Here is a 49,353-nt window from a genome sequence, read left to right as displayed (position 1 = left end):
TCCTGTTCGCCATGCTCCGCACCAAGACCCACTACCGACACCCCGACACCGCTCCCACGCCGGCTGCGGCTTGACAACCACATAGGGACACCCCCCGGCAGGACGTCAGGCAGGCCGCGCGCGGCGGGAACGACGACGTGCGGGTGCTGCGGGAGATGCTGTCCGGCCCGATCACCGGCACCGGCCACCTCACGGCGAGGCCGCCGGGCCACCCCGTCCCGCCCGCCGTGACGTGGATCGACACCCCGCGCGGCCGGTACGCGAGCGTGGGCGCCGACTGGCTCACCGTCGCGCCCGCCGACCACGTGGGGCTCGTGCGCCGGCTCAGCCGGGCGCTCGCGCCGCCAGCCCGGTGACGAACGACTCCAGCGCCAGCTCGAAGCTGTCGTGGTCCAGCTCCTGGGCCACGCCCGGCAGCAGGTGGGCCTTGTCCAGGTTCGGGTACCGGTCGCGGTAGACGGCCTGGTCCTCGGAGAAGCCGCTGGAGAACGTGCTCAGCGCCGCGCCGAACACCAGGTACATCAGCCCGGCCGCGATCATGGTCGCCTCCCGCCGCGACCAGCCGGCCGCGACCAGGCCGCCGTGCACGACGTCCAGGCGTCGCAGGGACGCCTCCCGGTGCGCGGGTCCGTAGGCGAGGAACGGGACGATGTTGGGGTGCCGCGCCAACGCCGACCGGTAGGACCACGCCGCGCTGCGCAGGCCGCTGCGCCAGTCGCCGCCGTCGAAGCCGGACACGTCGACCTTCTCCAGGATCTCCGCCGCGACCTCGTGCAGCAGGTCGTCCTTGGTGCTCACGTGCCCGTACAGGGACGCCGCCTGGACGCCCAGCTCGGCGGCCAGTTTGCGCATCGACAGGCCGTCGAGCCCGTCCCGGTCGATGATGAGCAGGGTGGCGGTCCGGATGCGCGAGGCGCTCAAGATCGGGTTCCTCGGCATGTCGCTCCCCTTGCCCCTGGGTCTGGTCCGCGCCTAGGTTAGATAACCTAACACCGTTCGGTTAGGAGGGCAGCGGGGTGGATCTGCGCATCCCAGACGAGCACCGGCAGCTGCGGGAGCTGGCGCACCGGTTCACCGAGGAGCGCATCGTCCCGCACGCCGCCCGGTGGGACCGCGACGAGGAGATCGACCGCGACCTGGTGCCCGCGCTCGGCGAGGTGGGCTTCCTGGGCCTGGGCGTCCCGGAGGAGCACGGCGGCTCCGGCGGCGACCACCTGGCGTACTGCCTGGTCCTGGAGGAGCTCGCGCGCGGCGACTCGGCCGTGCGCGGCATCGTCTCGGTGTCGCTCGGCCTGGTCGGCAAGACCATCGCCAGGCACGGCGACGACGCCCAGAAGCGGCGGTGGCTGCCCGACCTGTGCGCGGGCCGCGCCCTGGGCTGCTTCGGCCTCACCGAACCCGGCACGGGCTCCGACGCGGCCTCCCTGGCCACGAGGGCGGTCCGGGACGGCGACGACTGGCTCGTCACCGGGCGCAAGGTGTTCATCACCAACGGCACCTGGGCCGACGTGGCGCTGATCTTCGCCCGGACCGGCGGACCGGGCCCGCGGGGCATCACCGCGTTCCTCGTGCCGACCGACTCGCCCGGTTTCACCGCCACCGAGATCCGCGGCAAGCTCGGCATGCGCGGCCAGGCCACCGCCGAACTCGCCCTCGACGGCGTCCGCGTGCCCGACGGGCGCCGGCTCGGCGACGAGGGCGCCGGTTTCCGGATCGCCATGGCGGCGCTGGACCGGGGCCGGATGTCCGTGGCCGCGGGCTGCGTCGGCGCGGCGCGCGGCGCGCTGGAGGCCGCGGTGGGCTACGCCAAGCAGCGCGAGCAGTTCGGCAAGCCCATCGCGGGCTTCCAGCTCGTGCAGGAGCTGCTGGCCGACATGGCCGTGGAGACCGACGCGGCCCGCCTGCTCACCTGGCGGTGCGCCGACCTGGCCGACCGCGGCGAGCCGTTCGGCACCGAGGCGTCCATGGCCAAGCTCTACGCCAGCGAGGCCTCCGTGCGGGTGGCCGACCGGGCCGTCCAGGTCTTCGGCGGCTACGGCTACACCGACGAGTACCCGGTGGGCAAGTACCTGCGGGACACCCGGGTCACAACCCTCTACGAGGGCACCAGCCAGATCCAGAAACTGCTCATCGGCCGGGCGTTGACCGGCATCAACGCGTTCGCGTAGGAGGACGGCATGGATTTCGGGCTCGACGACGAGCAGCGGGAGGTCCGCGACTGGGTGCGGACCTTCGTGCGCCGGGAGGTGACGCCCCTGGAGCCGGAGGTGCTGCGCCGGGAGCGCGCCGGGCAACCCGGCCTGACCCGGGACGAGCTGAAGGAGCTCCAGGACAAGGCCAAGGCCGCGGGCTTCTTCGGCCTGCTCACGCCCCAGGAGTACGGCGGCATGGACCTGGGCGCGGTGATGACCGCGCTCGTGGAGGCCGAGCTGGGCCGCAGCTTCGTGCCGTTCCGGTTCGGCGGCTACGCGGACAACATCCTGTTCCACGGCAACGAGGAGCAGAAGCAGCGCTACCTGCTGCCCACGATCTCGGGCGAGCGGGTGTCGTGCTTCGCGATCACCGAGCCGGGCGCGGGCTCCGACGCCAAGGCCATCCGCACGTCCGCCCGCAAGGAGGGCGGCGAGTGGGTGATCAACGGCGAGAAGACGTTCATCACGCAGGGCCACGAGGCCGACTTCGTGATGGTGTTCGCGGTGACCGACCGGGAGAAGGGCGCGGACGGCGGCGTCACGTGCTTCCTGGTCGACCGGGACATGGGGTGGAAGTCCGAGCCGATCCAGACCATGGGCCAGTGGGGCCCGGCGGCGCTGGTGTTCGACGACGTGCGCGTGCCCGAGGAGAACGTGCTCGGCGAGGTCGGCAAGGGCTTCCACCTGGCCATGCAGTGGATCGGCCAGGGCCGCTACCTGCTGCCCGCGCGGGCGCTGGGCTCGTGCGAGCGGCTGGTGGAGATGGCGGTCGAGCAGGCGAACAACCGGGTGACGTTCGGCCAGCCCATCGCGTCCTACCAGGCGATCCAGTGGATGATCGCGGATTCGGCGGTGGAGGTCGAGGCGCTGCGGTGGCTCGTGCTGCACGCGGCGTGGCTGGTGGACCAGGGCGCCGACTCCCGGCAGGCGCAGTCGATGGCCAAGCTGTACGGCGGCATCAAGGCCAACGAGATCGTCGACCGGGTGCTCCAGATCCACGGCGGCATGGGGTACACGCGGGAGCTGCCGGTCGAGCGCTGGTACCGCGAGCTGCGGCTGCTGCGGATCTACGAGGGCACGGACGAGATCCAGCGGCGCACCATCGCGCGCAACCTGCTCAAGGGGCACGCGAAGGTGACCGGCAGCCTGGGCTGAGCCGCGGTCGCCCGGCGCGGGGGTGGTCTTCCCCGCGCCGGGCGACCGCGGTCACGCGGACGACCCGGCACCGCCGCTGTCGGACTCCGCGGGTCCACCGGCGACGGCCGGCCCGAGCGCTCCGGCGACCGGCGCCGTCCGCCCCGGCCCACCGGGCGGTCCTGCCCCGGCGATTCCCACCCGGCGCCCTCCTGTCCGGTGTGGACGGTCCGGAGTGGACGGCGGCGGCACCGGCGGGCCGGTCGCCCCCGGTGTTCGTCCCGGCTCCTCGCGGGTCCGCGCTCCGACCGGCTCCGGCGGCCCGGCTGCACGCGCCGGGTGAGCCGCCCGTGCGCCCGCCGTGCCCGGCGGGTCAGCCCAGGCTGGTGAGCATCTGCGCGCACACCCTCGCCAGGTGCCTGCGCATCGCGTCCGACGCCCGCCCCGGCTCACCCGACGCCACCGCGGCCACCAGCGCGTCGTGGTCGTCGAGGGAGGCGTGCTGGTGCGGCGGGTCGTCCCGGAGCCCGCTGCGCAGCAGCACCACCCGCTGCTGCACCAGCCGCACCTGCTCGGCGATCCGGGGGCTCCGGGCCGCGTCCAGCAGCGACTGGTGGAACGCCAGGTCCAGCCGGTAGGGGAAGCGCTCCCCCGCCGAGTAGGCCCGGCGCGACTCCTCGCACACCGCCCGCAGCCGCACCACGTCCGCCTCGGTGCGACGCGACGCCGCGAGCCCGGCCGCCGCGCACTCCAGGGCCGTGCGCAGCTCGAACAGCGCCTGCACCTCGGCCGCGTCGGCGGTCGGCACGGACGCGCCCCGGTGCGGCACCAGCACCAGCAGCCCCTCGGACGCCAGGTGCCGGATCGCCTCGCGCAGCGGCCCGCGCGAGATGCCGAGGCGCTGGGCCAGCTCGACCTCGTTCACCCGCGTCCCGGGCGGGATCTCGCCGGTCAGCACCAGCTCGCGGAGCACTTCCACGGCCTGACCGGCCAGGCTCAGATGCAGGGGAGGTGTCACGTACGTCTCCTAGCGCCGACCGACCACCGCCATGTTAACTGTCGACAGTTGGCAGCGACGCTGTGAGGCTCGTGGAGGGACGCATGGCACACGAACTGGTCGCCGAGGTCTGGCGGGGCGGTTTCCTGGAGTCCGTGCACCACGGCTCGGTCATCGCGCTCGACCGGGACGGCCGCGAGGCGCTGGTCGTGGGCCGGCCCCACGACACCGCCTACCCGCGCTCGTCCAACAAGCCGGTCCAGGCGCTCGCCCTGCTCCGCAACGGCCTCGACCTCGACGGCGAGCTGCTCGCCCTGGCGTGCGCCAGCCACTCCGGCGAGGACTTCCACGTGGCGGGCGTGCGCCGGGTCCTGCGGGCGCACGGCCTCGACGAGGGCGCGCTCCAGTGCACGCCCGGCCTGCCCATCGGCGAGCGGGCCCTGAGGGACCACTTCGCCGCCGGCCGCGACGCCGCCCCCGTCTACATGAACTGCTCGGGCAAGCACGCAGCCATGCTCGCCACCTGCGTGGTCAACGGCTGGTCCACGCACGACTACCTCGACCCGGGCCACCCGCTCCAGCTGGCCGTCCGCGACACCCTGGCGGAGCTGGCCGGCGAGCCCATCGGCGCCGAGGGCGTCGACGGCTGCGGCGCGCCGCTGCTCGGCATCAGCCTCAAGGGCCTGGCCAGGGCGTTCAGCACGATCGCCACCGCCGGCGAGGGCAGCCACGAGCACCGCGTCGCCCGAGCCATGACCTCCCACCCGGAGTGGGTCGGCGGCACGGACCGCGACGTCACCAAGCTCATGCGGGCCATCCCGGGCGCGGTGGCCAAGGACGGCGCCGAGGGCGTGTACGCGGTGGGCCTGCCCACCGGGGAGGCCGTGGCCTGCAAGATCGCCGACGGCTCCAGCCGCGCGCGGGCCGTGGTCGTGGTCGCCGCGCTGCGCAGGCTGGCCGTCGACGCGCCGGACGAGCTGGCCACGTTCCCCGTGCTCGGCCACGGGCGCGCGGTCGGCGCGGTGCGGCCGTCGCCCGTCCTGGTCGGCTGAACCGGGTAAGGGTTGAAACGCCGGCTACCCTGGCTGCATGTCCAGCGCCAGAGCCGCCGACTTCCCCGACGACCGGCCACGCGACCGGTCCGAGGACTGGGTGGACGACGAGCTGATCGGCCTGGACCCCGACGACCCGGAGACCAGGGCGTTCGCCGAGCACCTCGACCGCTTGCAGCGCCCGCAGGCCAACTTCACCGTGGAGGGCTCGCTCGCGGGCGTCTCGGACTTCGCGGACTCCGCCAACCGCGCCGGCGGGCTCAGGCGGCTCATCGCGGTCGTCGTGGTCGGCCTGATCCTGCTCGGGGTGGGCGTGAGCGCCTGGTACTACCTCGGCGCCCTGCTGACCGTCCTGTTCGGCTGACGCCCGTTCGGCCGACGTCGACTAAGGTGGAGGTATGGAACCTGTCGTCGGCGCCACCCCGAAGGTGGTTCGCTCCGAACTGGAGTGGCGGGAGATCCTGACCCCCAAGGAGTACGCGGTGCTGCGCGAGGCGGGCACCGAGCCCGCGTGGACGGGCGAGTACACCGACACCAAGGCCGAGGGCGTCTACTCCTGCCGCGCCTGCGGTACCGAGCTGTTCCGCAGCGAGGCGAAGTTCGACTCGCACTGCGGCTGGCCCTCGTTCTACGCGCCCCAGGCCGGTGACGCGGTGATCCTCCGGGAGGACCGGTCCTACGGGATGGTCCGCACCGAGGTGCTGTGCGCCCACTGCCACAGCCACCTGGGGCACGTCTTCGAGGGCGAGGGTTACGCCACACCGACGGATCAGCGCTACTGCATCAACTCGGTCAGTTTGCGTCTGGTCGACCCAGCCGTTGATCCAGCAGACTGAAGGCCCTGCTCGGAACGATGGCAAATCCACACTGGGAGGAATAATGCGCATCTTCAAGGGCACGGACGGCGAAGGCTCCGGGGGCGTGGACGGCGCTTCGTCCTCCTGAGCCGACCGGGAGCCCCGGGACCCGCGCGCTCCGGCGTCGGGTCCCGGGGCTCCTCGCCGGAAAGCCCCGGGACGTCAACCCTAAGGCTTGCTCAAGCACCCTTGCCCGGGTGTGGCCTGCGGCACACGATTGCCTCCTGGCTGGTGGACCTGGGTCCACCGAGGCCCACAGGGGGTGGACCGTGGAACGACCGTGGGGCTTGTCCGGCCCGGAATTCCTGGAGCTGTACTGGATCGCGCTGTCGGTGTCGGTGGCGTTCGCGGTCCTCGTGCGGGTGCGACTGCGGGGGACGCGGGGAGGCGTCTCCTCGCACGTGCCCGACCTGCTCGACATCGCCTACCTGACCGGCGGCCCGCGACGGGTGGTCGAGGCGTCGGTGGCGCGCCTGGTCGCGTCGGGCGTGCTGGCGCCGGCCCGCAGCGGGACCGTGCGGGTCGTGGGCGCGCCGACCACCGGGCACCCGGTCGACCTGGCCGTGGTGGCGGACGTGACGCGCTACCGCATGCGGACGTTGCACCTGCTGTTCCAGTCGGCCCCGAGCGCCGCGGAACCGCTCGCGGTCGGGCGTCGGCTGGTCGACGAGGGCTACGTGGTGGAGCCGGGTCGGGCCAGGTCGTCGGTGCGGCTCGGGCTGGTGCCGGTGGTGCTGGTCCTCGTGGTCGGCGTGGCGCGCTGGCCGGTCGAGCTGGCCGTGGGCGCGGCGGCCGGGTGGTTGACGCTGTGGCTGGCGCTGACCGGTGTGCTGGTGTTCCTGCTGGGGAAGGTCGGTTCGCCGATGCTCACCGCGCGCGGTCGTGACGCGGTGTCGAGGGCTCGCGCGGGCGAGGTCACCGGGGGGTGGGGAACGACCACCTCGGCCGAGCCGGCCGAGGTGGTCGCTCTCCGGGGGTTCGAGGCCCACCCGGACGTCCTGCTGCGCGCGGCGGGCCGCCGGCAACCGCTCGCGGGCGCGCGGGCGTCGGCGGTGTCGCGGTCCGGTTTCACGCGGTCGCGCGCGTCGTCGTCCGGTTCGGCGGGCGGCTGGGTGGTGCTGGGCGGTTCCAACGGCGGTTCCGGCAGCGGTTTCGACGGCGGTGGCAGCAGTTGCGGCGGTGGCGGCAGCAGTTGCGGCGGCGGTGGGGGCGGCTGCGGCGGCGGTGGCGGCTGCTGAGCCGCTGGGTCGCGGTCGTGGGTTTCCCGTGGTGGTACGGCGCGGCGCTGGTCGTCGCGGTGGTGGTCGGGCTGCGGCTCAAGCGGGTCACCGGCGCCGCGCCCGGCCGGGTGCTCGGGTTCGAGGAGGTCGGGTACCTCGGTGGCGGGCCGGTGCGGGCGGTCGAGGTGGCCGTGGCGGGGCTGGTGGCCGACAACCGGGCGCGGGTGTCCGGCTCGACGGTGACCGCCGTCCCGCCGGCGGACCCCGGTGAGGGCCGACCGGCGACGGCGTTGCGGGCAGCGGTCCTGACCAGGTTGCCGCAGGCGTTCGACGACCCGGTGGTCGAGGTCGCCACCAGCGCACCGGCCCGGCGGATCGGCGCGCGGCTGGTCGCGGAAGGGCTGCTGGTGGCGCCCCGTCACCGCCTGGCGCGGGCAGCCCTGGCCGCGCTCCCCCTGGCCCTGCTCGCCGTCGCGGCCGTCCTCGCAGGTCCGGGCGGCTGGGCGACGGGCGCCGCGTCGGCCGTCACCGGGGCCCTGGCGGTCCTGCTGCTGCTCGGCCCGCCGCCCGTGCTGACCAGGCACGGCGCGCGGGCGTTCGCCCGGGCCACCGAGGGCCTGGCCCCGGTGGACCCGGCCGAGGTGACGGCCCGCTACGGCCTGCCGCGAACCACCTCCCCGCCCGCGCCGCACGAGGGGTCGGCGCGGACGGGGAGGTTCGGTTCGGCGCCCGACGAGGGCTTCGACACGGTGTTCAACGGCCGGCACGCGGAACCGATCACCCATCCGGCGGCGTCTGACGCACCGCGCCCGCGACGTTCCCGCGCCCGCGCCGCGTCGGCGGAACCGCGGCGTTGGAGCCGCCGCAACGGGTGGCTGGTCGCGGGCGGCTGGTTCGCGGGCGGTTGGTTGGCCGGTGAGTACCTGACGGGTGATGGGTGGGAGGGCGACGACGGTGGTGGATTCGTGGACCCAGGCTCCGGCGGGTTCGACGGGGGCGGGGGGTTCGGCGCCTGAGCTGTGGCCGGAGGAGCAGGCGTACGTGATGGCCGGCCCCGGACGTGCGGCGGAGGTCGCGCTGGTGTCGCTGGTCGATGCGGGCGCGGTGCGGATCTCGCGCGAAGGGGTGGTCAGCCCGGTGCACCGGGCAGGCCGGCTGTGGAGCCCGTTGCAGACGCGCGTGCTCCGCGTGATACCGATGCCGATGGGGACCGCCATCGCCGCGACGGCCGCGGGCGCCGAAGCCAAGGCCATGAGGCAAGACCTCATCGCCCGCGGCTACCTCACCCCGCCCGGGCGACAGGTGGCGATGCGCCGGCTGCGGTGGTTCCTGCTGCTGGCGGCAAGCGCGGCGCTGGTGCTCACCATCGCGCTGGACCTGCCGTTCGCCGTGACCGCCGCGGTGGCGGTGGTCGCACTGGTCGGCTCGACCGCGACCAGCCGCGCCGGGCGGCCGCTGACGAGCGCGGGCCTGGCCGCGGCACGCCGCCTGCGCCTGGCGGCGACGGACGCGGAACGCCGCCTGAACGGGACGCCCACCCGCCCGAAGTCCGCCCCGGCCTGGATGGCGGTCTCGACGTTGAGCGCGGCGGACCGGCTGGTGCTGCTGGCGTGCCACGGGCTGCTGGGCCGGATCGGGCGGCGGAACGTGTGGGAGGTGCTGGGCGTCGAGCCGGCGGCGGCCAAGACGCTGCGCCGGCGCAAGCGGACCTCAGGCGGCGGCGGTGGCTCGTCGTGCAGCGGCGGGTGCGGCAGTTGCTCCGGCAGCAACTGCGGTGGTGGGGGCGACAGCGGGTCGAGCAGCGGCGGGTCGTCGTGCGGCGGTGGCGGCGGGGGTTGCGGCGGCGGGGGTGGGGGCGACTGATCCTGCCGGTCCTGCGCCGGGGCCGGCCGGAGGTGCGACGAGAGGTCACGCGACGGCTGGCAAGTGGGCCGGCGGGTGGCAAGTCGGCCGGCGGCTGACACGGGTCGAGGGCCGGCTGATGGGCCTGGCCGCCGGCAGGGCTGTGGCGATTGAGAGTTGGCGGCCGGCGGGTTGGCGGGGCCGGCAGGTAGGCGGGGCCGGCTGGTCGTCGGGGCCGGCGGGTTGGCGGGTCGTGAGGTGGCCGGTCGGCGGGCTGCTGGGTGGGGCCGTCGGGCAGGGCGGGGTGTGAGGTGGTGGTCGGTCGGCGATGTGGTCGGCCGGAGCGGGGGGTGGGTCGGGCGTTCGGTCGGGGGCCGGGTCGTGAGCGGGGGCTGAGTCGTGGTCGAGGGCTGAGTCGTGAGTGGGGCTGGGTCGTGGTCGGGTTCGTGATCGGGGTGGTCGAGGTAGCGGGGTGGTCGGCGCGGGTTCCTTCATGTCTAACCGAGTGACTTGGACCCCGTTTCCGTACATCGGCCACCCGATCGTGTATCAAGAACTCCATATCAGCAGGTCAGAGAGGTAGCCATGGAGAAGCTGGGCGTGGGTGTCGGGTGGCGTCCCGAGATCGACCTGACCGTTGAGCGCCTCCCCGGCGTGGATTTCGTCGAGGTCGTCGCCGAGAACCTCCACCCCGACCACCTCCCCGAGTCCGTCCTTCTCCTGCGCGACCGCGGCCTGCCCGTCCTGCCCCACGCCGTCTCGTTGTCGCTGGGCGGGGCCGACCCCGTGGACGCCGGCCGGGTCGCCCACCTCGCCTCCCTGGCCGAGGCGCTCGACGCGCCCCTGGTCAGCGACCACGTGTGCTTCGTGCGCGCGGGCGGTTTGGACTCCGGGCACCTCATGCCGCTCCCCCGCACCCGCGACGCCCTCGACGTGCTGGTCGCGAACGTCACGGCGGTCCAGCGCGACCTCCCCGTGCCGCTCGCGCTGGAGAACGTGGCCGCCCTCCTGGAGTGGTCCGACGGCGAGCTGACCGAGGGCCAGTTCCTCGCCGACCTGGTCGAGCGGACGGGGTGCCACCTGCTGATCGACGTCGCGAACCTCTACGCCAACGCCCGCAACCTGGGCACCGACGTCGACCGCTTCCTCGACGAGATCCCCTTGGAGCGCCTCGCTTACGTCCACGTCGCGGGTGGCGCGGAGCACGGCGGTCTCTACCACGACACCCACGCCCACGCGGTCCCGCCGGAGGTCTTGGACGTGCTCGCCCGTCTCCGCGCGCGCGTCGACCCGCCGGGTGTGCTGCTGGAGCGGGACGACGACTACCCGTCCGACGCGGAGTTGGCCGATGAGCTGGCCGCGATCCGGGCGGTGGTCGGGTGACCCGGCCGCAGCGGGAGCGGCTCGCCGCCGCGCAGGCCGAGTTGCTCCAAGCCCTGCTGGCGGGTGGGCCGGCGCCGGAGGGGTTCGCCGCCGACCGCGTCGACGTCGAGCGGCGGGCGTTGCTCAACAAGCGCCGCGGCATCGTGGCCTCGTTGCGGCCCGAGGTGGCGGCGGAGCTGGGTGAGCGGTTCCGACCGCTGTTCGACGATTACGCGCGGCAGCACCCGCGGCGGGTCGGGACCCGGTTCCGCGAGGACGCCGCCGCGTTCGCCGAGTGGGCCGTCGCCCGGGGGGAGTTGCCGCCGCCGAAGAAGAAGCGGTGGTGGCGGATCGGGGCGGGCTGAGCAACCCGGGAGGGCGCCGGTCACGTCCTCAACTCATGCCGAGTCGCTTGTCGAACCACCTGTTGAGACCTGTCGCGGTGGCGGCGTTGCTGCTGTCCGCGGGGTGCGACGCCGATGTCGTCCAAGGCTGCACGTTGATCGGCACGCCGGTCGGCATCGGGATCGTCGTCCGCCACGCCGAGGTGAGGGACGTGGCGATGGAGGTTTGCTGGGCCGGTTCCTGTGTTACCCCGTCCGTGGAGCTGCATCCATCCAGTCGGGTCGGTGGGACGACGTGCACCGGCGCCGCACCGGACGACACGTGCGGCGCCCGGTCCGAGCCGACCGGTGAGCTGAGCGGTTTCGCGCAGGTCGAGGACCTGCCCGCCGAACCGGTGAGCGTTCGCCTGTCGCTGTCAGACCAATCCGGATCTGCGCTGGTCGAGCGCGAGATCGCGGTGACGCCCGAAATGGCCCATCCCAACGGTCCGAACTGCCCAGCGGGTGGGCCACAGGCACGTATCGCGGTTGAGCCCGACGGCTCAGTCACCGAACAGTAGGTAACCGCTTACTCCGCTGAATTGGCCAAGAACACACCGACCAATCAGCGGCTGTTCGCACCGATCCGGCCCCTTACCGTCGAGGTCGAGGGCAACGTCACTCCCGGTATTCCTGCCGCGACCGCGGGTAGCACCGCCCTTCCGGCCGCGCCCACCGCAGTGCGCGGCACCTCACGGGAGGTTTCGACGAAGTGAAGAACCCACGTTGGCGCGGCATGACATCGGTGGCCGCGCTGGTCGCGGCCACCGTCACGGGGAGCGGTCTCGCCTCCCACGCCCAAGCCGAGGACCTGGCCGAGTTCCCGGGCGAGCACCGCACCGTCACCCTCATCACCGGCGACCGGGTCGTCCTGGTCGGCGACGACGTGAAGACCCTGGTCGCCGCGCCGGGACGGGAACGCTCGGTGTTCCACTCCTACGAACGCGACGGGCACCTGCACGTGGTGCCGCGCGACGCGGCCAGGCTGGTTTCGCAGGGCAGGCTCGACCCGCGGCTGTTCGACGTCACGGGTCTGGTCGAGGCGGGGTACGACGACGCCCGCCGCGACCACCTGCCGCTGATCGTGGTCGGTGATCGGCAACCCTCCACGGCGGGGTTGCGGACCGGCCGCGACCTGCCCGCGGTCGGCGCGTACGCCGCGCAGGTGGTCAAGGCCCGGGCGATGGACACCTGGCGAACGCTCGCGTCGGGGGCGAGCGTGCGCAAGGTGTGGCTGGACGGCGTGCGCCGGCCGACCCTGGACCGCTCCACCGCGCAGATCGGCGCGCCGACCGCGTGGCAGGCGGGTCTGACCGGCAAGGGCGTGAAGGTCGCCGTGCTGGACACCGGCGTCGACGCCGACCACCCGGACCTGGCCGGTCACGTGGTGGGCGCGGCGAACTTCACCGACGCGCCGGACAACACCGACGAGGTCGGCCACGGCACGCACGTCGCCGCGACCATCGCCAGTTCCGGCGGGGCGTACCGGGGCGTGGCACCGGAGGCGGACCTGCTCGACGGCAAGGTGTGCGTCGCGGAGGGCTGCCAGGAGTCGGCGATCCTGGCCGGCATGCAGTGGGCCGCCGAGCAGGGCGCGGACGTGGTCAACCTCAGCCTGGGCGGCACCGACACCGCGGAGCTGGACCCGCTGGAGCAGGCCGTCAACCATCTGTCATCTGATATCGGGATTTTGTTCGTCATCGCCGCGGGCAACAACTCCCGCCCGGAGACGATCTCCTCGCCGGGCAGCGCCGACGCCGCGCTGACGGTGGGCGCGGTGGACCGCGCGGACGGCATCGCGCCGTTCTCCAGCCGCGGTCCCCGGGTCGGTGACGGCGCGGTCAAGCCCGACCTCACCGCGCCCGGCGTGGACATCGTCGCGGCGAGGTCGAGCAGCGGCGTCGTGGGCACGCCCGTCGGCGAGGGCCACGCGGCCATGTCCGGCACGTCGATGGCCACCCCGCACGTCGCGGGCGCGGCGGCGCTGCTCGCGCAGCGGAACCCGGCGTGGACCGGCGCGCAGCTCAAGGCGGCCCTGGTCGCCTCGGCTCGCAACAACCCGTCGTTGACCTCGTTCGACCAGGGCGCGGGCCGGGTGGACGTCGCCGCGGCGCTGACCACCACGGTCACCGCGGAGCCCGCGAGCCTGGCCATGGGCCTCCAGAGGTGGCCGCACGGCGACGACACCCCGGTCACCAAGGCGGTGACCTACCGCAACAGCGGCACGTCCCCGGTCACGCTCGACCTGGCCCTGGACGTGCGGGGCCCGGACGGCGGGGGCGCGCCGGCGGGCCTGGTGTCGGTCTCCCCGGCGAAGGTCACCGTGCCCGCGGCCGGCGAGGCGACCGCCTCGGTCACCGCGAACACCCGCCTGGGCGCGGCGGACGGCCTGTACGTGGGTTCGGTGGTCGCCACCGGCGGCGCGGAGCCGCTGCGGACCGCGTTGAGCGTGAACCGCGAGGAGGAGAGCTACGACGTCACCTTCAGCTACGTCGACGCCACGGGCGCGGCGGCTGACAATTACTACTCGACTGTCATCGGGATGGACAACGACACGTTCGCCTTCCCGTACGACGCGGACGGCACGTTCACGCTGCGGCTGCCCAGGGGCCGGTACTTCACCAGTTCCGACGTGGTCACCGGCGAGTCGGGGCTGGCGCTGCTGCCGCACCCGGGCCTGGACGTCACCGCCGACACCACCCTGGTGCTCGACGCCCGCACGGCCAGGCCGCTGCGGATCACCGCGCCGGACCCGGGCGCCGAGGAGGCGTTGGGCGATGTCACGGTGGTGCGCAGGAACGGCGCGCGGCAGGCGAGCGTGAGCACCGCGTTCCTCGGCGGGTTCGGCCCGGACGTGTCCATCGCGCACTCCGGCCCGGCCCTGGCCGCGGACGAGGTGACCGGCCTGATCGGGGCCCAGTTCCGCGGCACGCCGGACGGGGGCACGCCGGTGTCCTACCGGCTCGCCTGGACCCGGCAGGGCGAGCTGCCGACCGGGTTCGAACGCGCGCCGGCCGCGGCCGAGCTGGCCGAGGTGCGCTCGGACTTCGGCCCGGGACCGGCGGACCGGGAGTTCGGCTACGGCGGCAACCCGATGACCCCGGGAGGCGTCGGCGGCTGGGCGTGGACGACGGACGTGGCCGCGCCCGGCCGGGCGATCAACCGGGTCAACGCGGACCTGGCCTGGTCGTGGGGTTTCCTCCAGTTCGGCCCGGAGGGCTCGGTGGAGGCCACGCTGTCCTCGCCGGAGCGCGCCTACAGCCGCGGCGGCACGGCCTCGGAGCGCGCGAACGACCCGGTGTTCTCCCCGGCGCTGCCCGAGTCGCGGTCGCCGTACCTGGGTCGGATGGGTGACGAGATCAGCTTCGCCCTGCCGCTGTTCACCGACGCCGCGGGCAACGGCGGCAACTCGTCGGTGGTGTCGGCGCGGACCGCACTGCTGCGCGACGGCGCCCTGGTCGGCGAGACGCCGTACGCGGCCAACGGCCTGTTCGAGGTGCCGGCGGGCGCGGCGACCTACCGGGTGGAGACGGAGGCGGTGCGGCCGGCGGGCGTGTCGGAGTTCGCCACGCGGGTCAGCGGGTCCTGGACGTTCCGCTCCGACACGGTGGACGGCGAGGACTACGCGCCGCTGCCGCTGTCGGTGGTCCGATTCACGCCCGCCCTCGACGCGTCCGGCGCGACGCCCAAGGGGCAGGTCCTGCGGGTGCCGCTGACCGTGCAGCAGCAGGAGGGCGCGAGCAACGGCCGGGTGTCCCGGATCGACGTCGAGGTGTCGTTCGACGACGGCGCGACGTGGACCGCCGTGCCGGTCTCGGGCGGGGTGGCGCAGGTCGCCAACCCGGACGCGGCCGGGTTCGGGTCGGTGCGGGTGAAGGCCACCGACAGCGGCGGCAACGCCCTGGAGCACACCGTGATCCGCGCCTACAAGATCGTTTAGCGGTGGCGGGCGTGCCGGGAGGGCGTGGCTCCTCCCGGCACACCCCTGCCACGGAAAGCAACCACCGGTAGTGCGTTCGAGTGACCGAACACCCCACCAAGAGACGCTGACCTCACCCTGACGGGTGGATAGCGTCGAGGACCGTTGGGGGGCTCCGCCACTTCCGGTCCACCGCCACCGCGGGTCTGCGGCGCCTCCCGACCGCGCGATCACCAGCGCACCACCGATGGGGAGACACCTGTGTTCAGACCACGAAAGCGCGGTAGAGCCCTCGGCGCCGCCGTCCTGGCGGGCGTGCTCGCCGCCACCACCGCCACCACCGTGCCCGCTACGGCCACCCCCGCCATCCCCGCGAGCGGAGGCACGGCAGGCGCCACCGCGGCCATTGTCGACGCCACTTCCGGGAGCGCTCCCAGCCAGGCGTCGGAGCAGCAGCGGAGCGTCACCCTGGTCACCGGCGACCGGGTCGTGGTGACCGGCGCGGCGGTCGGCGCGTTCCAGCCCGGACCCGGCCGCGAGGCGATCGGCTTCCACTCGCTGCACCGCGACGGCCGGTTGCACGTCGTCCCGGACGACGCCGCCAGGGCCGTCGCACGGGGCAGGCTCGACCCCCGGTTGTTCGACGTCACCGGCCTGGTCGAAGCCGGCTACGACGACTCCCGGCGCGACGCCGTGCCGCTCATCGTCACCGGCGGCCTCACCGCCGATCTCCAGGCCACCGCCGGTCTCCAGGTCACCCGCGCGCTGCCTTCCGCCGACGCGGTGGCCGTGCTGGCGCCCAAGACCGGCGCGGCGTTCCAGGACCTGCTCGACGACCCGGCCGTGGAGAAGGTCTGGCTGGACGGCGTGCTCCGCCCCGCCCTCGACCGCTCCACCGCCCAGATCGGCGCGCCCGCCGCGTGGCAGGCCGGCCTGACCGGCAAGGGCGTCAAGGTCGCCGTGCTCGACGGCGGCGTCGACGGCGACCACCCCGACCTCAGGGGCAAGGAGGTCGCGCAGCGGAACTTCACCGACGCGCCCGACAACCTCGACCGCGACGGCCACGGCACCCACGTCGCCGCCACCATCGCCAGCGGCGACCGCAAGTACCGGGGCGTCGCACCCGACGCGCGCATCCTCGACGGCAAGGTCTGCGTCAACAACGGCTGCCCCGAGTCCTGGGTGCTGGCCGGGATGCAGTGGGCCGTCGAGCAGGGCGCGGACGTCGTCAACCTCAGCCTCGGCGGCTACGACTCCCCCGGCGTCGATCCGCTGGAGGAGGCGGTCAACCGCCTCACCGAGGAGACCGGCGCCCTGTTCGTCGTCGCCGCGGGCAACTCCGGGCGGTCCGAGTCGATCAACTCGCCGGGCAGCGCGGACGCCGCCCTCACCGTCGGCGCGGTCCGGCACGACGACGACCTCGCCCACTTCTCCAGCCGCGGCCCCCGCAGCGGCGACGGCGCGGTCAAGCCCGACATCACCGCGCCCGGCCTGAACATCGTCGCCGCGCGGGCCGCCGAGGCCACCACCGGCACCCCGGTCGGCAGGCGGCACCTGTCCCTGTCCGGCACCTCGATGGCCACCCCGCACGTCGCGGGCGCCGCCGCCCTGCTCGCCCAGCGACACCCCGACTGGACCGGCGCGCACATCAAATCCGTGCTGATGTCATCGGCCAAGCCAAACCCCAACCTGACCGTGTTCGACCAGGGCACCGGACGCGTCGACCTGACCCGCGCCATCACCGCCGCCGTGGGCTCCGCACCGGTCAGCGTCACCTTCCCCGAGCAGGCGTGGCCGCACCACGACGACACCCCGGTCAGCAGGACCGTCACCTACCGCAACACCGGCGACCAGCCGGTCACCTTCGACCTCGCGGTCGACCTGCGCGGCCCCGGCGGCCGACCGGCGCCCGAGGGCCTGCTCACCGTCACCCCGACCACGGTCACCGTGCCCGCGGGCGGCGAGGCCACCGCGACCGTCACCGCGGACACCCGGGTCGGCGACGTGGACGGCGCGTTCTCCGGCGCCGTGGTCGGCGGGCCCACCCGCACGCCGGTCAGCCTCGCCCGCGAGGTCGAGAGCTACGAGGTGTCGGTCTCGCACGTCGACGCCGACGGCAACCCCGCCGTCGACCACACGACCGCGATCGTCGGCATGGACAACGACGTGTACGAGACGCTCTACGACTTCGACGGCACCGCCACCGTGCGCGTGCCGAAGGGCGAGTACCTGGCGCGCTCGGTCGTGCGCACCAACGGCCGGACCGCCGTGCTCGGCCGGCCCGTCCTGACCGTCGACGGCGAGCACACCTCGTTCACCTTCGACGCGAGCGTGGCCGAGCCGATCCACGTCGCGCCGCCCGTGCCGGGCGCGACCCCGGCGATCAGCGACATCAACCTCTCCCGGGTCCACCGGGGCAGGCGCGTCACCCTCAACACCGCGTTCCTGTCCGGTTTCGACGGGATGCTGCTGGGCCACGTCGGCCAGACCCTGCCCGACAGCGACCTGACCGTCTCGGTCGGCGCGCAGTTCCAGGCCGAGCCGGTCGACGGGACGCCGGCGCACTACCGGTTCCGCTGGGTCGAGCACGGCGCGGTGCCCACCGGCTACCGCCGCACCCCCACCGAGGACGAGCTGGTCGAGGTGCGCACCGACTTCGCGCCCGCGCCCGCCGACCGGCAGCACCTGCACAGCGGCAGCGCCAGCCCCCTGGACGGCTCGGGCGGCTGGTCGGCGCTGCTGCCCGTGCCCGCGGGCGGCGAGGTGGTCGACCACATCACCCCGGAGGGGCTGACGTGGGGCTGGTCCTACCTGCGGCAGGCGCCCGACTACCGGACCGAGGCCGACTACTCCGCGCCGAACCGCACCTACGAGCCGGGCGGCGACTACGCGGAGCGGTTCCTGTTCCCGGTGCTCGGACCCGGCCTGTCCGGGCTGTCCGCCACCTACCTCGGCCTGTACGAGGACCGCATCACCTCGCAGGTGCCGCTGTTCAACGACCGCGGCGGCAACCTGGGCCGGTCGAACGGGCAGTCCGCGCGCACCGCCCTCTACCGCGACGGGCGGCTGGCGGGCCTGTCGAAGGACCCGGTGGGCGAGTTCAGCGTGCCGGCGGGCGAGGCCCGGTACCGGGTCGAGCACGAGATCACCCGGGACCCGGGGGCGTTCGAGCTGTCCACGAAGGTCAGCGGCGCGTGGACGTTCCGCGCGGACGTCCTGCCCGACGGCCAGGGCCGCAGGCTGCCGCTGTCGGTGGTCAGGTTCACGCCGGAGCTGGACGGGGCGGGCGGCGCGCCCGCCGGGCGCGTGCTGCGGGTGCCGCTGGTCGTGGAGCAGCAGGACGGCGCGGACAACGGCGAGGTGCGCCGCGTCCGGGTCGAGGTCTCGTTCGACGACGGCAAGACCTGGTCGGCGGCGCCGGTGGTGGGCGACAACGCCTTCATCCGGCACCCGGACAAGGCCGGTTACGCCTCGTTGCGCGCCAGTGGTTCCGACAGCGACGGCAACACCTTCGAGCACACCGTGATCCGCGCCTACCGGATCGGCTGACCGGGGCGGGGGCGCTCACCGCGCGTGAGCGCCCCCGCGCCCGGTCCCGGAGAGACGAGGCACTCGTGTCAGGACCACGACGACGTGGCGCGATCCCGGTGATCGCCGTCCTGGCGTCCGGGCTCGTGTTCGGGCCCGGGTCCGGGCTCTCGTCCGGGCTCTCGTCCGGGCTCGTCGCACCCGCGACCGCGGTCCCCGCACCGGGACCTCCGCCCGCGGACCAGCGGAGCGTCACCCTGGTCACCGGCGACCGGGTCCTGGTGACCGGCGCGGCACTCGGCGCCTTCCAGCCCGGACCCGGCCGCGAGGCGATCGGCTTCCACTCCTCCTACCGGGACGGCCGGCTGCACGTCGTCCCCGAGGACGCGGCCAGGGCCGTCGCACGGGGCAGGCTCGACCCGCGGTTGTTCGACGTCACCGGCCTGGTCGAAGCGGGTTACGACGACTCCCGGCGCGACACCGTGCCGCTCATCGTCACCGGCGGCCCCACCGCCGGTCTCCAGGTCACCGCGGAGCTGCCCACCGTGGACGCGGTGGCCGTGCTGGCGCCCAAGACCGGCGCGGCGTTCGCGGGCCTGCTCGGCGACCCGGTCGTGCGGAAGGTCTGGCTGGACGGCGTGCGCAGGCCGGCCCTGGACCGCTCCACCGCCCAGATCGGCGCGCCCACGGCGTGGCAGGCCGGCCTGACCGGCGAGGGCGTCACGGTCGCGGTGCTCGACGGCGGCGTGGACGGGAACCACCCGGACCTGGCGGGCAAGGAGGTCGCCGAGCGGAACTTCACCGACGCGCCCGACAACCTCGACCGCGACGGCCACGGCACCCACGTCGCCGCCACCATCGCCAGCGGCGACCGCAAATACCGGGGCGTCGCACCCGACGCGCGCATCCTCGACGGCAAGGTCTGCGTGAACGGGGGCTGCCAGGAGTCCTGGATCCTCGCCGGCATGAGGTGGGCCGCCGAGCAGGGCGCGGACGTGGTCAACCTCAGCCTGAGCGGCGTCGACACCCCGGAGGTCGACCCGCTCGAAGAGGCCGTCACCGCGCTGTCCGCGCGGACCGGGACGCTGTTCGTGGTCGCGGCGGGCAACTCCGGGCGGCGCGGGACGATCGGCTCGCCCGGCAGCGCCGACGCCGCGCTGACCGTGGGCGCGGTGGACCGCCAGGACGGCCTCGCCCCCTTCTCCAGCCGCGGACCCCGGGTCGGGGACGGCGCGGTCAAGCCCGACATCACCGCGCCCGGCGTGGACGTGGTCGCCGCGCGGGCCGCCGAGGGCGCCCTCGGCATCCCCGTCGACGACCGGCACGTGGCCATGTCCGGCACGTCCATGGCCACCCCGCACGTCGTCGGCGCGGCCGCCCTGCTCGCCCAGCGACACCCCGACTGGACCGGCGCGCACATCAAATCCGTGCTGATGTCATCGGCCAAGCCAAACCCCAACCTGACCGTGTTCGACCAGGGCGCGGGCCGCGTCGACCTGACCCGCGCCATCACCACCACCGTCCTCCCGGAACCGGTGAGCGTCAGCCTGGGCGTGCAGCGGTGGCCCCACCACGACGACACCCCCGTCACCAGGACCGTCACCTACCGCAACACCGGCGACCAGCCGGTCACCCACGACGTCGCGGTCGAAGCCGACGCCGCGCCCGAGGGCATGTTCACCGCCACCCCGGCGCGGATCACCGTGCCCGCAGGCGGCGAGGCCACCGCGACCGTCACCGCGGACACCCGGGTCGGCGACGTGGACGGCGCGTTCTCCGGGGCCCTGGTCGTCGGACCCACCCGCACCCCGCTGGGCGTCACCCGCGAGGTCGAGAGCCACGACGTGTCGATCTCGCACGTCGACGCCGACGGCAACCCCGCCGCGGACCACACGACCGCCCTCATGGGCCTGGACAACGACGTCATCACCGGCCCGCACGACCCCGACGGCACCGTCACCGCACGCCTGCCCAAAGGCGAGTACCTGGCGCGCTCGGTCGTGCGCACCGGCGACCGCACCGCCGTGCTCGGCCGACCCAGCCTGACCGTCGACGGCGAGCACACCTCGTTCACCTTCGACGCCCGCGACGCCGGACCGGTCCACATCACCCCGCCCGCCGAGGGGACCACCCCGGAAATCCTCGACGTCAACCTCGCCCGCGTCGCCGGCGGGCGGCTGCACGTCCTGAACACGGCGTTCCTGTCCCACTCCGGCGACACGTCCCTGGGCCACGTCGGCCCGGCGCTGCCCGAGGACGAGCTGACCGTCTCGATCGGCGCGCAGTTCAGCACCGCGCCGGTCGACGGGACGCAGACCGGGACGCAGGTCGGCAGGACACAGACCGGCAGGACGCAGGTCAACTACCGGTTCCGCTGGGTCGAGCGCGGCGCGGTGCCCACCGGGTTCACCCGCGCCCCGGCCGAGGAGGACCTGGCCGAGGTGAGGACCACCTTCGCGCCCGGCCCACCCGACCGCCAACACCTGCACAGCGGCAACGCCAGTCCCCCGGACGGCTCGGGCGGCTGGTCGGCGCTGCTGACCGTCCCCGGCGACGGCGTGGTGGTCGACCGCGTCAACCCCGACGGCGTGACCTGGCTCTGGTCCTACCTGCGGCTCTCACCCCAGTGGCGGACCGAGGCCGACTACCTGTCGGGCAGCCGCGCCCACGAGGCGGGCGGCCGGCACGCGCAGCGGTTCCTGTTCCCGGTGCTCGGTCCCGGCCTCCCGGCGTTCGGGGGCAGCCATGCCCGGCAGTCCGGCGACCACCTGGTCGCGCGGGTGCCGCTGGTCGACGACGCCGACGGCAACCTCGCCAGGTCGGCGGGCGGGTCGACGCGCACCACCCTGCACCGCGACGGTCGGCTGGTCGGACAGGTGCGGGACCGCCTCGGCGAGTTCATCCTGCCGGGTGGTCGGGCCGATTACCGGCTGGAGCAGGAGGTCGTCCGCGACCCGGCGGTGTTCGAGTTCGCCACCCGGGTCACCGGCGCTTGGACGTTCCGCGCCGACGCCCTGCCACCCGAGGAGTCCCGACCGCTGCCGCTGTCGGTGGCGCGGTTCTCCCCACGGCTCGACGAGCACGGCGGCGCGCCCGCCGGACGCCTGCTGCGCGTCCCGTTCACCGTGGAGCAGCAACAAGGCGCGGACACCGGCCAGGTCCGCCGGGTCCACGTCGAGGTCTCCTTCGACGACGGCAAGACGTGGTCGAAGGTCCCGGTGGCAGCCAACACCGCCCTGATCCGCCACCCCGACACACCCGGCTACGTTTCCCTCCGCGCCGGCGGCTCCGACAGCAACGGCAACACCTTCGAGCACATCGTGATCCGCGCCTACAAAATCAGCTAACAGATGACAACTGACAGATAACAGATTTTGTCACCCAGAACTTGTAGGTCGGCTGACAAAATCTGTCATCGCGCGTCCGAGGTCTGTCTGTCACCACGTGTCGCGGCGGTAGATCGTGCCGGTGCCCTCGTCCGGGTCTTCCTCCACCGGCGGTCGGCGCGCGGGCCGCGACTGCGGCGGCTGCGGCGCCGGCGGTTGAGGTGAAGGGGGCTGCTGCGCCGGCGGCTGCGGCGCCGGGGGTGCGGGCGGGTAGGGGGGCTGCTGCTGCGTGGCCGACTGGAGGAACTGGCCCTGGGGCTGCTGTTGCTGCGGCGGCGGGAAACCCTGCGGCGGGGCCTGCACCGGCGGCGTGGCCGAGATGCCCAGCTGCGAGGGGTCGATGGAGCTGTCCTCCAGCAGTGGCGCGGCCAGGCCCTGGACCTGCTGGGCCGCCTCCGAGGTCGCCTGGAAGACCACGTTCAGCAGGTTCGACGCCAGCTGTCGGCCACCGCCGCGCAGCGCCCGGTCGTCGATCCGCAGGTCCACGAGCTGGCCGTTGGCGGTCACGGTCGCGGTGAGCATCCCGTCCGGCGACTGCCTGGTCACCCTCAGGTTCGCCAGCTGCCCCTGGAGCTCGTCGGCCTGCTGCTGCTTCTCCGCGGCGAGCCGGGTCAGGCGGTCCAGCTTCTGCTCCAGGTCTTCCCGCATCGCACCCTCGCTCCGTGGTCGGTGTCCGGGTGGCAGGCTAGTGCACCGAACGGTGGGTGATTTGCGGATCCGGCGGAACCGCGGCGGGTCTCCCGCCGTCGGAGCAACCGCAGCCGAAAGGGGGCGCGATGACGGCGAAGTTCGACGTCAGGCTTGAGGGCATCCTTGAGTTCGCGGGCACGTCAGACCGGCGGGGCGACCGGTTCGACCAGGTCGTGGCCGCGTTGGAGGAGGCTCGGGTGGGGCGCGAGTCGTTCGGGAAGATGCCGTCCAGCGGCGAGATCTACGCGACCTACGAGGAGCGGGTCAACTCCACGCTGGCCGACCTGAAGGAGTGCGCCGAGGCGATGCGCGACATCGCCGAGTCGGTGCGCGACACCCACCAGGAGTACCGGAACCACGACACCGGTCTGGGTCAGCTCATGGACCAGGTCGGGCAGGGCCTGTCCGGCATCGCGATCCCGAAGGTGGGCGGATGAGCCCGAGCACGACCGTCGAGGTCAACAACAAGATCGAGACCTTCCTCAACGGCTGCCCCGGTCCGGTCCAGGGCGTCATCCGGCCGCTGCTCACGCCGTTCCTGGAGGCCATCGACTGGGTCGCGGGCGACCCGGACGACCTGATCCGCGCCGCGGACGCGTGGGAGAAGGCCGCCACCGACATCCGCGCGATCGTCTCCGACGAGGCGAGCGCCCGGCAGGCCGTCACCGGCGTGTGGCAGGGCCCGGCCGCGGACAGCTTCAACTCCAAGCTCAGCGAGATCGAGGAGCAGGTCGACCAGCTCGCCCAGAACGTGCAGGACACGTCCGGGATGCTGGTGGAGGCCGCCAAGGGCTGCGTCGACGCGGCCAACCTGATCATCGACCTGGTGATCGACCTGATCATGCTGCTGGTGAGCGACCTGCTGGTCAGCCTGTCGCTGTCGGTGATCAGCTTCGGCGCCTCGCTGGCCGCCGGCGCCGCCGCGGCCGCCGCGAAGGCCGCCATCACGCTGGGCAAGGTCATGAAGATCGTGAAGAAGCTGGCCGACCTGCTGATGAAGCTGTCCAAGCTGCTGCGCAAGCTCGCCGACGGCGCCAAGAAGTACAAGAAGGGCCTCCAGGAGATCAAGGAGCGGAAGAAGAAGGCGGGGTCGTTCAGCGAGAAGGTCTCCATCGGCATCGAGAAGTCGATCTACACCGCGCCGGTGCGCATCCCGCTCGGCCAGGTCATCGGCGAGTCGGTGCCCGGCGGGCCGGCGGGCGCCGCCATCAACGCGGGCAAGGACGTCTACAACTACGCCACGGACGACAACTGATGCCGTTGGTCGACGACCTGGAGGTGTGGGGCGACGACGCGCGGGCGGCCCTGCCGCCCGGCGAGCACCTGCTCGCCCTCGCCTCGGTCGGCGTGGCCTACGGGGCGCGGGGCGGGGCCGAACCGGACTTCTGGACCAACCCGGTCGGCCGGGCCGCCGGTCGCCTCGCCCGCGCCGTGCCCACCGAGGGCTGGGTCGGCAAGGCGGTGGCCGGCATCGGCGGCTTCGGGGTCACCGTGCCGTCGCTGGACCTGCCCGTGGACTTCCCGGAGCGCTGGATCGGCGGGCGCACCTGCTTCGGGCCGGCCGGGTCACTGGCCAGGCAGGTCGAGGCGGCCACCACCGGGTACAGCTTCCTGGCCGTGACCTCGCGGCGGGTGGTGGTGCTGGTCAAGGACGACGAGCGGCTGCGCGAGGTGTGGGGCGCGCCGCGCGGTGACGTGGTGGCGGCCCGCCGCCGTCCCCGGCTGCTCGCGCGGGGACGGTTCGGCCTGGTCTTCGGGGACGGCTCGTGGATCGTGCTGGGCACGTTCGGCGCGCACGTCGGCAGCGCCCACGCGAAGCGGGTCGTCACCGCGCTCGGCACGGCGGGCTGAACGGCCGGTCTCGGGGCAGCGGGCTGAACGGCCGGTCTGGGGACTGCGGGCCGAACGGCCGACCGGACCGCCGCTCCGACGCGGCGGACTGAGCGGCCGCACGAGCGGCCGCCCTCGCCCCCAGCGGCCTTACGGCAGGTTGGTGACCAGCTCGGCGGCCGGCACGCGGGTGCCCGTGTAGAACGGGATCTCCTCGCGCACGTGGCGGCGCGCCTCGGTGCCGCGCAGGTGCCGCATCAGGTCCACGATCCGGTGCAGCTCGTCGGCCTCGAACGCGAGGATCCACTCGTAGTCGCCGAGCGCGAACGACGCGACCGTGTTCGCCCGCACGTCCGGGTAGTCCCGCGCCTCCTTGCCGTGGTCGGCGAGCATCTTGCGGCGCTCCTCGTCGGGCAGCAGGTACCACTCGTAGGACCGCACGAACGGGTACACGCAGATGTACTTGCGCGCCTCCTCGCCGGCCAGGAACGCCGGGATGTGGCTGCGGTTGAACTCCGCGGGCCGGTGCAGCGCGACCTGGCTCCACACGGGGACCGAGGCGCGGCCCACCGCGGTGCGGCGGAACCCGGTGTAGGCCTGCTGGACCTGCTCGATCTCCTCGGCGTGCCACCAGATCATGAAGTCGGCGTCCGCGCGCAGGCCCGCCACGTCGTACACCCCGCGCACCACCACGCCCTTGGCGGCCAGCCCGTCCAGGTACTCCTGGGCCTCCGCGGCGGCCGGGCCGCGGTCGTCGGGCAGCCGGCCGGGCTCCACCCGGAAGACCGACCACATGGTGTAGCGGATGGTGTCGTTGAGCTCGTTGTAGTTCAGGCGGGCCATGGCCCCATCCTCCCACTCGCGGTGTTCAACGGATTTGACCCAGCACGTGAGAGGCGACACGGGCGGCCGCGGCGTCACCGGTGGCGATGCACGCGGGGATGCCGACGCCGTGCAGCGTCGCGCCCGCCACGGCCAGGCCGGGCACCCCGGCGACCGCGTCCTCGACGTCGCGCACCAGGTCCAGGTGGCCCACCCCGTACTGGGGCAGGCCGCCGCCCCACCGGGTGACGACCGCGTCGACCGGCGCCGCCGTGACGCCGGCCAGCCGGGCCAGGTCGTGCCGGACCGCGGCGACCAGCTCGTCGTCGTCGCGCTGGAGCAGGTGGGCCTCGCCGTGCCTGCCGACGCTGCCGCGCACCAGCACCGGCTCACCCGCCAGGTGGTCCCACTTGCGGCTGGAGAAGGTGAACGCCTTGGCGGTGAACGGCGTGCCGCCCGCGTCGCGCTCGCCCTCGGCGATGAGCACGCCGGAGCGCTCGGGCAGCTCGGTGCCGGGCGGCAGGGCCAGCGCCACCACCGCCATGGACGCCAGTTCGACCTCGCCGTAGCGGCGGGACGCGGCGGGCGCGACGTCGGCGAGCAGCTTGCGCGCGGCGGGCGCGGGCACGGCCAGCACCACGCCGTCGACGTCCAGGTGCTCCGGCGCGGCGGCCGAGCCGATCTCCAGCCGCCAGCCGTGTTCGACGCGGGTCAGGGCGCGCACCGGCAGGCCCAGCCGCACCCGCGCGCCCGCCACCTCGGCCAGCCGGTCGACCAGCGTGGACAGGCCGTCGCGCAGCGTGCCGAAGACCGGCGGTCGGGGGACCCTCGGTTGGGGTGGTGCGGGCATCGTGGTGGCGACGGCCGCCAGCAGCGAGCCGACGCCGGAGTCCAGCGCGGTGGCCAGCTGCGGCATGGTGGCGCGCAGGCCCAGGTGGTCGGTGCGGCCCGCGTAGACGCCACCGAGCAGCGGTCCGACCAGGCGGTCCGCGACCTCGGGGCCGAAGCGCTCGGTCAGCAGCGCGCCCACGGCGACGTCGCCGCCGTCGAGCCGGATCGGCGGCAGGTCGGGTTCGGCGGCGACGCGCCGCACCCCCTCCGGCGACAGCACGTGCCGCACGGCCTCCGCCGAAGCGGGGACGCCCATCAGCGTGTGCGCGGGCACGGGCCGGGTGGCGCCGCCCGCGTGGATGCTCGCCGCCGCGCGGCTCGGGTGCGCCAGCCGGTCGCCCAGGCCGAGTTCGGCGACCAGCTCGGCGGCCTCGGGGCGGCGGTGCAGGAACGCCTCCGCGCCCACGTCGTAGGCGCGCCCGCCGACCTCGGCGGTGCGCAGCTTGCCGCCCAGCCGGTCGGCCTGCTCGACCACGGTGATCTCCGCGGCGGGGCCGAGCAGGTGCCGCAGGCGGTGCGCGGCGGCCAGGCCCGAGATCCCCCCGCCGACCACCGCGACGCGCAACGCCCTCACCTCGTCCGGTGCACCAGCTCGACGGCCCGGGTGATCACGTCCGGGTCGGTGTCGGGGAGCACGCCGTGACCGAGGTTGAAGATGTGGCCCGCGGCGGCCTCGCCCTCGCGCTTGATCCGCTCGACCTCGCGCTCCAGCGCGGGCAGGCCCGCGAACAGCAGCGCCGGGTCGAGGTTGCCCTGGACCACCGGCGGCGGCAGGTGCGGCGCGGCTTCCCTGAGCCGCTTGACCGCCACGTCCAGCGGGGTGCGCCAGTCGACGCCGACCACGTCCGCGCCCGCCTCGCGCATGGCGGGCAGCAGCTCGGAGGTGCCGACGCCGAAGTGGATGCGCGGCACGCCCTCGACGCCGCCCAGCACCCTCTTCGAGTGCGGCAGGACGAACTCGCGGTAGTCGCGCTCGGACAGCGCGCCCGCCCACGAGTCGAACAGCTGCACCGCCTTGACGCCCGCCGCGACCTGCACGCGCAGGAACTCGGCCGTGATGCCGGCGAGCTTGCCCAGCAGCGCGTGCCACAGCTCCGGGTCGCCGTGCATGAGCGCCTTGGTGCGCTCGTGGTGCTTGCTCGGCCCGCCCTCGACCAGGTAGGAGGCGAGGGTGAACGGGGCGCCCGCGAACCCGATCAGCGGCACGTCGCCCAGCTCGGCGTTGAGCAGCCCGATCGCCTCGACCACCGGCCGCACCTGCTCCTCGTGCAGCTCGGGCAGCCGGTCGACGTCGGCGCGCGTGGCCACCGGCTCGGCGACCACGGGCCCGGTGCCCGGCACGATGTCGAGGTCGACGCCGGCGGCCTTGAGCGGCACGACGATGTCGGAGAACAGGATCGCGCCGTCCACGTCGTGCCTGCGGACCGGCTGGAGGGTGACCTCGCAGACCATCTCCGGGTCCATGCAGGCGTCCAGCATCGCGGTGCCCTCGCGGAGCTTGCGGTACTCCGGCAGCGAGCGGCCCGCCTGGCGCATGAACCAGACGGGGGTCCGGGTCGGCCGGCCGCCGCGTGCGGCCACGAGCAACGGGGCTTCGGTGATGTCGTTCATCTCGCCCCACATCGTCCCACGGGTTGGTCGGCGGGCGGGCCGGGGTCCGGCGTGCCGCGCTCACGTCGCGCCGCCGGGAGGCCTACAGTCCGTGGTGTGACGGAGCCCGAACTGTTCCGGCGTGCGGTGGCGACGCTCAGGTCGGTGCGGACCCGGCCCGAGCTGGAGCTGACCGAGGTGCGCCCGCCGCAGCGGCTGGCGCCCTGGGCCTTCGCGCTGACCGCCGAGGTGACCGGGCCCGGCGACGAGCTGTCCACCGGGCGACTGGTGCTGCTGCACGACCCGGACGGCGTCGAGGCGTGGTCCGGGGTGTTCCGGCTGGTCGCCTACGTGCGGGTGGAGCTGGACGCCGAACTGGCCGCCGACCCGCTGCTGCCGGAGGTCGGCTGGTCGTGGCTGTCCGAGGCGCTGGAGGTGGCGGGCGCGGGGTTCCTGGCCCTGGGCGGCACGGTGACCCAGACGTCCTCGGCCCGGTTCGGCGACATCGCGGGCCCGGCGCGCACCGACGACCTGGAGCTGCGGGCGTCGTGGACGGCCCGCACGGAGGACCTGTCGGCGCACGGCACGGCGTTCTACGACCTGATGGCCACGGCCGTCGGACTCCCCCCGATCGGCGTGACCTCGCTGCGGTAACCCCCTGGTCGCCGCACATCGGCTGTCAGCTGTCAGCCACCATCCACTGACAGTCATCTGTCGTCTGTCAGTTGTCGTCTGTCAGTTGTCAGTTGTTTTCCGCTGTCTGTTTTCTGCTGTCTGCCATCGGTCAGTCGTCGTTGTCGCGGAGCACGCGCAGGATGTTGTGGCCCGCGAGCTTGGCGCAGTCGTCCTCGCTCCACCCGCGGTCGAGCAGTGCCGCGAACAGGTCGGGGTAGCAGGAGACGTCCGCCATGCCCTCCGGTTGGCGGGGCACGCCGTCGTAGTCGCCGCCGAGCCCGATGTGGTCGATCCCGACCACTTCGCGGGCGTGCTCCAGGTGCGCCACCACGTCGTCGACGGTCACCCGCGGGGTCGGCTCCGGCCGGCCGGCGGCGAACCGGTGGCGGGCCTCCAGGTCGTTGTGGCTCTCCCCCGCCGCGTCCATGGCCTCCTTGAGGCGGGCGTCCCAGGCGGCGTAGGGCGCGGAGACGAACTGGGGGACGAAGGTGATCATGAGGACGCCGCCGTTGCCCTTCAGGCGTTCCAGGACGTCGTCAGGGGCGTTGCGGGGGTGGTCGGCGACGGCGCGGCAGGACGAGTGGCTGAACACGACCGGCCGCGAGGTGGCGTCCAGGGCGTCGCGCATGGTGGACGGGGCGACGTGGGACAGGTCGACCAGCATCCCGATGCGGTTCATCTCCCGCACGACCTCGCGCCCGAAGCCGGTCAGGCCGCCGTGGGCGGGTTCGTCGGTGGCCGAGTCGGCCCACGGGGTGTTCTCGTTGTGGGTGAGGGTCATGTAGCGCACGCCGAGCCTGCGCAACGCCCGCAGGACGCCCAGCGAGCCGTTGATGGAGTGTCCGCCCTCCGCACCGATCAGGGAGGCTATCCGCCCGTCGGCGAACGCCCGTTCGGCCTCGTCGGCGGTGGTGGCCAGGCGGAGGTGGGCGGGGTAGCGTGCGGCTAGGTCGTGGACCAACTCCACTTGCTCCAGCACGGCGGTGACGGCTGCGTCGCCCGTCAGCCGGCACGGGACCCAGACGGACCAGAACTGCATCCCCAACCGGCCCTCCCGGGCGCGCACCAGGTCGGTCTGCAACGCCTCCTGGCGCGTCGTCAGGTCGACGACCGAGGCGCTCGCGGCCGGATCACCCGCCGTTGACTTTTCACTGAATTGTGCGGCGGCGGCGAGGTCGCGCAGCGCCCACGGCAGGTCGTTGTGGCCGTCGACGAGAGGCACCCGGGCCAGCAGTTCCTCGGCCCGGCGTCGACCTGTGGTGCTCGCCACGGGCAACTCCTAGATGTCGTCATGAGAACGGTTCGCGTTACGCGACCGATCGAGTTGTCCACCGATCGTGTGACAACGAGAGCCATCAGTGACAACTCATTCGGGATAGATACCCGATTGATCGTCCCGTAGACCCGCTTGGGCGGCTACGCTGCCCCAGACGACACCACTTTCGGTCGATCAGTGGCGCGGCTGATTGGACGAAAGTCCCGGTGCCGGTCGGGGGGCACGACCGACTCCAGGGAGGTAGTGACGTGGCTGCCGTCGGCTTAGGTCAGGCCGTTCGTACCACGCCAGCCGGCTCGTTGCCGGCGAACATGGTCCCGCACCCGCGGGAGGAGCTTTTTTCGGTGTTGGTGGTCGACGACCACCCGCTGCTGAGGGAGGCGATAAGCGCTCGGCTCACCCAGATGGGAGCCGGGACAGTGCATGAGGCGGCTTCGGTCGCGGAGGCTCGGGCGCGGGCACTCGCAACCGGACCGTGTGATCTCGCGATCCTCGATCTGGGTCTGCCGGATGGCACCGGCATCGACCTGGTCACGGAACTCCGTGCCCAGGGCTGGCCCCGCATCGTGGTCCTCGCGTCCTCCGACGACCCCTACGCGGTCAGGTCGGCCTTCCAGGCGGGCGCTCAGGCGTACCTGCTGAAGTCCGCCTCGCCGATGGTGGTCACCGACGGGGTGCGCCGGGTCCTCGACGGCGGCGTCTACGCGGACCCGAGCGTCGCGCCCGTGCTCGCCGCGGGCACGAGGGTGCCGGGCACCGACAACACGCCGCGGGAGTTGTCCGCGCGTGAGGTCGAGGTCCTCCAGCTGGTCGCCGATGGCCAGAGCAACAAGGAGATCGGCGAAGCGCTCAGCCTTTCCGCGCTGACGGTGAAGTCACACCTGTCGCGGATCGGGCGCAAGCTGGGCACCGGGGATCGGGCTCAGATGGTCGCGCTGGCCATGCGCGCCGGCGTGATCCGCTGAGGCGGGTTACCGCACTGAACCGGCCGAACACACCCGCGAGTGGTGCGTTCGTCGTAGGGTCTTCCGCCGTGGACGTACCCTCCGACGAGCCAACCGAACCAACCGGGGCTGATCCGGTGCCGCTGGTGGAACCCGCTGACGGGGTGCCACCCGTGGTCGCCGACGCTCCGTCGCTCCGGCGTGCCGCTGACGCGCTCGCCGGGGCGACGGGTCCGGTCGCGGTGGACACCGAGCGAGCCTCGGGCTACCGCTACTCGCAACGGGCCTACCTGGTGCAGTTGCGCCGGGCAGGCGCCGGGACCGTGCTGGTCGACCCGATCGCCCTGGGCGGTCGGCTCGACCCGCTGGTCGAGGCGCTGGACGGGACCGAGTGGGTGTTGCACGCAGCGTCGCAGGACCTGCCGTGCCTCGCCGAACTCGGGCTGCGTCCGAGCGCGTTGTTCGACACCGAGCTGGCGGGCAGGCTGGCCGGTTTCGAGCGGGTGGCGCTGGGCACGCTCGTCGAGCGGCTGTTGGGCTACAGGCTGGAGAAGGGGCACGGCGCGGCCGACTGGTCGCGCCGACCCCTTCCCGCCGAGTGGCTGAACTACGCGGCGCTCGACGTCGAACTGCTGGTCGAGCTGCGTGACGTGCTCGAACAGGAGCTCAAGCGGCAGGGGAAGCTGGAGTGGGCGCTCGAGGAGTTCGAGGCCGCCCGCACGGCTCCCCCGCCGCGCCCGCGCGCGGAGCCGTGGCGCCGCACGTCGGGGATCCACCGGATGCGCAACCCGAGGCAGCTGGCCGCGGTGCGCTCCCTCTGGGAGGCCCGTGACGCCCTCGCCCGGGAACGCGACATCGCGCCGGGCCGGGTGCTGCCGGACTCGGCGCTGGTCGAGGCCGCCTTCCGCAACCCGGCGGACGAGCAGTCCCTCCTCGCCCTGCCCGTCTTCCGCGGCCGGGCGCAACGACGCATGGTCGGCGTGTGGCTGGGCGCGCTCCAACGCGCCGCGGCCCTGCCCCGGGCCGAGCTGCCCGAGGCCGCACAGCAGCACGACGGCCCGCCGCCGCCCAACCGCTGGGCGGACAAGGACCCGGCCGCCGCCGCCCGCCTGTCCGCCGCCCGCGCGGCGCTGACCGCCGTCGCGGAGGCCAACACGCTGCCCGTGGAGAACCTGCTGCTGCCGGACCTGGTGCGGCGCACCTGCTGGCAGCCGCCGGCCGACACCACCCCCGCCGGCGTGGCCGAGACCCTGCGCGAGGCGGGCGCCCGCAACTGGCAGGTCAACCTGACCGCCACCGCCCTCTCCGAGGCCCTCGGCACCCCGGCCCCGACGTAGAACTCGCGGTGCCGGACCGGAGAACTCGCAGTGCCGGACCGGAGGACACGCGACACCTGACCGGAGGACACGCCGAACCCGAACCCGGGCTTCGCGCGTGTCCTTCGGTCCGGTACCGCGTGTCGTCCACTCCGGTATCGCGTGTCGTCCACTCCGGTATCGCGTGTCGTCCGGTCGGGCATCGCGTGTCCTGCGGTCCGGACGGGTTCAGCCCTCTGAGGCCGCGTGGCGTTCGGAGACCTCGCGGCGGGCCATGGCACGCACGGCGGCGACGGTCGCGTCACCCAGGAACGTGCCCAGGAGGACGCCCTCCAGCGCCTCGTCCTTCGAGGCCATCCGCAGCACGTAGTCCAGGTCGACCTCGGCCAGCTGGGCGCAGGCCCGCGCGTAGCCGTCCAGCAGGTCGACGAACCGGTGCTGCCCGACCTCGCGCGCCGTGGTCAGCACGCCGACCAGCGCCTTGAACGCGTACGAGTCCGGCGGGCAGTCCCAGCCCTGCCGCTCCACGAACGCCCGCGCCTGCTCGTGGGCCACCTCGTCGGACACGTCGACGTCCGGCGGCGCCACCGCGGCCGACACCGTGCCCATCGCCTTGTGCAGCGACATGTCGGGGTCGTCCAGCGCCCCGAGCACGTCGCGGACCGCGGCGATCGACAGGCCGCCCAGCTCGACGAGCGCCCGCACGAGCCGCAGCCGGTGCAGGTGGGCGTCGGTGTAGCGCGCCTGGTTGGGGCTGGTCAGCTCACCGGCCGGCAGCAGCCCTTCCCGCAGGTAGTACTTGATCGTCGGCACGGGCACACCGCTGCGCCGGCCCAACTCCGCGATGCGCATGGACACGCGCCCCTTCCTCCAAGGCCCCTCAGTATGGATACTGTAGCTATCCGATAGTGGAAAGTGCCGCTATCCATACGAGGAGTTCGACATGGCCCGCTTGCTCCGGTGGCACCCGCCGCTGATGGCGCTCTCCCTGCTCATGACCGCATTGGCCGTCGTCTCGCTGGTCGGCATGGTCGTGGACGACCGGATTCTGGTCGGCTCGCCGATCTGGTTCAAACCGTTCAAGTTCAGCGCGTCCCTCGCCCTCTACGGCGTCACACTGGCCTGGATGCTGACCTTCGCCACCCGCTTCCGCCGCACCGCCTGGTGGGCGGGCGCCGTCATCGCCGCCTGCGCCGCGGTCGAGATGGTGGCCATCGTCGGCCAGGTGGTCCGGGGCGAGCGGAGCCACTTCAACGTCGCCACGCCGTTCGACGAGGCGCTGTGGGACGTCATGGCAATCTCGATCATGCTCCTGTGGGTCATGCACGCGGTGATCTCCGCGGTGCTGGCCTTCACCCGCTTCGGCGACCGCACGGCGGGCGCGGCGATCCGGCTCGGCCTGGCCCTGTCCCTGGTCGGCCTGGCCCTGGGCATGCTGATGACCATGAACGTGGACGCCGGGGAGATGGCCGCCGGCATCGTGGGCTCGCACAGCGTCGGCGTGCCGTCCGGCGGCCCGCAGATGCCGGTGACCGGCTGGAACACCACGGGCGGTGACCTGCGGGTCCCGCACTTCGTCGGCATCCACGCCCTCCAGGTGATCCCGCTGGCCGTGATCCTGTTCCGCCGCCGCGCGAACCGCCCGTTCGCCTGGGTGGTCGCGATCGGCTACGCGGGCCTGATGGCCCTGGTCACCTGGCAGGCGCTGCGCGGCCAGCCGCTGCTGCGACCGGACCTGCTCACCGCGCTGGGCGCGCTGGCCGTGGTGACCTGGACCGTCGGGGCGGGCGCGCCGGCGCTGCGGGCGCGGCGACCGGAGGAGCCGCAGCGGCCAGGAGGGCCGGCACAGCCGGAGCGACCCGAGGAGCCTCGGGGCGAGCGAGAGGCGGTGGCCGCGTGACCGGGTTCCTGTTCGAGATCACGTTCTGGCTCACCGTCCCGTTCTGGGGACTGATGGTCTTCGCGCCGACCTGGGCGTGGACGCCGCGCATCGTCTCCTCGCCGCTGATCGCGGCGCCGCCGCTGGTCGTCTACACCGCCCTGGTCGCCGGGCACCTGCCCGAGCTGTGGGCCACGATGAGCAGCCCGGAGCTGGGTGAGCTGCGGGAGTTCCTGGGCACGTCGTGGGGCGCCTCGGCGGTGTGGGCGCAGGTGTTGGCGTGGGACCTGCTGATCGGGGCGTGGATGTACCGGGAGAGCCGCAGGCTGGGCCTGAACCCGCTGCTCATGGGCCCGCTGCTGGTGTTCACGATCATCCTCTCCCCGTTCGGTTTCGCGGTCTTCCTCCTCATCCGGGCGCGCTGTGACACACCCGACAGGGCCACCACCGTGGTTACCCGCCAGTAACTGGGGCTAGAGTTGTGTTACCGATCGGTAGGAGAGGAGACGCCGTGGCCGCACCAGTAGCGCCGGCACGCGTTCGCAACGTGGTCTTCGTGGACGGGGTTCGCACGCCGTTCGGCAAGGCCGGCCCCAAGGGAATCTTCGCGGAGACCCGTGCCGACGACCTGGTCGTCAAGGTGATCCGCGAGCTGCTGCGGCGCCACCCCGAACTGCCCCCGGAGCGGGTCGACGAGGTGGCCATCGCGGCCACCACGCAGATCGGCGACCAGGGCCTGACCATCGGCCGCACCGCGGCGCTGCTCGCGGGCCTGCCGAAGTCCGTGCCCGGCTACGCGGTCGACCGCATGTGCGCGGGCGCCATGACCGCCGTGACCACCTCGGCCAGCGGCATCGCGTTCGGCGCTTACGACGTGGTGATCGCGGGCGGGGTCGAGCACATGGGCCGCCACCCGATGGGCGAGGGCGTCGACCCCAACCCGCGGTTCCTGTCCGACAAGATCGTCGACCCGTCGGCCCTGGTGATGGGCTCCACCGCGGAGAACCTGCACGACCGGTTCCCGGCCATCACCAAGCAGCGCGCCGACGCCTACGCCGCCGCCTCGCAGGCCAAGTACGCCGACGCGGTGAAGAACGGCAAGATCGGCCCCGAGCTGGTCCCGGTCGCCACCCGCTCCGCCGAGCACGGCTGGGGCCTGGCCACCGCCGACGAGCCGCCGCGCCCCGGCACCACGGTCGAGGACCTGGCCAAGCTCAAGACCCCGTTCCGCCCGCACGGCCGCGTCACCGCGGGCAACGCGGCGGGCCTGAACGACGGCGCGACCGGCTGCATCCTCGCCGAGGAGGAGACCGCGCGGGAGCTGGGCCTCCCGGTCGGGATGCGCCTGGTCGGCTACTCGTTCCTGGGCGTCGAACCCGAGGTCATGGGCGTCGGCCCGGTGCCCGCCACCGAGAAGGCCCTCAAGCGCGCCGGCCTGACCATCGACGACATCGGCCTGTTCGAGATCAACGAGGCGTTCGCCGTGCAGGTGCTCGCCTTCCTCGACCACTTCGGCATCACCGACGACGACCCGCGGGTCAACCAGTGGGGCGGCGCGATCGCCACCGGCCACCCGCTCGCCTCCTCCGGCGTGCGCCTGATGACGCAGCTGTCGCGGCAGTTCGCCGAGCGCCCGGACGTGCGCTACGGCATCACCACGATGTGCATCGGCATCGGCATGGGCGGCACCGTCATCTGGGAGAACCCGCACTGGAACGGGGAGAACAAGTGACCGCGTTGACCGCCGACGAGGCCAAGGCCCTGTTCCCCGACGAGGTCGTCACCACGGCCAGGACCCGGCTCGTGCCCGTGCCGGGCCTGACCGGCCAGGTCGCCCTCATCACCATCGACAACGGCCACGACCACACCAGGCCGTCCACGTTCGGCCCGCAGTCCCTGGTGAGCCTGGGGCAGGCGTTCGACGAGGCCGCCGCGGCGAAGCCGGTGGCCATCGCGGTGACGGGCAAACCTTTTGTGTTCGCCGTCGGCGCGGATCTGTCAGCCGTCGAGGGCGCGTCCGAGCGCTCGCAGGCGCTGGCGATCGGCGAGCTCGGGCACGAGGTGTTCCGCAAGTTCACCGAGTCGGACGTCCCGACCTTCGCCTTCGTCAACGGCGCGGTCATGGGCGGCGGCCTGGAGCTGGCGCTGTCGTGCCACTACCGGACCCTGGCGGCCAACGCGGCGGCCATCGCGCTGCCCGAGGTGTTCCTGGGCCTGTTCCCGGGCTGGGGCGGCACGCAGCTGCTGCCCAACCTGATCGGCGCGAACGACGCGGTCACCGTGATCTTCGAGAACGCGTTGAACCAGAACAAGATGCTCAAGCCCGCGCAGGCGCTGGAGCTGGGCATCGTCGACGTGCTGTTCGACTCCGCGGACTACCTGGAGCAGTCGCTGCTGTGGCTGGCCTCCGTGGTGCGCGGCGACGTCACGCCCGCGCGCCGGGAGATCGACCGCGGCGAGGGCTGGGACGCCGCCGTGGCGCGGGCCCGCGCCATCGTCGAGGGCCGCACCAAGGGCGCCGCGCCGGGCGCGCTGAAGGCCCTGGAGCTGCTGGAGCTGGCGCGCGAGAACGACCTCGACCGCGGCTACGCGGCCGAGTCCGAGGCGCTGGCCGACGTCGTCATGAGCGACGAGCTGCGGGCCGGGCTGTACTCGTTCAACCTGGTGCAGAAGCGGGCCAAGCGGCCCGCGGGCGCGCCGGACAAGTCGCTGGCGCGCAAGGTGACCAAGGTCGGCATCGTCGGCGCGGGCCTGATGGCCTCCCAGATGGCGCTGCTGTTCGCGCGGCGGCTGGAGGTGCCCGTCGTGCTGACGGACGTCGACCAGGCGCGCGTGGACAAGGGCGTCGGGTACGTGCACGGCGAGATCGACAAGCTGCTCGGCAAGAAGCGCGTGTCGCCGGACCAGGCCAACCGCCTCAAGGCGCTGGTGACCGGCTCGCTGGACAAGGCGGCGTTCGCCGACGCGGACTTCGTCATCGAGGCCGTGTTCGAGGACCTGGGCGTCAAGCAGCAGGTGTTCGCCGAGGTCGAGGAGCACGTCTCGGCCGAGGCGGTGCTGGCGACCAACACGTCGTCGCTGTCGATCACCGAGATGGCCGCGGGCCTGAAGCACCCCGAGCGGGTCGTCGGGTTCCACTTCTTCAACCCGGTGGCGGTCATGCCGCTGCTGGAGATCGTGCGCGCCGACCGGACCGACGACGCCACCCTGGCCACCGCGTTCGCGGTCGGCAAGCAGCTGAAGAAGTCGTCGGTGCTGGTCAAGGACGCGCCCGCGTTCGTGGTGAACCGGCTGCTGACCCGGTTCATGGGCGAGGTCGTCAAGTCCATCGACGAGGGCACGCCGTTCGAGGTGGCGGACAAGGCCACCGAGCCGCTGGGCCTGCCGATGTCCCCGCTGGTGCTGCTCCAGCTCGTCGGGCCGCCCGTGGCGCTGCACGTGGCCGAGACGATGCACCGCGCGTTCCCCGACCGCTTCGGCGTGTCGGAGAACATGAAGCGGTTCGTCGAGGCGGGCAAGGCCGCGGTGTGGCAGTGGGACGCGACGGGCAAGCAGACCGTCGACCCCGAGGTGCGGGAGCTGTGGCGGTCCGGCGACCACCCGGCGACCGGCGAGGAGGTCGCCTCCCGGGCGCTGGAGGCGATGGCCGAGGAGATCCGCGTCATGCTCGACGAGGGCGTGGTGGCCGAGGCGCAGGACATCGACCTGTGCATGATCCTCGGCGCGGGCTGGCCGTTCTGGCTGGGCGGCATCACCCCGTACCTGGACCGCGCGGGCATCTCGGAGAAGGTGACGGGCAAGCGTTTCCTGGCGCCGGGCGTCGCCTCCGTGCCGGTGTAGCGGCGAGTCCAGTCCAGTCCCGTCACCGAGCCCGGTCGCACGTCGCGGCCGGGCTCGGTGGCGTTGACGGCGGCTTCGGGACGCCCACCGCGCCCCGGGCGGCTTCCAGCGGCTGGGTGTCGGCGCGTCGCCGGGTACGGCGCGGTGAGCCAGACGTTCGACACCTTCCGGAAGCACTACCGGGTCCGCTTCGGGCTCGCCGGCAACCCTGGTGGCGCGCCGGAGCGTGACCGTGGAGGAGTGCGAGCAGCTGGTGCGCCCCTGACACCGGGTGTCCGCCCGCTGGTGCGTCCGGCTACAGCCGGGCGCGCAGTCGGGTGAAGCCGGCGCCGCACCGTTTACCAGCCCTGATGTTGGGTGGCATGAGCCCTCATCGCCTCAGGTCACGTGCCCGACGCCCGCACCCCGACCCCCTTCGGGTGGAGGAGCTGGTCACCTTCCTGCGCACCGACCGGAGGTGGCGCGACGAGGTGGCCCGGAGGCTGGTCGCCAAGCTCGACCAGCGGCTCGTGCGGTCGGTGCGGGCCTGCGGGTGCCGACCCATCGCGCACGTCGCCGAGCAGCTGGACAGCCAGGCGTGCGTGGACCTGGGGCCCGGCGCGCCCTACCAGCTGGCGAAGGCCGTGTACGGGCAGGTGCGGTTGCGGGGCGCGGCACGCTTGCGGCAGACCGCGCGCAGCCTGCGCGTGCTGGGCGTGTACCTGTGCGGCAGCGACCTCGCGGGCTGCCCGTGCACCGAGGCCCTGGCCCGGGACCCCCAGCAGGCGCGAGTGGACCGGGTGGTCACGGGCGCGCTGGACGGCGCCGGGTTCTGACGTGCCGGCCCCTGGGCGGACAAATCTCACCTGACAGATCGTGACAGCCGGATCCTGTCGGACAGATGTGGGCTGACAGATTTTGATTGCTGTCAGTTGTTAAGTCAGGGCTTCTTGTTGTGACCACCGCAATGAGTGCAGGTCTTCGACGTCGTGCTCGGCCCGTCCCGGGTCGCCCCGAGCAGCTCGCCTCACCCCGCATCCAGGATGACCGCCGCCATGAGCCGGGGCTTGGGGCGCGCAGGGTGTTCCGGGTGGGAGTCGCCCGGGTGAAAGGCACGTTTCACCAGGGCCGTTCCGGGGCACCTCGGTCAGCGTGGGCGCGATCAGGGTGGGCACGTCGGGCTGGCACTTCCCCGAGTGGCGCGGCGACTTCTACCCGCGCGGCCTGCCGCAGCGCACGGAGCTGGAGTTCCTGGCCAACCGGCTCGACAGCGTGGAGATCAACGGCACCTTCTACGGCCTGCGCAGGCCGACCGACTACAAGTCCTGGTTCGAGCGCGTGCCGGAGGACTTCGTGTTCGCGGTCAAGGGCCACCGCGAGGTGACCCACCACAAGCGCCTGGAGGACGTGGACCGGGACGTCGCCGAGTTCTACGCGTCCGGGGTGCTCGACCTGGGTTCGAAGCTGGGGCCGGTGCTGTGGCAGCTGCCGCCGACCCTGCCGTGGCGGGCCGAGCGGTTGGCCGCGTTCCTGGACCTGCTGCCCGGCCCGCCGGTGCGGCACGCGCTGGAGATCAGGCACCCGAGCTGGGACGACCCCGAGCTGGTCCGGATGCTGACCGAGCGCGGCGTCGCGCTGTGCGTGGCCGAGTCGGCGGGCCGGTTCCCGGAGCCGGCGGAGGTGACGGCGGACTTCGTGTACGTGCGGCTGCACGGCGACCGGGAGCTCTACACCAGCGCCTACACCGATGCGGCGCTGGACCGGTGGGCGGCGCGGGTGCGGGAGTGGGCGCGGGACCGCGACGTGTACGTGTACTTCGACAACACGATGCGCGGCGCCGCGCCGCACGACGCCCTGGCGTTGGTGGAACGGGTCAGCTGAGCCCCGGCACCCGGTCCAGCCCGATGCCGAAGTGCTCGGCGTAGGCGGCGAGCAGGGCCTCGTCGTCCAGTTGCTCGACGTGCTTGCCGGCGGCGTCGGTGGTGATCAGCTCGTGGTCGGCGATGGTGACGCGGCCGGTGGGCGTGGGCCGCGAGCACGTCGTGCCGCGCCGGAACGGCGAGCCGGGCCAGGTCTGCTGGTACCAGCAGGCCGGCCGGAACTCCGCCAGCTCGCGGGGCCGCAGCTCCAGCCGGTACCGGACCTCGCCGTCGAACAGCACGTCCACGTCGCCCTCCGGCGCGTCGACCAGCCGGAACACCCCGGCCGGGTCGTGCTGGTCCTCCCGGCTGCGCAGGTCGAGGGGCCGCAGGAAGAACCGCCCGAAGCCGACGTCGACGAGCAGGTCGCCGACGCGGAGGGCCATGTGGTTGAACGGCGGGCCGTAGGCGCCGTCGGCGAACACCTTGGCGGCCAGCGGTTCGACGTCGTGGCCGAGAGCCCTGAGCAGGGCGGCGAACGCGCCGTTGAGCTCGTAGCAGAACCCGCCCCGGCGGCGGTGGACGATCTTGTCGACCAGCCGGTCCTCGTCGAGGACGATCTCCTCGCCGAGGTGGATGTCCAGGTTCTCGAAGGGCACGGCGCGGAGGTGCCGCTCGTGCAGTTCGGCGACGGTGGCGGTGCGCGTGGCCCCGATCCGGTCGAGATAGGTGTCGATCTTGCGGTCGTCCATGGGGGGAACCTCCACCATCGAGTGCGGTGGAGGTCAAGCGGGGTACCCGTGCGCCATGGCCGGAGAGGTGCGGATCGGGACATCGGGGTGGGTGTACCCCTACTGGCGGCGCGGCGCGTTCTACCCGGAGGGCCTCGTGCAGCGGCGGGAGCTGGAACACCTCTCGCGCCGGATGGGGTCGGTCGAGCTGAACGGCTCGTTCTACTCGTTGCAGCGGCCGTCGAGCTACCGGGCGTGGGCGGCGCAGACACCGGGCGACTTCGTGTTCGCGGTCAAGGGCGGGCGCTTCATCACGCACCTCAAGCAGTTGCGCGACGTGGAGGTGCCGCTGGCGAACTTCTTCGCGTCCGGCGTCCTGGCCCTGGAGGGGAAGCTGGGCCCCTTCCTGTGGCAGCTGCCGCCGAGGCTCGCCTACGACCCCGAGCGCCTGGCCACGTTCTTCGACCTGCTCCCCCGCACCACCGAGGAGGCCGCCAAGCTGGCCGGGCACCACGACGAGCGCCTGCCGGAGGAGCGGACGTGGACCACCACCGACGCCGACCGCCCGCTGCGGCACGCGCTGGAGGTCCGGCACCCGACGTTCCTGGACCCGGGGTTCCCGGACCTGCTCCGCGCCCACGGCATCGGCCTGGTGGTGTCCCACTCGGCGGGCACGTACCCGTACCTGGAGGACGTGACGGCCGACTTCGCCTACCTGCGCCTGCACGGCAACCAGTCGCTCTACCACGGCAGCTACACCGACGCGGAGCTCGACGGGTGGGCGGACCGGGTGCGCGCGTGGTCGGCGGACCACGACGTGTACGCGTACTTCGACAACGACACGGACGCGGCGGCCCCGCACGACGCCGTCCGGCTCGCCGCGCGCCTGGCCCATGGCTGACCTGCTCCCGGACCGCGCCACCCGCCTGGCGCTGGCCACCGCCCGCGACGGCGGCGACTGCACGTGGTGCCGCCGCCCGTTCGACGACCGGGTCACCCCCACCACGGACCACCTGGTCCCGAGGGTCAAGGGCGGCCCGTCGTGGCTGGAGAACGAGGTGGCGGCCTGCCGGCGCTGCAACCGCGAGCGGGGCCACCTGTCCCCGTCGGACTGGCTGGCCGAGTGCGAGCGGCGCGGCTGGCGCCCGGACGCCGACCGGGTGGTCAAGGTCCTGACCGCGCTGGCCGGGGCGATCGCCACCAGGGGCGGCCAACGCCGGGCGCGGCCCTACCTGGAGGGGCAACTGCGCAGGTTGAAGCGCCGTGCGGCCTGAACGACACGTACCGGTGAACGAGGGGCCAAGATCGCGACAAGACGGCCCGGCTTGTGGAACCTGGTGCCATGAAGACGATCACAGCCCTCATCGCCACCACCCTCCTGACCAGCGGCACCGCTTCCGCCACCCAGGCCGCCCCCGAGTGCGACCGGGGCGAGTTCTGCGCGTGGTCGGGCGCCGACTACCAGGGCCAGGCGCACCGACTGGACCTGGAAACGGCCAACCCGGGCGAGTGCATACCCCTGCCCGGCGGTTTCGTGGCCAGGTCGTTCGTCAACCTCCTGACCCGGGACACGTCGGTGTACCAGGGGGTCACCTGCTCGACGGAGGCGGAGTTCACGACCTACCCGGGCAAGGGCACTTACGTGCCGGATGCGCCGTTCGTGATCCGAGCCGTCCAGGTGTGGGAGGCGTGATGACACCGCCCTGACGGAGGTGGGGCGGGTGCTGCCCGGTGCTCGCCCCACCCCCTCCGGCAGGGCGCGGTTCTGGGGCGCCACCCCGCGTCACGACAAGGCCCTGGCCGACTCATCGGGGCGCGGACGCGGGTCGTCCCGGTGGAACGGGCGCACGTGGACGTGGTCTGGCGCGAGATCGCCGCGCGGAAAGTCGCGCACGAGCGGGTTGAGGCCCAACTCGTCGGCCGGTACCGGGTTTTCCGCTCCGACGTCGAGATGACCAGTTTCGTCACCCCCACCGGCGAGCGGGCCGACCTGTACTACCGCGACGGCTCGGAAACCGCGGTGATCGAGGCCAAGAGCCTGTCCACGCACGGCAAGGTCCGCGAATCGGTCGCCTGCTGCGCCTACCGCAGCGCCGACGACCTGTTCGAGACCGAGGAAGCGCCGGACGAACGGCGTCGCCACATGCACCCGGTGTGGCACGGGCGCTGAACCCGGCACGCGGAGCTTCCGCGCTCCGGGCGGAGGGGGCGGAAACCTCCGTCCCACCACCGAGGACGACCGTCACCCCCGGCGCGGCACGCCCACCGCCAGCACCGCCGTGTCGTCTTCGACGCCCTCGCCGAGTTCCGCGAGCAGGCCCTCGATCGCCTCCACGGCCCCCGCCGCCGTGGTGGGGGCGATGCCGGCCGCGAACTCCAGCAGCGCCTCCTCCTCGTACCGGGTGCCCGGCCCGGTCCTGGCCTCGGTGATGCCGTCCGAGTACAGGACGAACGTGTCGCCCTCGGACAGGCGCACGTCGACGCCCGCCATCACCGCGTCGGGCAGGGCGCCGACCAGTTGGCCGCCCGGCACCTCCACGTACCGGGCGGTGCCGTCGGCCCGCAGGAGCAGGCCGGGCGGGTGGCCGCCGGCCGCCAGGGCCAGGTCGCAGCCCTGACCGTCGGTGGCCAGGACGCCGAAGGTGACCGTGCAGAAGCGGGACACGCCTTCGTCCTGCTCCTGGTTGAGCACGGTGTTGAGGTTGTTCAGCACGGCGACCGGGTCGGGGTCGTACACGGCCGCCGACCGCAGGGCGTAGCGGGTCAGCGACGTCACCGCCGCCGCCTTCGCGCCCTTGCCGCACACGTCGCCCAGGAACAGGCCCCACCTGCCGTCCGCGAGGGGGAACACGTCGTAGAAGTCGCCGCCCACCTGGTACGGCGACGCGTGGTGGTAGTGGGCGGCCAGCTCGATGCCCGGGATGTCCGGCAGCCTCGGCGGCAGCAGGGTGCGCTGGAGGGTCGTCGCGAGCTGCCGGACCTCGTCGCGCTCGTCCTCGGCCTGCCGCCGGGCCCGCAGCAGCTCCCGCTCGTAGGACCGGCGGTCACCGGCGTCGAAGACCGTGGTGCGGATCAGCAGCGGCTGCCCGTCGGGGCTCGACTTGACCACCGAGTTCACCAGGACCGGCAGCCGCGTGCCGTCGGCGGCGACCATCTCCAGCGCCACGCCGCGCACCTCGCCCCCCATCCTCAGCAGCGGCGCGAGGTGCGTCTCGTGGTAGAGCCTGCCGCCGACGTTGAGCAGGTCCGCGAACCGCCGCCCCACCAGCTCACCCCGCTCGTAGTCGAGCCAGCGCAGCAGGGTGCCGTTCACCTTCGCGATCCGCCCGTCGAGCATCGTGGACAGGTAGCCGCACGGCGCGTTGTCGTAGAGGTCTTCCGCGTCGCCCTCCAACAGCGCCGAGAAAGTCGCGTGGTCGCGCTCCGGGTGGTCCCCGGCGCTGCGGGTCGCGCCACGACCGCCGCGGCGCCCTTGCGACGCGTGACGAGGGCCGCGACCGTCCCTGCCGCTCGCGTCCATGACCCCATCCTGTCACCCGGGCCGCAGATCGGCGGGTCCGCGAACCCGCCAACCCGGAATTGTCGGTGGTCGCGGTTACCGTGCGGGTCATGCAGATGTCGAACGCCGCCGAGCTGACCGCGGACCACCACGCGCGGCTCGCCGAACTCGGCCTGCGCGTCGACCACCTGGACGAGGCGATCTGGGCGGGCGTGGACGCGCGGGCCTCCGCGCCTCCCCTCGGGCCGACCAACGGCGCCGGGCTGCTCGACTGGATCCACCGCGTCGGCAAGCTGCGGGAGATCCTCGTCAACGAGGGCTGGACCAGGGTCGACAAGTGGAACGCGGGCCTCGTCCAGCACCCGACCGCACCGGTCGTGCTCGGCACCCTCCAGGGCAACCGCCACACCGGCACGGCCGGCGCGCCGCTGCGCAGCGACTACGCCAAGGGCCCGGCGATCGCGGCGATGATGCGCGGCAACGACCGCGACCAGTTCACGCTGTTCGACTCGCTGCACACCCACGAGCAGAAGCTGTGGTTCCTGGTCACCTACCCGCACCAGGTGGGCGACCGGCTGGTCGTGCTCCGCGAGGTCGCCCAGCCCGAACCGACCCCGCAGGGCCAGGTCGTCGACCGCTGGGCCAGCCGGATCACGCTGCCGCCGCTGGTCTTCGGGCCGCTGCCGACGCCGCGGGGCGCCGACGCGCCGGACGACGTGGAGGTGACCGTGACGTTGAAGCGGTAGGTGGGGCCGCCGTCTCGCTGGAGCGCCAAGCGGAGGCTGCCGCTTTGCTGGAGCGCCAGGCGGAGGCTGCCGCCTGACTGGGGCGACAGGCGGGGCCGCCACCTCGCTGGAGCACCAGGCCGAGGTCGCCGCCCGGCTGGAGCGACAGGCCGAGGTCGGCGCCACGCCGGGGCGACGGGCGCAGGTGACCGTCGCGCCGGAGCGGTAGTGCGAGAATGGCGCGATCATGTTCACGCCGTCGCGCCTCGCCCTCGCCCGCACCCGGCGCGGTCTCACCGCGGTGGAACTGGCGCACAAGGCCGGCACGAGCCCGGCGAGCATCGGCGACTACGAGCGCGGCCGCCGCCGACCCCGACCCGCGACCACCGCCAGGCTGGCCGCCGCCCTCGGCTTCCCGCCCGCCTTCCTGGAAGCCGGGGACGTGCCCGAGGTCGAGGTCGCGTTCAGCAGGCCCGCGGCGCGGCGGCAGCGGGACGCGGCCACCGGCGCGGCCCGCCTGGCCATCGGCTTCGCCGGCTGGCTGGCCGGCGCGTTCACCCTGCCCGAGGCGGACGTGCCGACGTGGGAGCAGCCCGACCCGGAGACCGCGGCCGGGATGCTGCGCGCCCGCTGGGGCCTGCCCCACCGCCCTGCGCCGAACATGGTCCACCTGCTGGAGGCGCACGGGGTGCGGGTGTTCTCGCTGCCACCGGACTGCGCCGCGGCGGGCCCGTTCTCCTGCCGCCACGACGGCACGCCCTACGTCTTCCTCGACCCGACCACCGCGCCCGCCCGGACCCGCGTCGACACCGCTCGCGAGCTGGGCAGGCTCGTCGGGGTCGACGACGTGGACGCGTTCGCGACCGCTTTCCTGCTGCCCCGCGCCGGCGTCCTGGCCTCGGTGCCCAGGGGCGCGCTCACCGAGCAGGTCGTCGCGCACGCCGCCACCTGGCACGTCGACCCCCTCACCCTCGCCCACCGCCTGCGCGACCTGGGACTGCTGAGCCCCGCCCAGTACGCGGCGGTGTGCCGGCAGCTGGCCCGCCGGCCGGGTGACGGGGACCGCCGCGAGACGTCCCAGCTGCTGGCCAAGGTCTTCCGGGCCCTGCGCGAGCAGGGCACCACGCCGCACCGGGTGGCGCGTGACCTGCTGTTGGACGTGGAGGAGCTGAACGGGCTGGTGTTCGGGCTCGTCCTGACCGCCCTGCCCGGGCAGGGCGACCGCGCCGAGCTGCCGAGGCCGCGCCTCGCCCTCGTCCGGGACTAGCCCCTCGTCCGGGACCGGATCTCGTCGAGGACTGGCCGGGGCCGGCCCGACGAGGAGCACCCGCCGGCTCAGGCCCAGGCCGCGGACGCGCCCTTGACGTAGTCGGCGAACGACCGCCCGTCGTGGCCCAGCACCGCGGGCACCCCGTCGGACAGGTGCGCGTCGTGCCCGTCGCGGATCGCGACCAACGACTCGGTCAGCACCTCGGCGTAAGCGGGCGCGATACCGCCGTCGACCAGCATCGCGGTGAACGCCGCCGGCGGCACGTCGACCAGCCGCAGCTCGCGACCCGACGCCTCCCCGATCTGCCGCAGCACCGACGAGAACGTCAGCGCCTCCGGTCCCGACAGCTCGTAAACCACGCCCGCGTGCCCGTCCTGCGTCAGCGCCGCCACCGCCACGTCCGCGATGTCCTGCGCGTCGATGAACGGGTGCGCGCCGTCGCCGCCCGCGGGCAGCACGACCTCGCCCCCCAGCACCTGCGCCAGGAAGAAGTCCTCGCTGAAGTTGTTCGAGAACCACGTCGGCCGCAGCACCGTCCAGTCCACACCGGACTCCCGCACGGCCCGCTCCCGCCCGTCGTCCTCCGGGATGCCCCGCGCCGACAGCGCCACGAACCGCCGCACGCCCGCCGCCACCGCGCGCGGCACGAACGCGGCCACCTCGGCGTCGTCCAGCGTCAGCGCCGGCGGCACCAGGTACACGGCGGTGGCACCCGCCAGCGCGGGCTCCCACGTGGTGTCGTCGAACCAGTCGAAGCGGACCTCCGAGTTGCGCGAGGCGGGGCGGTGGTCGACGCCGAGCGCGTCGAGGGCCGCGGTGACGCGGCGGCCGGTCTTGCCGGTGGCTCCGATAACCAGGATCGTCATGCGCCCAGCCAATCAACCACGGGCGTCGGCGGACATGGCTCAAAGTCGACGAACCATGTTCAATCGTCTACGTGGACGCTCTCACCGACCTGCTGCGCGGCGTGCACGCCCACGGCGCCCTGGTGTGCCGCTCGTTCGCCTCGCCGCCGTGGTCGCTGGAGTACGCGGCCACCGCGCCGCTGACCCTCGTCGCCGCCACCCGCGGCGACACGTGGCTGCTCGCCGAGGACGGCGCCCGGCTCCTCATGCGACCGGGCGACATCGGCCTGGCCCGCGGCCCGCAGCGGTTCGTGCTGGCCGACGACCCCGGCCTGGCACCGCAGATCTCGGTCGGCGAACCCGACTGCGAGCGCTGGCGGATCGGCACCCGCACCTACGGGTTCGGGTCCGACGACGACGCCGCGGTGATCACCGGCAGCTACGAGGTCGAGGGCAGCGTCTCCGACCGCCTCCTCAACGCCCTGCCGAACGCGTTCGTGGTGCCGTGCGAGGGCGGGCCGTGCCCGGCGCTGGACCTGCTGGCCGCCGAGGTCGCCAAGGACCGGCCGGGCCAGGACATCGTGCTCGACCGGCTGCTCGACGTGCTGCTGGTGTTCGCGCTGCGCGAGTGGTTCGACCGCCCCGAGGCGAACGCGCCCACCTGGTACCGGGCGCTGGGCGACGACGTCGTGGGACCGGCGCTGAGGGCGCTGCACGACGCCCCCGAGCGCGCGTGGACCGTCGCGGAGCTCGCCGCGCGCGCCACGGTGTCACGGGCGGCGCTGGCCCGGCGGTTCACCGCGCTGGTCGGCGTGCCGCCGCTGACCTACCTCACCGAGTGGCGCATGGACCTCGCCGCCGACCTGCTGACCAGACCCGGCGCCACGGTCGCCTCGGTGGCCCGCGCGGTCGGCTACGCCGACGGGTTCGCGTTCAGCACCGCGTTCAAGCGGGTGCGCGGCGTGCGGCCCAGCGACCACCGTGTGGTAGCTCTGCGGGCATGAACAACACTGCGGGCGCGGGCGACTCCGCCGGTGCGGACGACTCCGCCGGCAAGACCGGCAAGAACGGCCTGGAAGACCTGCGGGACACCCTGCGCCGGTTCGCCGCCGCCCGGGACTGGGACCGGTACCACACGCCGAAGAACCTCGTGATGGCGTTGTCCGGGGAAGTCGGTGAGCTGACGGACCTCTTCCAGTGGCTCACCCCCGAGGAGGCCGCCCGCGCCATGGAGGACCCCGAGCTGGCCTGGAACGTGCGTGACGAGCTGGCCGACGTCGTGCACTACCTCGTGCGGCTGGCCGACAAGCTCGACGTGGACCTGGTCGAGGCCGCGTTCGCCAAGGTCGAGCGCAACGAGCGCCGCTTCCCCACCGGCTCCCTCGAACCGGTCTCCCTTGATCCGGTGGAGTGAACCGGTCGGTCACGCGTAGGTGAGCAGGAGCAGGACCAGCGCGGTGAACAGCACCAGGGCGAGCGCCGCGGGCGCCCACATCCGCGACAGGGAAGCACGACCGGGACGCGCGTGCCTGCCCCGCCTGCTGCTCCGGTTGCTCCTGCTGCCTCGTACGCGCGATCGCCACGGCACTGGAAGACCTCCCCGCCCACGGATCAGCGCTCGTGCGGCTACGGTAAGGACGGATCCGGCGCGGGAATGCTCCGTCACCCGCACGCCTCGGGCGCATCGCCCGATCAGCGGTCCTGCTCACCGGAACGTGACGTCTTGCCAGGAGGACCGGCCGTGCGGGTAGTGGTGGTGGGCGCGGGGATCGCGGGCGTGGCGTGCGCGCGGGTGCTGGTCGACGCGGGAGCGGAGGTCAGCGTCGTCGAACGCGCCCACGTCGTCGGCGGCCGGATGGCGACCAAGCGCTACGACGGGCGGCGATCAGACATCGGAGCCGGGTACTTCACCGTGTCGGACCCCCGGTTCGCCGCCGTCGCGGAGCGGTGGAGGCGAGCCGGCCTCGCCCGCGAGTGGACGGACACCTTCGCCGTGCACTCCGCCGACGGCTCCTCGTGGACCACGGGCCCCGTGCGGTGGGCGGCGGAGGGCGGGCTGCGGTCCCTGGTCGAGGACCTCGCTTCCGACCTGGCCGTGACGACCTCCAGCCCGGTCGAGTGGGTCGAACCCGGACCGCGCGTGGACGGCTCCGCGGTCGACGCCGTCGTCCTCGCCATGCCCGGCCCCCAGGCGCTGCGACTGCTCGACCCGAACCTGCGCGAGGCCCGGAGCGCGGCCGGTCGGCAGGCGTGGCTGCCGTCGTTGACCGCCACGCTGGTGTATGAGGAGCGGACCTGGCCGGACTTCCGCGGCGCCTTCGTCAACGACCACCCGGTCCTGACCACCCTGTTCGACGACGGCAGCCGGCGCGGCGACAACGCGCCCGTGCTCGTCGCGCACACCGGTGACGCCTTCGCCGAGCAGTACGTGGCCGACGCCCTGGCCGCCGGTGACGAGATCGAGTCGGCCGTGCGGAACCTGCTGGAGCTGCCGGGAGCCGCTGTGCGGGTCCACGTGCGCCGGTGGACGTTCGCCCGCCCCAGCGAAGCAGGGGACGCGCCGTTCCACCTCGGGGACGAGATGGTCGGCATCGCCGGAGATGCCTGGGGGTCCCCGAGGGTCCAGACCGCGTGGCTCTCGGGCACCGCGCTGGGTGACGCCATCGTTGCCCGGCTGTCGTGAACGCCGGTTGTTCTGAACGGCCTGGTACAGCCGGTTGTCCTGAACGCAAAAAGCCCTCAGGGGCACCCGGCTCGCGGGTGCCCCTGAGGGAAAGAATGTTCGGCGGCGTCCTACTCTCCCACACCCTCACGAGTGCA

The 49,353-nt window shown here is 73.5% G+C and carries 48 protein-coding genes; 36 read left to right on the top strand and 12 right to left on the bottom strand.

Going from position 1 to position 49,353, the window contains the following annotated elements:
* Positions 1-137 precede the first annotated feature (137 nt).
* Positions 138-356, top strand: coding sequence for an ESX secretion-associated protein EspG (locus ABD223_RS40900; RefSeq protein ID WP_344043265.1), 219 nt, complete (start codon positions 138-140; stop codon positions 354-356).
* Here ABD223_RS40900 and ABD223_RS40895 read toward each other — a convergent pair.
* Positions 325-921 carry a TetR family transcriptional regulator gene (locus ABD223_RS40895; protein WP_344043263.1) on the bottom strand — a complete coding sequence of 199 codons (597 nt, stop codon included), beginning with the start codon at positions 919-921 and terminating at the stop codon, positions 325-327. The genes ABD223_RS40900 and ABD223_RS40895 overlap by 32 nt on opposite strands.
* A 95-nt stretch (positions 922-1,016) precedes the next feature.
* Between ABD223_RS40895 and ABD223_RS40890 the strand changes: the two genes are divergently transcribed.
* The gene (locus tag ABD223_RS40890; protein WP_344043261.1) at positions 1,017-2,168 is read left to right on the top strand and encodes an acyl-CoA dehydrogenase family protein; all 1,152 of its coding nucleotides are present in this window, start codon (positions 1,017-1,019) and stop codon (positions 2,166-2,168) included.
* Between the two features lie 9 nt (positions 2,169-2,177).
* Positions 2,178-3,347 (top strand): acyl-CoA dehydrogenase family protein, encoded by a 1,170-nt coding sequence (locus ABD223_RS40885; RefSeq protein ID WP_344043259.1) that lies wholly within the window; start codon positions 2,178-2,180, stop codon positions 3,345-3,347.
* Positions 3,348-3,699: 352 nt separating this feature from the next.
* Here ABD223_RS40885 and ABD223_RS40880 read toward each other — a convergent pair whose 3' ends face one another.
* On the bottom strand, positions 3,700-4,344 hold the full coding sequence (locus ABD223_RS40880; RefSeq protein WP_344043257.1) for a GntR family transcriptional regulator: 645 nt from the start codon (positions 4,342-4,344) through the stop codon (positions 3,700-3,702).
* A gap of 83 nt (positions 4,345-4,427) precedes the next feature.
* Here ABD223_RS40880 and ABD223_RS40875 point away from each other — a divergent pair, with 83 nt between their 5' ends.
* The 12 genes from ABD223_RS40875 (at position 4,428) to ABD223_RS40820 (ending at position 21,833) form a co-directional block, all read left to right on the top strand.
* On the top strand, positions 4,428-5,375 hold the full coding sequence (locus tag ABD223_RS40875; protein WP_344043255.1) for an asparaginase: 948 nt from the start codon (positions 4,428-4,430) through the stop codon (positions 5,373-5,375).
* A gap of 37 nt (positions 5,376-5,412) precedes the next feature.
* The gene (locus ABD223_RS40870) at positions 5,413-5,739 is read left to right on the top strand and encodes a hypothetical protein (RefSeq protein ID WP_344043253.1); all 327 of its coding nucleotides are present in this window, start codon (positions 5,413-5,415) and stop codon (positions 5,737-5,739) included.
* Between the two features lie 34 nt (positions 5,740-5,773).
* On the top strand, positions 5,774-6,211 hold the full coding sequence (gene msrB, locus ABD223_RS40865) for a peptide-methionine (R)-S-oxide reductase MsrB (protein ID WP_344043251.1): 438 nt from the start codon (positions 5,774-5,776) through the stop codon (positions 6,209-6,211).
* Between the two features lie 290 nt (positions 6,212-6,501).
* The gene (locus ABD223_RS40860) at positions 6,502-7,470 is read left to right on the top strand and encodes a TIGR04222 domain-containing membrane protein (RefSeq protein ID WP_344043249.1); all 969 of its coding nucleotides are present in this window, start codon (positions 6,502-6,504) and stop codon (positions 7,468-7,470) included.
* Positions 7,404-8,468, top strand: coding sequence for a TIGR04222 domain-containing membrane protein (locus ABD223_RS40855; protein ID WP_344043247.1), 1,065 nt, complete (start codon positions 7,404-7,406; stop codon positions 8,466-8,468). The genes ABD223_RS40860 and ABD223_RS40855 overlap by 67 nt, the downstream gene beginning before the upstream one ends.
* Complete coding sequence (locus tag ABD223_RS40850; RefSeq protein ID WP_344043245.1) at positions 8,386-9,315, top strand: TIGR04222 domain-containing membrane protein; 930 nt, start codon at positions 8,386-8,388, stop codon at positions 9,313-9,315. The genes ABD223_RS40855 and ABD223_RS40850 overlap by 83 nt, the downstream gene beginning before the upstream one ends.
* A 564-nt stretch (positions 9,316-9,879) precedes the next feature.
* Complete coding sequence (locus tag ABD223_RS40845) at positions 9,880-10,677, top strand: MbnB/TglH/ChrH family RiPP precursor modification enzyme (RefSeq protein WP_344043243.1); 798 nt, start codon at positions 9,880-9,882, stop codon at positions 10,675-10,677.
* On the top strand, positions 10,674-11,021 hold the full coding sequence (locus ABD223_RS40840; protein WP_344043241.1) for an SCO6045 C-terminal-like domain-containing protein: 348 nt from the start codon (positions 10,674-10,676) through the stop codon (positions 11,019-11,021). Before ABD223_RS40845 ends, ABD223_RS40840 begins: the two co-directional genes overlap by 4 nt.
* A gap of 47 nt (positions 11,022-11,068) precedes the next feature.
* Positions 11,069-11,560 carry a hypothetical protein gene (locus tag ABD223_RS40835; protein ID WP_344043239.1) on the top strand — a complete coding sequence of 164 codons (492 nt, stop codon included), beginning with the start codon at positions 11,069-11,071 and terminating at the stop codon, positions 11,558-11,560.
* Between the two features lie 215 nt (positions 11,561-11,775).
* On the top strand, positions 11,776-14,979 hold the full coding sequence (locus tag ABD223_RS40830) for a S8 family serine peptidase (protein WP_344043237.1): 3,204 nt from the start codon (positions 11,776-11,778) through the stop codon (positions 14,977-14,979).
* Between the two features lie 240 nt (positions 14,980-15,219).
* The gene (locus ABD223_RS40825) at positions 15,220-18,507 is read left to right on the top strand and encodes a S8 family serine peptidase (RefSeq protein ID WP_344043235.1); all 3,288 of its coding nucleotides are present in this window, start codon (positions 15,220-15,222) and stop codon (positions 18,505-18,507) included.
* Between the two features lie 65 nt (positions 18,508-18,572).
* Positions 18,573-21,833 (top strand): S8 family serine peptidase, encoded by a 3,261-nt coding sequence (locus ABD223_RS40820; RefSeq protein WP_344043233.1) that lies wholly within the window; start codon positions 18,573-18,575, stop codon positions 21,831-21,833.
* A 90-nt stretch (positions 21,834-21,923) separates the two neighbouring features.
* Here ABD223_RS40820 and ABD223_RS40815 read toward each other — a convergent pair whose 3' ends face one another.
* Positions 21,924-22,520 carry a YbaB/EbfC family nucleoid-associated protein gene (locus ABD223_RS40815; RefSeq protein WP_344043231.1) on the bottom strand — a complete coding sequence of 199 codons (597 nt, stop codon included), beginning with the start codon at positions 22,518-22,520 and terminating at the stop codon, positions 21,924-21,926.
* A 128-nt stretch (positions 22,521-22,648) separates the two neighbouring features.
* On the opposite strand from ABD223_RS40815, the gene ABD223_RS40810 reads away from it, so the two are divergent.
* Genes ABD223_RS40810 through ABD223_RS40800 form a run of 3 tightly spaced genes read left to right on the top strand, consistent with a single transcriptional unit; the run spans position 22,649 to position 24,413 of the window.
* The gene (locus ABD223_RS40810; RefSeq protein ID WP_344043229.1) at positions 22,649-22,999 is read left to right on the top strand and encodes a hypothetical protein; all 351 of its coding nucleotides are present in this window, start codon (positions 22,649-22,651) and stop codon (positions 22,997-22,999) included.
* A complete protein-coding gene (locus tag ABD223_RS40805; RefSeq protein WP_344043227.1) occupies positions 22,996-23,817 on the top strand; it encodes a WXG100 family type VII secretion target in 822 nt (273 codons plus the stop codon). The genes ABD223_RS40810 and ABD223_RS40805 overlap by 4 nt, the downstream gene beginning before the upstream one ends.
* Positions 23,817-24,413: a hypothetical protein gene (locus ABD223_RS40800; protein ID WP_344043225.1), complete on the top strand. Its 597-nt coding sequence runs from the start codon at positions 23,817-23,819 to the stop codon at positions 24,411-24,413. Before ABD223_RS40805 ends, ABD223_RS40800 begins: the two co-directional genes overlap by 1 nt.
* A gap of 129 nt (positions 24,414-24,542) precedes the next feature.
* On the opposite strand, the gene hemQ is transcribed toward ABD223_RS40800, so the two are convergent.
* The 3 genes from hemQ to hemE are packed head-to-tail and all read right to left on the bottom strand — an operon-like array spanning position 24,543 to position 27,728.
* Entirely contained in the window at positions 24,543-25,235 is a 693-nt protein-coding gene (hemQ, locus tag ABD223_RS40795; RefSeq protein WP_344043223.1) for a hydrogen peroxide-dependent heme synthase, read from the bottom strand.
* A gap of 25 nt (positions 25,236-25,260) precedes the next feature.
* Positions 25,261-26,679, bottom strand: a complete 1,419-nt coding sequence (gene hemG / locus ABD223_RS40790; protein WP_344043221.1) for a protoporphyrinogen oxidase — start codon at positions 26,677-26,679, stop codon at positions 25,261-25,263.
* Entirely contained in the window at positions 26,676-27,728 is a 1,053-nt protein-coding gene (gene hemE, locus ABD223_RS40785) for a uroporphyrinogen decarboxylase (RefSeq protein WP_344043219.1), read from the bottom strand. Before hemE ends, hemG begins: the two co-directional genes overlap by 4 nt.
* An 84-nt stretch (positions 27,729-27,812) precedes the next feature.
* Between hemE and ABD223_RS40780 the strand changes: the two genes are divergently transcribed.
* Positions 27,813-28,349 carry a DUF3000 domain-containing protein gene (locus tag ABD223_RS40780; protein ID WP_344043217.1) on the top strand — a complete coding sequence of 179 codons (537 nt, stop codon included), beginning with the start codon at positions 27,813-27,815 and terminating at the stop codon, positions 28,347-28,349.
* A gap of 130 nt (positions 28,350-28,479) precedes the next feature.
* On the opposite strand, the gene ABD223_RS40775 is transcribed toward ABD223_RS40780, so the two are convergent.
* Complete coding sequence (locus ABD223_RS40775; protein WP_344043215.1) at positions 28,480-29,640, bottom strand: dipeptidase; 1,161 nt, start codon at positions 29,638-29,640, stop codon at positions 28,480-28,482.
* 254 nt (positions 29,641-29,894) lie between these two features.
* On the opposite strand from ABD223_RS40775, the gene ABD223_RS40770 reads away from it, so the two are divergent.
* A complete protein-coding gene (locus ABD223_RS40770) occupies positions 29,895-30,611 on the top strand; it encodes a response regulator (protein ID WP_015099292.1) in 717 nt (238 codons plus the stop codon).
* A 68-nt stretch (positions 30,612-30,679) separates the two neighbouring features.
* A complete protein-coding gene (locus ABD223_RS40765; protein ID WP_344043213.1) occupies positions 30,680-31,927 on the top strand; it encodes an HRDC domain-containing protein in 1,248 nt (415 codons plus the stop codon).
* A 207-nt stretch (positions 31,928-32,134) separates the two neighbouring features.
* On the opposite strand, the gene ABD223_RS40760 is transcribed toward ABD223_RS40765, so the two are convergent.
* Positions 32,135-32,758 carry a MerR family transcriptional regulator gene (locus tag ABD223_RS40760; protein ID WP_344043268.1) on the bottom strand — a complete coding sequence of 208 codons (624 nt, stop codon included), beginning with the start codon at positions 32,756-32,758 and terminating at the stop codon, positions 32,135-32,137.
* A 91-nt stretch (positions 32,759-32,849) separates the two neighbouring features.
* Between ABD223_RS40760 and ABD223_RS40755 the strand changes: the two genes are divergently transcribed.
* The 6 genes from ABD223_RS40755 (at position 32,850) to ABD223_RS40730 (ending at position 39,485) form a co-directional block, all read left to right on the top strand.
* Positions 32,850-33,806: a hypothetical protein gene (locus ABD223_RS40755; RefSeq protein WP_344043211.1), complete on the top strand. Its 957-nt coding sequence runs from the start codon at positions 32,850-32,852 to the stop codon at positions 33,804-33,806.
* Positions 33,803-34,252 (top strand): ABA4-like family protein, encoded by a 450-nt coding sequence (locus tag ABD223_RS40750; protein WP_344043209.1) that lies wholly within the window; start codon positions 33,803-33,805, stop codon positions 34,250-34,252. The genes ABD223_RS40755 and ABD223_RS40750 overlap by 4 nt, the downstream gene beginning before the upstream one ends.
* A gap of 44 nt (positions 34,253-34,296) precedes the next feature.
* Complete coding sequence (locus tag ABD223_RS40745) at positions 34,297-35,517, top strand: thiolase family protein (protein ID WP_344043207.1); 1,221 nt, start codon at positions 34,297-34,299, stop codon at positions 35,515-35,517.
* On the top strand, positions 35,514-37,625 hold the full coding sequence (locus tag ABD223_RS40740; RefSeq protein WP_344043205.1) for a 3-hydroxyacyl-CoA dehydrogenase NAD-binding domain-containing protein: 2,112 nt from the start codon (positions 35,514-35,516) through the stop codon (positions 37,623-37,625). Before ABD223_RS40745 ends, ABD223_RS40740 begins: the two co-directional genes overlap by 4 nt.
* 419 nt (positions 37,626-38,044) lie before the next feature.
* Positions 38,045-38,440, top strand: coding sequence for a hypothetical protein (locus ABD223_RS40735; protein WP_344043203.1), 396 nt, complete (start codon positions 38,045-38,047; stop codon positions 38,438-38,440).
* 316 nt (positions 38,441-38,756) lie between these two features.
* Positions 38,757-39,485 carry a DUF72 domain-containing protein gene (locus ABD223_RS40730; protein ID WP_344043201.1) on the top strand — a complete coding sequence of 243 codons (729 nt, stop codon included), beginning with the start codon at positions 38,757-38,759 and terminating at the stop codon, positions 39,483-39,485.
* On the opposite strand, the gene ABD223_RS40725 is transcribed toward ABD223_RS40730, so the two are convergent.
* Positions 39,478-40,215 carry an arylamine N-acetyltransferase family protein gene (locus ABD223_RS40725; protein WP_344043199.1) on the bottom strand — a complete coding sequence of 246 codons (738 nt, stop codon included), beginning with the start codon at positions 40,213-40,215 and terminating at the stop codon, positions 39,478-39,480. The two genes, ABD223_RS40730 and ABD223_RS40725, sit on opposite strands and share 8 nt — an antisense overlap.
* Before the next feature lie 55 nt (positions 40,216-40,270).
* Between ABD223_RS40725 and ABD223_RS40720 the strand changes: the two genes are divergently transcribed.
* From ABD223_RS40720 to ABD223_RS40705, 4 genes are all read left to right on the top strand, one after another.
* Positions 40,271-41,095 carry a DUF72 domain-containing protein gene (locus ABD223_RS40720; protein WP_344043197.1) on the top strand — a complete coding sequence of 275 codons (825 nt, stop codon included), beginning with the start codon at positions 40,271-40,273 and terminating at the stop codon, positions 41,093-41,095.
* Entirely contained in the window at positions 41,088-41,468 is a 381-nt protein-coding gene (locus ABD223_RS40715) for an HNH endonuclease (protein WP_344043195.1), read from the top strand. The genes ABD223_RS40720 and ABD223_RS40715 overlap by 8 nt, the downstream gene beginning before the upstream one ends.
* Positions 41,469-41,536: 68 nt before the next feature.
* A complete protein-coding gene (locus tag ABD223_RS40710; protein ID WP_344043193.1) occupies positions 41,537-41,887 on the top strand; it encodes a peptidase inhibitor family I36 protein in 351 nt (116 codons plus the stop codon).
* 141 nt (positions 41,888-42,028) lie between these two features.
* Positions 42,029-42,364, top strand: coding sequence for a hypothetical protein (locus ABD223_RS40705; protein ID WP_344043191.1), 336 nt, complete (start codon positions 42,029-42,031; stop codon positions 42,362-42,364).
* 72 nt (positions 42,365-42,436) lie between these two features.
* Here the strand turns inward: ABD223_RS40705 and ABD223_RS40700 are convergent, their stop codons facing one another.
* A complete protein-coding gene (locus ABD223_RS40700) occupies positions 42,437-43,714 on the bottom strand; it encodes a PP2C family protein-serine/threonine phosphatase (RefSeq protein WP_344043189.1) in 1,278 nt (425 codons plus the stop codon).
* Between the two features lie 89 nt (positions 43,715-43,803).
* Between ABD223_RS40700 and ABD223_RS40695 the strand changes: the two genes are divergently transcribed.
* The gene (locus tag ABD223_RS40695) at positions 43,804-44,439 is read left to right on the top strand and encodes a hypothetical protein (protein ID WP_344043187.1); all 636 of its coding nucleotides are present in this window, start codon (positions 43,804-43,806) and stop codon (positions 44,437-44,439) included.
* 226 nt (positions 44,440-44,665) lie between these two features.
* Positions 44,666-45,685, top strand: a complete 1,020-nt coding sequence (locus tag ABD223_RS40690) for an ImmA/IrrE family metallo-endopeptidase (RefSeq protein WP_344043186.1) — start codon at positions 44,666-44,668, stop codon at positions 45,683-45,685.
* Positions 45,686-45,753: 68 nt separating this feature from the next.
* Here the strand turns inward: ABD223_RS40690 and ABD223_RS40685 are convergent, their stop codons facing one another.
* Complete coding sequence (locus ABD223_RS40685; RefSeq protein ID WP_344043185.1) at positions 45,754-46,554, bottom strand: NAD(P)H-binding protein; 801 nt, start codon at positions 46,552-46,554, stop codon at positions 45,754-45,756.
* 71 nt (positions 46,555-46,625) lie between these two features.
* Between ABD223_RS40685 and ABD223_RS40680 the strand changes: the two genes are divergently transcribed.
* Both ABD223_RS40680 and ABD223_RS40675 read left to right on the top strand, forming a co-directional pair.
* Positions 46,626-47,537 (top strand): AraC family transcriptional regulator, encoded by a 912-nt coding sequence (locus ABD223_RS40680; protein ID WP_344043183.1) that lies wholly within the window; start codon positions 46,626-46,628, stop codon positions 47,535-47,537.
* Positions 47,534-47,947 (top strand): nucleotide pyrophosphohydrolase, encoded by a 414-nt coding sequence (locus tag ABD223_RS40675; protein WP_344043181.1) that lies wholly within the window; start codon positions 47,534-47,536, stop codon positions 47,945-47,947. The genes ABD223_RS40680 and ABD223_RS40675 overlap by 4 nt, the downstream gene beginning before the upstream one ends.
* Before the next feature lie 9 nt (positions 47,948-47,956).
* Here ABD223_RS40675 and ABD223_RS40670 read toward each other — a convergent pair whose 3' ends face one another.
* A complete protein-coding gene (locus ABD223_RS40670) occupies positions 47,957-48,121 on the bottom strand; it encodes a hypothetical protein (RefSeq protein WP_344043179.1) in 165 nt (54 codons plus the stop codon).
* A 153-nt stretch (positions 48,122-48,274) separates the two neighbouring features.
* Between ABD223_RS40670 and ABD223_RS40665 the strand changes: the two genes are divergently transcribed.
* Entirely contained in the window at positions 48,275-49,216 is a 942-nt protein-coding gene (locus tag ABD223_RS40665) for an NAD(P)/FAD-dependent oxidoreductase (RefSeq protein WP_344043177.1), read from the top strand.
* The last annotated feature ends 137 nt before the right edge of the window (positions 49,217-49,353 follow it).

It is taken from the genome of Saccharothrix xinjiangensis (assembly GCF_039527585.1).
GTDB lineage: Bacteria > Actinomycetota > Actinomycetes > Mycobacteriales > Pseudonocardiaceae > Actinosynnema > Actinosynnema xinjiangensis.
This window is presented reverse-complemented; position numbering and strand designations above follow the sequence as displayed.

What these genes read in the sequence shown, in the direction of transcription:
- ABD223_RS40885 (WP_344043259.1), top strand. Translation starts at nt 2,178, where the DNA reads ATGGATTTCGGGCTCGACGACGAGCAGCGGGAGGTCCGCGACTGGGTG.
- ABD223_RS40875 (WP_344043255.1), top strand. Translation starts at nt 4,428, where the DNA reads ATGGCACACGAACTGGTCGCCGAGGTCTGGCGGGGCGGTTTCCTGGAG.
- ABD223_RS40870 (WP_344043253.1), top strand. Translation starts at nt 5,413, where the DNA reads ATGTCCAGCGCCAGAGCCGCCGACTTCCCCGACGACCGGCCACGCGAC.
- msrB (WP_344043251.1), top strand. Translation starts at nt 5,774, where the DNA reads ATGGAACCTGTCGTCGGCGCCACCCCGAAGGTGGTTCGCTCCGAACTG.
- ABD223_RS40850 (WP_344043245.1), top strand. Translation starts at nt 8,386, where the DNA reads ATGGGTGGGAGGGCGACGACGGTGGTGGATTCGTGGACCCAGGCTCCG.
- ABD223_RS40845 (WP_344043243.1), top strand. Translation starts at nt 9,880, where the DNA reads ATGGAGAAGCTGGGCGTGGGTGTCGGGTGGCGTCCCGAGATCGACCTG.
- ABD223_RS40830 (WP_344043237.1), top strand. Translation starts at nt 11,776, where the DNA reads ATGACATCGGTGGCCGCGCTGGTCGCGGCCACCGTCACGGGGAGCGGT.
- ABD223_RS40815 (WP_344043231.1), bottom strand. Translation starts at nt 22,520, where the DNA reads ATGCGGGAAGACCTGGAGCAGAAGCTGGACCGCCTGACCCGGCTCGCC.
- ABD223_RS40810 (WP_344043229.1), top strand. Translation starts at nt 22,649, where the DNA reads ATGACGGCGAAGTTCGACGTCAGGCTTGAGGGCATCCTTGAGTTCGCG.
- ABD223_RS40805 (WP_344043227.1), top strand. Translation starts at nt 22,996, where the DNA reads ATGAGCCCGAGCACGACCGTCGAGGTCAACAACAAGATCGAGACCTTC.
- ABD223_RS40800 (WP_344043225.1), top strand. Translation starts at nt 23,817, where the DNA reads ATGCCGTTGGTCGACGACCTGGAGGTGTGGGGCGACGACGCGCGGGCG.
- hemQ (WP_344043223.1), bottom strand. Translation starts at nt 25,235, where the DNA reads ATGGCCCGCCTGAACTACAACGAGCTCAACGACACCATCCGCTACACC.
- hemE (WP_344043219.1), bottom strand. Translation starts at nt 27,728, where the DNA reads ATGTGGGGCGAGATGAACGACATCACCGAAGCCCCGTTGCTCGTGGCC.
- ABD223_RS40760 (WP_344043268.1), bottom strand. Translation starts at nt 32,758, where the DNA reads ATGCGCATCGCGGAGTTGGGCCGGCGCAGCGGTGTGCCCGTGCCGACG.
- ABD223_RS40755 (WP_344043211.1), top strand. Translation starts at nt 32,850, where the DNA reads ATGGCCCGCTTGCTCCGGTGGCACCCGCCGCTGATGGCGCTCTCCCTG.
- ABD223_RS40725 (WP_344043199.1), bottom strand. Translation starts at nt 40,215, where the DNA reads ATGGACGACCGCAAGATCGACACCTATCTCGACCGGATCGGGGCCACG.
- ABD223_RS40720 (WP_344043197.1), top strand. Translation starts at nt 40,271, where the DNA reads ATGGCCGGAGAGGTGCGGATCGGGACATCGGGGTGGGTGTACCCCTAC.
- ABD223_RS40715 (WP_344043195.1), top strand. Translation starts at nt 41,088, where the DNA reads ATGGCTGACCTGCTCCCGGACCGCGCCACCCGCCTGGCGCTGGCCACC.
- ABD223_RS40710 (WP_344043193.1), top strand. Translation starts at nt 41,537, where the DNA reads ATGAAGACGATCACAGCCCTCATCGCCACCACCCTCCTGACCAGCGGC.
- ABD223_RS40700 (WP_344043189.1), bottom strand. Translation starts at nt 43,714, where the DNA reads ATGGACGCGAGCGGCAGGGACGGTCGCGGCCCTCGTCACGCGTCGCAA.
- ABD223_RS40695 (WP_344043187.1), top strand. Translation starts at nt 43,804, where the DNA reads ATGCAGATGTCGAACGCCGCCGAGCTGACCGCGGACCACCACGCGCGG.
- ABD223_RS40690 (WP_344043186.1), top strand. Translation starts at nt 44,666, where the DNA reads ATGTTCACGCCGTCGCGCCTCGCCCTCGCCCGCACCCGGCGCGGTCTC.
- ABD223_RS40685 (WP_344043185.1), bottom strand. Translation starts at nt 46,554, where the DNA reads ATGACGATCCTGGTTATCGGAGCCACCGGCAAGACCGGCCGCCGCGTC.
- ABD223_RS40675 (WP_344043181.1), top strand. Translation starts at nt 47,534, where the DNA reads ATGAACAACACTGCGGGCGCGGGCGACTCCGCCGGTGCGGACGACTCC.